The 57,671-nt window shown below is 42.9% G+C and carries 49 protein-coding genes (2 of these 49 running past the window's edge); 21 read left to right on the forward strand and 28 right to left on the reverse strand.

Annotated elements, in window-relative coordinates; genetic code table 11:
* The 13 genes from J6I44_RS07525 to J6I44_RS07585 all read right to left on the reverse strand — a co-directional run.
* A protein-coding gene (locus tag J6I44_RS07525) for an AI-2E family transporter (protein ID WP_265765432.1) crosses the window boundary here: on the reverse strand, positions 1 to 24 show its 5' end (the start). Its footprint begins 1,047 nt before the window's first position; the window shows 24 of its 1,071 coding nt (coding positions 1-24); the start codon lies at positions 22 to 24; its stop codon lies off the left edge, out of view.
* A 106-nt stretch (positions 25 to 130) separates the two neighbouring features.
* Positions 131 to 1,279, reverse strand: a complete 1,149-nt coding sequence (locus J6I44_RS07530) for an FAD-dependent oxidoreductase (protein ID WP_265765433.1) — start codon at positions 1,277 to 1,279, stop codon at positions 131 to 133.
* 37 nt (positions 1,280 to 1,316) lie between these two features.
* Complete coding sequence (locus J6I44_RS07535; RefSeq protein ID WP_265765434.1) at positions 1,317 to 2,264, reverse strand: threonine ammonia-lyase; 948 nt, start codon at positions 2,262 to 2,264, stop codon at positions 1,317 to 1,319.
* A 27-nt stretch (positions 2,265 to 2,291) separates the two neighbouring features.
* Positions 2,292 to 3,971 (reverse strand): hypothetical protein, encoded by a 1,680-nt coding sequence (locus J6I44_RS07540; protein WP_265765435.1) that lies wholly within the window; start codon positions 3,969 to 3,971, stop codon positions 2,292 to 2,294.
* Positions 3,972 to 4,092: 121 nt separating this feature from the next.
* Complete coding sequence (locus tag J6I44_RS07545) at positions 4,093 to 4,485, reverse strand: (2Fe-2S) ferredoxin domain-containing protein (RefSeq protein WP_265765436.1); 393 nt, start codon at positions 4,483 to 4,485, stop codon at positions 4,093 to 4,095.
* Between the two features lie 71 nt (positions 4,486 to 4,556).
* Positions 4,557 to 7,901 (reverse strand): VCBS repeat-containing protein, encoded by a 3,345-nt coding sequence (locus J6I44_RS07550; RefSeq protein WP_265765437.1) that lies wholly within the window; start codon positions 7,899 to 7,901, stop codon positions 4,557 to 4,559.
* Between the two features lie 192 nt (positions 7,902 to 8,093).
* A complete protein-coding gene (locus J6I44_RS07555) occupies positions 8,094 to 9,689 on the reverse strand; it encodes an amidohydrolase family protein (RefSeq protein ID WP_265765438.1) in 1,596 nt (531 codons plus the stop codon).
* 117 nt (positions 9,690 to 9,806) lie between these two features.
* Positions 9,807 to 10,268, reverse strand: a complete 462-nt coding sequence (locus J6I44_RS07560) for a methylated-DNA--[protein]-cysteine S-methyltransferase (protein ID WP_265765439.1) — start codon at positions 10,266 to 10,268, stop codon at positions 9,807 to 9,809.
* A gap of 177 nt (positions 10,269 to 10,445) precedes the next feature.
* Complete coding sequence (locus J6I44_RS07565) at positions 10,446 to 12,905, reverse strand: serine/threonine-protein kinase (protein WP_265765440.1); 2,460 nt, start codon at positions 12,903 to 12,905, stop codon at positions 10,446 to 10,448.
* A 93-nt stretch (positions 12,906 to 12,998) separates the two neighbouring features.
* Complete coding sequence (locus J6I44_RS07570; RefSeq protein ID WP_265765441.1) at positions 12,999 to 13,886, reverse strand: LEA/WHy family protein; 888 nt, start codon at positions 13,884 to 13,886, stop codon at positions 12,999 to 13,001.
* A gap of 730 nt (positions 13,887 to 14,616) precedes the next feature.
* Positions 14,617 to 16,839 (reverse strand): TonB-dependent receptor, encoded by a 2,223-nt coding sequence (locus J6I44_RS07575; RefSeq protein WP_434084228.1) that lies wholly within the window; start codon positions 16,837 to 16,839, stop codon positions 14,617 to 14,619.
* Between the two features lie 160 nt (positions 16,840 to 16,999).
* On the reverse strand, positions 17,000 to 17,539 hold the full coding sequence (locus J6I44_RS07580; RefSeq protein ID WP_265765443.1) for a hypothetical protein: 540 nt from the start codon (positions 17,537 to 17,539) through the stop codon (positions 17,000 to 17,002).
* Between the two features lie 87 nt (positions 17,540 to 17,626).
* Positions 17,627 to 17,947, reverse strand: coding sequence for a hypothetical protein (locus J6I44_RS07585; protein WP_265765444.1), 321 nt, complete (start codon positions 17,945 to 17,947; stop codon positions 17,627 to 17,629).
* 166 nt (positions 17,948 to 18,113) lie between these two features.
* Here J6I44_RS07585 and J6I44_RS07590 point away from each other — a divergent pair, with 166 nt between their 5' ends.
* Positions 18,114 to 18,473 carry a hypothetical protein gene (locus J6I44_RS07590; RefSeq protein ID WP_265765445.1) on the forward strand — a complete coding sequence of 120 codons (360 nt, stop codon included), beginning with the start codon at positions 18,114 to 18,116 and terminating at the stop codon, positions 18,471 to 18,473.
* Positions 18,460 to 19,941, forward strand: coding sequence for a dihydrolipoyl dehydrogenase family protein (locus tag J6I44_RS07595; protein ID WP_265765446.1), 1,482 nt, complete (start codon positions 18,460 to 18,462; stop codon positions 19,939 to 19,941). The genes J6I44_RS07590 and J6I44_RS07595 overlap by 14 nt, the downstream gene beginning before the upstream one ends.
* A 100-nt stretch (positions 19,942 to 20,041) precedes the next feature.
* Here the strand turns inward: J6I44_RS07595 and J6I44_RS07600 are convergent, their stop codons facing one another.
* The gene (locus J6I44_RS07600; protein WP_265765447.1) at positions 20,042 to 21,301 is read right to left on the reverse strand and encodes an MFS transporter; all 1,260 of its coding nucleotides are present in this window, start codon (positions 21,299 to 21,301) and stop codon (positions 20,042 to 20,044) included.
* A gap of 318 nt (positions 21,302 to 21,619) precedes the next feature.
* On the opposite strand from J6I44_RS07600, the gene J6I44_RS07605 reads away from it, so the two are divergent.
* The 3 genes from J6I44_RS07605 to J6I44_RS07615 all read left to right on the forward strand — a co-directional run bounded on the left by J6I44_RS07605 (position 21,620) and on the right by J6I44_RS07615 (position 23,748).
* A complete protein-coding gene (locus J6I44_RS07605; protein ID WP_265765448.1) occupies positions 21,620 to 23,140 on the forward strand; it encodes an N-acyl-D-amino-acid deacylase family protein in 1,521 nt (506 codons plus the stop codon).
* Between the two features lie 22 nt (positions 23,141 to 23,162).
* Positions 23,163 to 23,297, forward strand: a complete 135-nt coding sequence (locus J6I44_RS07610; protein ID WP_265765449.1) for a hypothetical protein — start codon at positions 23,163 to 23,165, stop codon at positions 23,295 to 23,297.
* A 196-nt stretch (positions 23,298 to 23,493) separates the two neighbouring features.
* Positions 23,494 to 23,748, forward strand: a complete 255-nt coding sequence (locus tag J6I44_RS07615; RefSeq protein ID WP_265765450.1) for a hypothetical protein — start codon at positions 23,494 to 23,496, stop codon at positions 23,746 to 23,748.
* Positions 23,749 to 23,871: 123 nt separating this feature from the next.
* Here J6I44_RS07615 and J6I44_RS07620 read toward each other — a convergent pair whose 3' ends face one another.
* The 7 genes from J6I44_RS07620 to J6I44_RS07650 form a co-directional block, all read right to left on the reverse strand.
* Positions 23,872 to 24,930, reverse strand: coding sequence for a phosphotriesterase family protein (locus J6I44_RS07620; protein ID WP_265765451.1), 1,059 nt, complete (start codon positions 24,928 to 24,930; stop codon positions 23,872 to 23,874).
* 207 nt (positions 24,931 to 25,137) lie between these two features.
* Positions 25,138 to 25,719, reverse strand: a complete 582-nt coding sequence (locus tag J6I44_RS07625) for an O-methyltransferase (RefSeq protein WP_265765452.1) — start codon at positions 25,717 to 25,719, stop codon at positions 25,138 to 25,140.
* A gap of 15 nt (positions 25,720 to 25,734) precedes the next feature.
* On the reverse strand, positions 25,735 to 26,112 hold the full coding sequence (locus tag J6I44_RS07630; RefSeq protein ID WP_265765454.1) for a hypothetical protein: 378 nt from the start codon (positions 26,110 to 26,112) through the stop codon (positions 25,735 to 25,737).
* A 721-nt stretch (positions 26,113 to 26,833) separates the two neighbouring features.
* Positions 26,834 to 27,709: a succinate--CoA ligase subunit alpha gene (gene sucD, locus J6I44_RS07635; RefSeq protein ID WP_265765456.1), complete on the reverse strand. Its 876-nt coding sequence runs from the start codon at positions 27,707 to 27,709 to the stop codon at positions 26,834 to 26,836.
* Between the two features lie 229 nt (positions 27,710 to 27,938).
* Entirely contained in the window at positions 27,939 to 30,272 is a 2,334-nt protein-coding gene (locus tag J6I44_RS07640) for a penicillin-binding protein 1A (protein WP_265765457.1), read from the reverse strand.
* Positions 30,265 to 31,059 (reverse strand): UDP-2,3-diacylglucosamine diphosphatase, encoded by a 795-nt coding sequence (locus tag J6I44_RS07645; RefSeq protein ID WP_265765458.1) that lies wholly within the window; start codon positions 31,057 to 31,059, stop codon positions 30,265 to 30,267. The genes J6I44_RS07640 and J6I44_RS07645 overlap by 8 nt, the downstream gene beginning before the upstream one ends.
* A gap of 15 nt (positions 31,060 to 31,074) precedes the next feature.
* On the reverse strand, positions 31,075 to 32,094 hold the full coding sequence (locus J6I44_RS07650; RefSeq protein ID WP_265765459.1) for a polyprenyl synthetase family protein: 1,020 nt from the start codon (positions 32,092 to 32,094) through the stop codon (positions 31,075 to 31,077).
* Between the two features lie 147 nt (positions 32,095 to 32,241).
* On the opposite strand from J6I44_RS07650, the gene J6I44_RS07655 reads away from it, so the two are divergent.
* The 12 genes from J6I44_RS07655 (at position 32,242) to J6I44_RS07710 (ending at position 42,545) form a co-directional block, all read left to right on the forward strand.
* Positions 32,242 to 33,528 (forward strand): glucose-6-phosphate isomerase, encoded by a 1,287-nt coding sequence (locus J6I44_RS07655; RefSeq protein ID WP_265765460.1) that lies wholly within the window; start codon positions 32,242 to 32,244, stop codon positions 33,526 to 33,528.
* Between the two features lie 4 nt (positions 33,529 to 33,532).
* Positions 33,533 to 34,201, forward strand: a complete 669-nt coding sequence (locus J6I44_RS07660; protein WP_265765461.1) for a deoxynucleoside kinase — start codon at positions 33,533 to 33,535, stop codon at positions 34,199 to 34,201.
* A 46-nt stretch (positions 34,202 to 34,247) separates the two neighbouring features.
* On the forward strand, positions 34,248 to 34,760 hold the full coding sequence (locus J6I44_RS07665) for a YceD family protein (protein WP_265765462.1): 513 nt from the start codon (positions 34,248 to 34,250) through the stop codon (positions 34,758 to 34,760).
* A 24-nt stretch (positions 34,761 to 34,784) separates the two neighbouring features.
* Positions 34,785 to 34,961: a 50S ribosomal protein L32 gene (rpmF, locus tag J6I44_RS07670; RefSeq protein ID WP_265765464.1), complete on the forward strand. Its 177-nt coding sequence runs from the start codon at positions 34,785 to 34,787 to the stop codon at positions 34,959 to 34,961.
* Between the two features lie 23 nt (positions 34,962 to 34,984).
* On the forward strand, positions 34,985 to 35,968 hold the full coding sequence (gene plsX, locus J6I44_RS07675) for a phosphate acyltransferase PlsX (protein WP_265765465.1): 984 nt from the start codon (positions 34,985 to 34,987) through the stop codon (positions 35,966 to 35,968).
* A 12-nt stretch (positions 35,969 to 35,980) separates the two neighbouring features.
* A complete protein-coding gene (locus J6I44_RS07680) occupies positions 35,981 to 36,976 on the forward strand; it encodes a beta-ketoacyl-ACP synthase III (RefSeq protein WP_265765466.1) in 996 nt (331 codons plus the stop codon).
* Positions 36,976 to 37,863, forward strand: coding sequence for an ACP S-malonyltransferase (gene fabD, locus J6I44_RS07685; RefSeq protein WP_265765467.1), 888 nt, complete (start codon positions 36,976 to 36,978; stop codon positions 37,861 to 37,863). Before J6I44_RS07680 ends, fabD begins: the two co-directional genes overlap by 1 nt.
* Positions 37,864 to 37,924: 61 nt before the next feature.
* A complete protein-coding gene (gene fabG / locus J6I44_RS07690; protein WP_265765468.1) occupies positions 37,925 to 38,674 on the forward strand; it encodes a 3-oxoacyl-[acyl-carrier-protein] reductase in 750 nt (249 codons plus the stop codon).
* Positions 38,675 to 38,808: 134 nt separating this feature from the next.
* Positions 38,809 to 39,045 carry an acyl carrier protein gene (locus J6I44_RS07695; protein WP_265765469.1) on the forward strand — a complete coding sequence of 79 codons (237 nt, stop codon included), beginning with the start codon at positions 38,809 to 38,811 and terminating at the stop codon, positions 39,043 to 39,045.
* A 41-nt stretch (positions 39,046 to 39,086) separates the two neighbouring features.
* On the forward strand, positions 39,087 to 40,331 hold the full coding sequence (gene fabF, locus J6I44_RS07700) for a beta-ketoacyl-ACP synthase II (protein ID WP_265765470.1): 1,245 nt from the start codon (positions 39,087 to 39,089) through the stop codon (positions 40,329 to 40,331).
* A gap of 2 nt (positions 40,332 to 40,333) precedes the next feature.
* A complete protein-coding gene (gene rnc, locus J6I44_RS07705) occupies positions 40,334 to 41,080 on the forward strand; it encodes a ribonuclease III (protein WP_265765471.1) in 747 nt (248 codons plus the stop codon).
* 469 nt (positions 41,081 to 41,549) lie between these two features.
* Entirely contained in the window at positions 41,550 to 42,545 is a 996-nt protein-coding gene (locus J6I44_RS07710; protein WP_265765472.1) for a sigma-54 interaction domain-containing protein, read from the forward strand.
* A gap of 181 nt (positions 42,546 to 42,726) precedes the next feature.
* Here J6I44_RS07710 and J6I44_RS07715 read toward each other — a convergent pair whose 3' ends face one another.
* The gene (locus tag J6I44_RS07715; protein WP_265765473.1) at positions 42,727 to 43,527 is read right to left on the reverse strand and encodes an AAA-type ATPase lid domain-containing protein; all 801 of its coding nucleotides are present in this window, start codon (positions 43,525 to 43,527) and stop codon (positions 42,727 to 42,729) included.
* A 708-nt stretch (positions 43,528 to 44,235) separates the two neighbouring features.
* Between J6I44_RS07715 and J6I44_RS07720 the strand changes: the two genes are divergently transcribed.
* The gene (locus tag J6I44_RS07720; protein WP_265765474.1) at positions 44,236 to 46,185 is read left to right on the forward strand and encodes an ATP-binding protein; all 1,950 of its coding nucleotides are present in this window, start codon (positions 44,236 to 44,238) and stop codon (positions 46,183 to 46,185) included.
* 393 nt (positions 46,186 to 46,578) lie between these two features.
* Complete coding sequence (locus J6I44_RS07725; RefSeq protein ID WP_491536872.1) at positions 46,579 to 47,625, forward strand: glycosyltransferase family 2 protein; 1,047 nt, start codon at positions 46,579 to 46,581, stop codon at positions 47,623 to 47,625.
* 40 nt (positions 47,626 to 47,665) lie between these two features.
* Here the strand turns inward: J6I44_RS07725 and dnaB are convergent, their stop codons facing one another.
* The 3 genes from dnaB to mtaB all read right to left on the reverse strand — a co-directional run bounded on the left by dnaB (position 47,666) and on the right by mtaB (position 51,511).
* Entirely contained in the window at positions 47,666 to 49,180 is a 1,515-nt protein-coding gene (gene dnaB, locus J6I44_RS07730) for a replicative DNA helicase (RefSeq protein ID WP_265765476.1), read from the reverse strand.
* A gap of 146 nt (positions 49,181 to 49,326) precedes the next feature.
* Positions 49,327 to 50,163 (reverse strand): uracil-DNA glycosylase, encoded by an 837-nt coding sequence (locus J6I44_RS07735; protein WP_265765477.1) that lies wholly within the window; start codon positions 50,161 to 50,163, stop codon positions 49,327 to 49,329.
* 13 nt (positions 50,164 to 50,176) lie between these two features.
* Positions 50,177 to 51,511 carry a tRNA (N(6)-L-threonylcarbamoyladenosine(37)-C(2))-methylthiotransferase MtaB gene (gene mtaB / locus J6I44_RS07740; protein WP_265765478.1) on the reverse strand — a complete coding sequence of 445 codons (1,335 nt, stop codon included), beginning with the start codon at positions 51,509 to 51,511 and terminating at the stop codon, positions 50,177 to 50,179.
* Between the two features lie 659 nt (positions 51,512 to 52,170).
* On the opposite strand from mtaB, the gene J6I44_RS07745 reads away from it, so the two are divergent.
* The gene (locus J6I44_RS07745) at positions 52,171 to 53,196 is read left to right on the forward strand and encodes an NAD-dependent epimerase/dehydratase family protein (protein WP_265765479.1); all 1,026 of its coding nucleotides are present in this window, start codon (positions 52,171 to 52,173) and stop codon (positions 53,194 to 53,196) included.
* A gap of 146 nt (positions 53,197 to 53,342) precedes the next feature.
* On the opposite strand, the gene J6I44_RS07750 is transcribed toward J6I44_RS07745, so the two are convergent.
* From J6I44_RS07750 to J6I44_RS07760, 3 genes are all read right to left on the reverse strand, one after another.
* Positions 53,343 to 54,428, reverse strand: coding sequence for a hypothetical protein (locus tag J6I44_RS07750; protein ID WP_265765480.1), 1,086 nt, complete (start codon positions 54,426 to 54,428; stop codon positions 53,343 to 53,345).
* A complete protein-coding gene (locus tag J6I44_RS07755; protein ID WP_265765482.1) occupies positions 54,425 to 54,979 on the reverse strand; it encodes a hypothetical protein in 555 nt (184 codons plus the stop codon). The genes J6I44_RS07750 and J6I44_RS07755 overlap by 4 nt, the downstream gene beginning before the upstream one ends.
* Before the next feature lie 234 nt (positions 54,980 to 55,213).
* On the reverse strand, positions 55,214 to 56,335 hold the full coding sequence (locus J6I44_RS07760) for a hypothetical protein (RefSeq protein WP_265765483.1): 1,122 nt from the start codon (positions 56,333 to 56,335) through the stop codon (positions 55,214 to 55,216).
* Positions 56,336 to 56,896: 561 nt separating this feature from the next.
* Here J6I44_RS07760 and J6I44_RS07765 point away from each other — a divergent pair.
* Positions 56,897 to 57,671 carry the 5' portion of a class I SAM-dependent methyltransferase gene (locus tag J6I44_RS07765; RefSeq protein WP_265765484.1) on the forward strand. The gene runs 509 nt beyond the window's last position, so 775 of the gene's 1,284 nt are visible here — the first part of the coding sequence; it begins with the start codon at positions 56,897 to 56,899; the stop codon falls past the right edge of the window.

Consider the following 57,671-nt stretch of genomic DNA (forward strand, 5'->3'; position numbering starts at 1 on the left):
TACTGCAAGAGGGTATTCTTCCATATTAAGCCTAAAGAATTATTTTGATTGCCTTAAATGAAGTTACTCGATTTTCAAGTTATCACTTTATCAATGGTTTTATAATTATAAGCAGGTGTGCTAAAATAGCTTACAACTCCTGTAGTAATGCTGACTTCAACTCGGGTATCTCTTGTCGCGCTATTTTTTGAGCTACTGCTAAGGCGCATCCCCAGGAAAGCGTAACACCAGCCCCGCCGTGACCATAATTATGGATAATCATTTTACCCTCCTTTTCTTCTTTCTCTAACCGTAGACCGTTATTTTTGTTTCGAATATACCGATATCCAATTTGGGCCGTCAGCTCATCGGGATTAGCAAGTTCCTTATTGTAGGTATGAGTTAGAATCTGGTGGTTGAGATCGATAATTTGTGCCGGCACCGAACAACCGTCTATCTGATAAGTTTCATCATCACCAAATGGAGGCCACCTTTGTTCATGAAGTCGACCAATTTGTCGACTTCCGCCCAGAACCCATCCATCTTTGCGGGGATAGCAGTAGACGTCACAGGGTTGGCCTTCAAGATCCGAGTACAGAGAAGCTTGGGGCGTATAATTATAGGAGACAACCTGGTCTTCTGAATTCTTGATTAGTGGCGTACCTGCTTTGTGGAGAATATGTCCGCGTGAAACTTTTGGCTCGTCGACAGGATCTTTAAATAAGGTGTCACTGCCGGTTCCACTGCAGTTAATGATAATGGGGGCTGGTAACTGGGAGATATCATCAGTGGATAGTTTTTGCTGCGTAATGGTACCACCATGCTGTGTATAGCGATTATTTAAAGCCGTAAAATAGTTCGGCCAGTCGGCGAATAAGCCATCAAATGACCAGCCATAGAGCTTTGGACTTTGGAGGCGTCTCGGGACACTATCTGGATCTAATTCATCCATGAATTGAACATTCAGCATCTGGTCAAGGTAGGAGGGAGGATCGACTTCATACTCAAAAACCTCATAATGCTCGTGAAAAGTTATTCCGGGAAAGGCCTGCTTGCGCAGGTTAAAGAACAGCGCCTGCGAACTGGAAAAGATAGCTTGAAGCTGATCGGTATGAGCGGAGTGAGGAATAATAGAAGCAGCCGGAAAGAGGCTGGCAAACTCTGGGAGAGAGCCGGCATCAGGAAGGTCATCATAGGTATGTTTAGCAATAATTTCCGTGTCATATCCCAGACATTGCAAAGTCAGGGCGGTGGTAACACCGCTCACGCCCGCACCGATGATGATAACATCTTTACTCATAGTAAATATTTAAAAATAATCATTCTTAATTCTAAACTTATGATTGCCACGGGAGGTGTTTTAAATCAATATTACCCCCGCTAATAATGATGCCTATCCGTTTATCGGTACAGTCAATATGATGTAAGGCCGCTGCTATAGGAACGGCAGAGGAAGGCTCAATAATAATTTTCATGCGCTCCCAGATAAATCGCATGGCATCGATAATCTGTTGCTCAGTAACGGTAACAATTTCATCTACATGCTTTTGGATACAGGCAAAGGTCAGCTCGCTGAGGGAGGTACGGAGTCCATCGGCAACGGTATCGGTACTCTGAACCGGATGCAAGGTCCCCGTCTGAAAAGATAAAAAAGCATCATTAGCGACTTCTGGTTCGGAACCAACTATTGCGATTTCGCGAGAGAGGCCGGATGTAGTAATAGCCGTGCCACTCATTAGTCCACCGCCGCCAATAGGGGCTAACACCATATCCAGATGAGGCTGCTGCTCAAGGAGTTCTAAGGCCGCCGTACCCTGACCTGTAATGATATGCGGATTATTATAGGGATGGATAAAGGAAGCACCGGTCTCATCCACCACGTCCCGGAGTGTAGATTCTCTTGCATCCTGAGTAGATTCACAAAACGTAATATTTGCTCCATAATCTTTAACAGCATTGACTTTAACCTGTGGAGCATTTTTCGGCATCACGATATAAGCGGGGATTCCTCTTTTTTTAGCTGCAAGGGCTACCGCCTGCGCATGGTTTCCAGAAGAATGTGTGGCTACCCCTTGCCGGGCCTCCTCATCCGAAAGTTGGCTAATGGCGTACGTAGCACCACGAATTTTAAAGGCACCTACCTTTTGGAAGTTTTCACACTTTAGATAAATATGCCCCCGGGTTCGTTCATCAAGCTGTTGGTTAGTCAACACAGGTGTTTGGTGAACCTCAGGTTGGATAATTTGATATGCTTCCTGAATATTAGAGAATGTGGGTATTTGCATAATAGGAGAAAGCTTGGGTCTTAAATTTTATTTCGTCATAGAGTCTTTAATGCCTGTAAGTAATGATTTCCACCAGTAGTTAAAGATAGACTTATGTTTAATCCGTTGAAATTTAATCTGCCCTGCCTGCATACCCGTTTCGGGGGTATTATTTTCACGGACGACCATATTATTGGCAAAAAATGTTTTAAGGTTTTCTATCAATCCTTTTTGTTCAACAGATTGTTTATCGAGTACGGATATTTTGGCATCTTCGTAATCCATGATCAACGAGCCGCTGGACTGGTCGTCATTGAGCCTCATCTCAAATTTAAGACTGTTGAGGTTGCCCCGGTCTATCCTTACAAAGGCCACATGCTCTGTTATGCGGTTAAAATCCGTAATATCCATGGGGGCTAAATTACCCCTGATCGTATGAAAGCCCATTTCTGTATCCATTGGAAATTCAAAATGGGTTTCAAGCAATCCGGCGCCCATTACTTTCGATTGTGTTTCCAGGGTGGTAGTAAGGCCTTGTTGGATATCTCCTTCAAAGTTACTGATGTTTCGGAAAGTAGCGTCGAGATCTTCGAACGTAACGGTACCAGCCCGGGGCGTGTTACCGACATATTCGGAGTAGGAGATGAAGCCACTCCGTATGTGTAGTGAGTCAATTTTAATTTTTTGTTTCAGATCGCGAAATGTGACAAAAGGGAGAGGTTTGGGTTGAGGTGGTCCGCCGGGTAGGCCCCGATTCAGATAATCTTCCAGCGAGAGATTATTAATGGTGGCACTTTGGGCATAAAAACGCCCTGTGCTGATGAACTGAGCATAATCAAAGGATTGAATTTCCAACTTAGGAACGCTCAGATCGATGCGGTCAATGCGACTACCATGCTGACGGGCAAATGCCAGCTTTGAATATTTGGGGATCAGTTTCAGGGAGTCCAGAATGATGTTCTGATCCACCGACGATAGTGTTAATTGATCAAAGGCAATGGTATTGAGACTATCCGATAGGTGATAGGTGAAGTTTTGAGCATTTATCGCGATATCATCCGTAACAAATATGCGACCCGACTGGGCAGAAGCAGAATCAACTCTGATATTTCGAAGAGACAAATTTAGTTTTCCCAATGAGGCAATCGTGTCAGCTTTATGCGTAAATAAACCATGGCCGTCATCGATAATAAATTCATCAAGTTCGAGAGCCGTATACTGATCAGAAATAACCGCGTAGATAGAAGAGTCAATTGATCCAAAGCTGCTTTTACTGCTGTCCGATGATAGTTGATAGGGATTTTTGAGGGCCGATATATCCGGATTTGAGAGCGTGATGTTGCCAATATGCAATTCATCACCCGTCAGTGTAGAAAAGAGACTAAAACCGCTGACCTCAACCTCTCCCACAGACCCTTGCAGTAGCATGCGGGACGGGGCAGAGGCAGAAGTGTCAGAAAAAAAGGTGGTATCCGCTTTAATTTGAAGGTTTTGAATGCTGGCAGAGCCTGTGAAAATATTAAGATCCAACTCCTCAAAATCTAATGTATAAGCAGATTCGGAAGATTGTTCGAAGCGTTCTTTTATCGTATTAGCAGCATAATCGTCCGCAAAAAGACTGATGATGATTTGGAAAATGAGCAGAAGCAGTAGCAGCCCCCCAAAGAAATAGGCAATGCCTCGGATAAGAGGATTTAAATTATTAAATCGTTCTCTGATTTTCGTCATTCGCCATGATAGATAAGTAATTGGATATCAGCGAATAAGCTACATAGAAATATGACGACTTAAAACAGGCTTTTTCTTATGTACCCAGGGAGTCAGATAATTGGTAAAATACTCAGCCTTGTCACTCTGACTCTAGTTTCTTGAGCTCGATCTCGCCTTCCAGCGGTTGATCGGCAAACATATATTTTTTGACGGGTTTTCCACCAATCAAATGTTCCTGGATAATACGCTCAAGGACGGCTGGCTTACACGAATGGTACCAGATTCCTTCGGGATAGACCACCGCGATGGGCCCTCGTTTACAGACTCTGAGGCAATTAGCTTTGGTACGAAAAACTCCACCTGCTCCATCAAGATTCAGTTCTCGTAATCTCATTTTGAGAAAAGCCCAGGCTTTGAGACCTATTTCTTTTTTACAGCATTTAGGCTTGGTTTGATCTGCACAAAGAAAGATGTGGCGTTGAATTTTATCAATATGCAGTTCTTCAGCTTTCTTTCGAACGCGCTTATTCATGTATTCGGTTTAAGTGCTCAATTAAAATTAGGGTATTCAAAATACCAGAATTATCTGCAAGTAGATACCCACTAGTGATCGCCGACCTTCTGATATGCTTTAAGAGGTTGACCATTTATGCCAAATAAAAGGGTATGGTCAAGCATGAGTATATTCCTTAAATCACCGACCAGGTTAAATCCGGATTGGTGTTGCGGTACATAGTTGAAATCGCCTTTTCCATCGCCTTTTAACAGTATACCGTAGTTGGCATCGTACTTTCCCAACCGTATGGGTGAATGATTCTGATTACCGCCCAGAAATAAATCCTTCTGTCCATCATTGTTGTAGTCTAAACTATGGCTGACAAAAATGGGAGAAAACTGTGCCTGAATCGGAAGTTCTTTTTTAACCCACTTTCCATCGTCATTACTGAGAAATAAGGAGGTAGGCAAGTGGGTGGTCTGTAACTTTTTGGCATCTTCAAGCTCACTTCCTGTAAAAACATCTTCGAGAGTTGCTCGCCCATATTCTTCATGGCTGGAGAAACGGGATTCCATCATGGGAAGTTGCTGCGTCAGTTCCGGAAGTGTTGGGAAGGGGTGGCTTGTTCCCTGGATATGGTAAAAAAGAATGGGATTGATGGAGCCATTTTCATCAAAATCGTGGTAGTACAGTTCGGCAGGTTCTTGCGTGTTTGCATTGAGCCGGGAGTTAGTTCCCAGGTTTCCAGCCAGCAGATCTGGCTTGCCATCATTATTGAAGTCTTCGATCAGGATGTTATTCCAGAGTCCACGGTAGAGGCGGTCAAAATAGGTGTCCGTAGCGTCGGCTAACTGCCCATCCACAATTTCAAAGATACGCAATGGCATCCAGTGACCGGCTACCACTAACTCTTTTGCCTCATCTCCGTTGAGGTCATGCCATAGGGCATCACGTACCATCCCGATGTTGCGCAGTAGTGGTGCTATTTGAGAAGTTTGATCCATAAACTGTCCATTACCATTGTTGATTAACATATAGCTTCGGGGTGATTCCGGATACTTGCCCGGGATTACATATCCGCCCACAAAAAGATCAAGAGCTCCGTCGTTATTGATATCGGTCGTTGTTACCGCAGAACTGCTGGTCGGCATATCGGGAAGGCCGTCGGAGGCATCCGCAAAATTTCCTTGCCCATCGTTGAGATAGAGTCGATCCTGCAGGGCCGGGTCAACAGGAGCATAGCTGCCATAACCTCCGCTGGCCACATATAGATCGGGATGCCCATCGTCATTGGCATCGAAGAAGAGTGCACGGGCATCGGTACTATTTTGGGCTGCCTGAAAAGCAGGCTGGGGCTTTTGGGTAAAGGACCCATCTGTTTGCTGTAGGTAAATTTTGGCTGGCTGACCATAGCCACCACCCACAAAAATGTCTTCAAATCCATCTGCATTGAGGTCGGCTTTGGCCATAGCAGGACCCACCGTGGATTGTGCATTCACCATCAGGGGCTGTCGTTTAAAATCATTGGTATTCTGTTCCTGTTGATGGCTATAAGAAATAGGTGAGGAAAATTCCTCAAATAGTGGAGGCGAGGCAGGATTGTTTTCTTGGGTCGGTGAAGCCTCTTGCTGGCGCAGGGTTATCTGTTGATCAGCGGAAATAGCAGTCAACGTCTGCTCCTGTCCATTGGGCCAGGTAATATGGAGAGAATCCACGGTACTATAACTCCCCAGGCCAAAGTGCAGGATTGGAGAGACGCTTGACAGATAGCCGCGCATGGGCATTTGCTCGAGATACTGTTTTTCATCTTTTGTATAGATCGTAACTTTGGACCCAATGCCGTATGTATTTTGCCCTTTCCCTTCTAATGCTACCTTCAGGTAATGGTGATTGGTCTGAGCGATGGTCTCGTTTTCAAAAACAAAGGCGGGATCGTTAATATTGCTGGTAACGAGATCCAGGTCACCATCGTTATCAAGATCGGCATAGGCAGCTCCCTGACTGTTAGAAGGAAGATCTATACCCCACTTGCTGGAGGTGTTCTTGAAAGTGAGATCACCATTATTTTGGAATATATAGTTCTTAAGCTTGGTGCCTGGCAGTTGTTGCAACAGGTGCGCCACATCAGAAGATTGGAGATTCGAGTTTTGCTGCTGAATATATTGCCGTTCATACTGAATGTAATCTCTGTTCGTGACGTCGCGTACATTGCCGTTGGTTACAAAGAGATCTTTATGGCCATCATTATCGTAGTCGGCAATTAAAGGAGCCCAACTCCAATCCGTTTTAGCGACCCCTGAAAGGTGACTGATTTCACTGAAGGTATTATTTCCGTTATTGAGCTGCAACACATTCCGGGTATACTGATGATGGAAGCCAACCTCTATATTTTTTTCGAATTCTCCCCAGTCGTTGGGACTGTTTAATATTTTTTGGCGCCTGTTATCGGCCGGCAGCATATCGAGTACATAAATATCCAGCAGGGCATCGTTGTTGATGTCCGCAATGTCGATACCCATGGAAGCAAAAGAAGTATGCTGTACATACTGGCCCAGTTTGTCGGTAAAGGTGCCATCCTGGTTATTGATATATAAGTAATCGGGCGGAGAGTAATCGTTGGCGATATAGATATCGGGCCATCCGTCTTTGTTGATATCTGCAATGCCGGTTCCCAATCCATACATGAGGAGTGAACTCTGAATGCCCGCCTTCTCTGTAACATCGGTAAACCGTCCCTCGTCATTCCGATATAGCCGAACGCCATTCACAGGATCCTGTTTTGCCAGCTGTCTTCGCGTATCTTCTTTGTCGAGAATGGGAAGCGGCTTAACGTTATGGTTGAGTAAAAACAGATCCAGATCATTATCCCGATCATAGTCAAAGAAGGAAGCCTTATTACTGGAATGGGGTTGGGCTAACCCATAGGCTTTGGCCTGCTCTTTAAAAACAGGGATACCGTTCTCGCTAACCCCCTGGTTGATGTAGAGCTCATCGATGCGGCGGTTCAGTGGAAGCTGACCGGTGTAACAGACATAAATATCAAGCAGGCCATCGCCATTTACATCTGCCATCGTGACTCCGCTTTTCCAGGTGTTTTTGCGTCCCCCAACAGCTGCAGCTCGGGTGATATCCTGAAATTTCATATCGCCTTTATTCAGGTAGAGCTTATTGTAGCTCATATTACCGGTAAAGTAGAGATCCTCAAGGCCATCATTATTCAGATCGCCCACTGCCACGCCGGCGCCGTTATAGAAATATTCATACATCAGAACGTTACGGTTAATGCCCGTGCCTTCAGGAAGGGTATTGTTGAAATGGATGTTGGTTTCTTCCGGTGAGAGTAAAGTAAATAACGGCTCTTCCTTTGGGATAACCTCAGACTGCTTTTCCTCGGAAGAACAGCTGATCCCTACCAGAAATATGGAGACAATAAGTGATATATAAACTTTCATAAAAATCGTGATCCCTGCTCCTAATTAGCTGAACAAATTATAGTATCCGGATTCGCCTGAAGAATAATTCAGTGACAATGGTAAATGGGTTAAAATATATGGATGTCCTTCGAATCCACACAAATTTACTAATAATATCGACAGTTGCCAGCGGAGAATCTGAAAGGTTTTTTGGAGTTTAGGAGGTGTTGATCAATAATCCAGGCCTGGCTGAGTTATTTCATAACTATTCTGTTCTTTGGATGCTTTGACCATCCCAGCCACATCCTGAAGCATCTTCTGGGCATCGTAAACGATACCATCTTTAATAGTATATTTGATGCCGCCAATGCGTTTAACTTCATTTTTTTCATCCACATGAACGGCCCCGGTACCATATAATACCTTCAAATTCTTTAACGGATTGGCATCAACCAGTACCATGTCAGCCAGCTTACCTACTTCAATGGTCCCAAGCTGATCATCTATATTAAGGACTTCTGCGGCTTTCAGGGATGCCGACTGGAAGATTTCGAGGGGATGGAAGCCCGCCTCGCGGAACAGCTCCATCTCCTGGATGTAACCGAACCCATAGAGTTTATAGATATACCCGGCATCGGACCCCAACGTTACCCGACCGCCCCGGTTTTTAAATTCATTGACAAATGTCATCCACAGTCGGTAATTTTCCTTCCAGGCTACTTCTTGCTCAGTACCCCAATTCAGCCAGTACGAGCCATGGGAAATACGACTGGGTTTGTAGAATTCCCAGAGGGAGGGAAGCGTATATTTTTGATGCCATTCGGCGCGTCGCTGAGCACTGAGATCCCGGCTGGCTTCATAGATCGTGAAGGTGGGATTCAGCGTGATATCCAGGTCAAGCATTTCATTCATCACGCTGTTCCATTTGTCGCTGTAAGGCTCAGCTGCCTGTTTCCAAAGCTTGCCGGCCTCTTCAAATCGATGCTGCTCGTTATTGTAGTTGTAGTCGAGCGGGTAATCCTGGATAATCTGATCGGTAAACAGCGCCTCGGGAATACCGTACCAGTGGGTGATGCTGGTGAGTCCCAGTCGAGCTGATTCCAGTGCATTATTATAGACAACCCGGGTTTGGGCATGGTGCGTCATTGTTCCGAGTCCAAGCTTGTTAGCTTTGTCGATGGCGGCCGCATAAACGGGCTTGGAAGCTCCAAAGAATTTGATGCCATCCGCACCCTGGTCGTTAATCATATGAATCCATTCGCGAGCCTCTTGCGGAGTAGTTATTTCGCCGTCATTCCCCATGCCAAATCCGATGTAGGAAAAAATGCGGGGAGCTACTATTTCATTGGTCTTGCTTCGTTCTTTCTGGCGTAACGTCCAGTCCATGCCGTTAAAAGAGCCGGGTTCACGGACTGTTGTGATGCCATGCGCCATCCAGAGTTTATAGACATATTCGGCTGGCGTGCCCTGGGCTTCTCCACCAGTATGGGCGTGCATATCGATGAAGCCGGGCAGCAGGTACATGCCACTGGCTTCAAGTACCTGCGTTTTATCATTTGTTTGTGGGCGCCGGTCTTCGTTGATGGGAACGCCGGGATAGCCTACGGATTGAATCTGTGTAATGCGATTTTCTTCCACAACAATGTCTACCGGTCCACGGGGAGGAGAGCCCGTGCCATCAACCAGCATTACACCACGGATGATCAGCCGGTCATACGGACCTTCGCCCATGGATCGTTCGGGCGCTTGCTGCACTTGGGCCGAAGCAAAATTATAAGTCAATAGCAATGTAACGATTAACGACAGGAGAGATCGAAGATTAAGCATAGATCATCAATTTAGCACAGATTATAAATGTTTGGATAAAATAAGCATTGATATAAAGCCTGAACGTAAAAATATTTTAAGTACATAGGCATAGTAGGAGATCGAATAGTATTCTTCTCAAAGAAGTAGCGCCCCTTCGTGTTTTAACAGGAACTGCTTGCGACTGATACCCCCGGCATATCCCACTAAATTATTATCTGATCCGATCACCCGGTGACAGGGTATAATAATAGGGATGGGGTTTTGGCCATTAGCGCGCCCCACAGCCCTTACTTTTTTTATATCGCCAAGTTTTTGAGCCAGCTGACCATAATTTATAGTTTGTCCGTAGGGAATATGGCACAATTCTTTCCAAACTGTTTGTTGAAAATCGGTGCCTTCAGGACCCAGCGGAATACTAAATGTCTTCCGCTCTCCGCTAAAATATTCAGATAATTCAGTTTCGGTCTGTTGGATAATAGTATTAGTCTCCTGCGGATAATAGTCTGGCTTTGTTTCCAGAAATTTGATCCCCTTAAGGACCTCATCTGAAGCGAGGAGAGCTAACCATCCCACTGGAGAGTGCCAAAAACTTTTCATAGAAGATATAAGAGGATCGTGTTAAATCTTAATCAAGTCTAAGCAAGGGGAATCTATTTTGCAAGACTGTGGTTGGGAAGTGCTTGCAGTTGTAAGCAAACATCTCATCACCGTTGTTTTGCACAGAGACTAACAGAGCTATGAGAAGAATTTTGGGAAATTATAGTGAAGTTATCCTTATTCCCAAAAATCCTCCAAAAATTTGTTCCAACGCTTGCTGTTGGTTTCAAAGACCCTTTCTAAATCAGACAAAATTTCCTGGAAATCTTCATTATCCTTAAGGGGTTGCCATACAGGGTTTTCCAAAACCCATGGATAATTTTCGTATCCCAAATAAATAGCTTTACGCAGCCAGTGCAATGCTTCCGAAATATTATCTTCCACAACAAAATAGGAGGCCAGCCTGAAAGCCATTTCACAGTCCGTTGAAGCAATAGAAAGTAATTCGTCGGTAATCAGTTCTGCGGCTTTCTCGGCTTCTCCATTCCTTACATAACACATGGCCAGCGTAGGGTGTGTTACCCGTCGCTTTGGGTCTTCTTTGATAACCGACTCCAAAATGGGGATAGCTTTTTCATATCCACCCTCTCTAAAATAAAGGTAGCCTTCGGTAGTCCGGAGCAGAGAATGTTCAGGCTCCAGCGTTAAGCCCTTATTGACTTCCAGCCAGGCAAGATCAAGCTGTCCCAGGTAATGATTGAGTCGTGCTCTTCGGTTATATATTTGAGTGGCTGCTGCCGGACTTTTTTGCAGAGCCCGCCCCAGCAGTCGCAGTGCCTCTCGGTGCAGACCATCCAACTGGATGATAATACCGGCTCCCAGCAAGACTTCCGGATTACGGTCGTTATGTTTAAGAAGATATTGAATGTCCCGTCGAGCCTGCTCCTTTTCCCCCCGCCATAAGTAAGTGTAGGCACGCTGTAGTTTGGCTTCGACATTCTCCGGATCAAGTTCCAGAGCCCGTTCTAAATGTCGCTGCGCTTTCATAAAGTGGGTGGGACCACCAAAGCCGTTGGTAACATAATTTAGGTGCGTACGGCCCAGCCCACCGTGTGCAGCTGCAAATTTGGGGGCTTTTTCAAGGACCTCCTCAAATTTAAGTCGTGCTTCTTTCAGGTCTTTGGGATTATTGGAGCCCCATAAAAATCGAGAAAGTATGGCCTGAGCCTCAAGATACTGCTCTGACAGATCGATAGGTAAGTTCTCAAAGGTGGCTTTTTCCTGTCGTGCCTCGAGTTTGCCAAGGTTAAATAGAGTATCAAAAATTTCGTCTGTAATCTCACTCTGAACCTTTACCAGATCAAAAGAAGGTACAGAAATGGTATTGCCGGCATAAATTGTTTTACTGGAAATTTCCAGTAGTTGCCAATTTAGGGTAAAGCCATCTTCTGAACTAAAAAAAGAACCGGTTAATACGTATTCGGTTTCCAGCTTGTGGCCGGCTTCAATTTCATCAACAGATTGGTCGGATAGCGACAGGAAGGTGCCCGGGGGACGTATAGTCACAGATGCGTTTTGAGCCAGGCGAGTAGCAATGGCATCGGCCATGGCCAGCCCAAAATAACGAGTGTGATGACCATTCTTATCTTCTACCTGCTTAAAGGGTAGAACGGCAATAGAATTCTCTGGCACATCATTTTTATCTTTTTGCAAGAAGAATTCCGTCAACATAGAAAAGACACCCGTTCGCTGCCCTTTATCACGCTCCTTGTCTTTTTTGTTTTGAGGAGAGGGGGAAGGCAGAAGTGCCGAACTTTCGCCTGGAATCATACCCTGCTCAAAATCCATCGTTTTCATCAGTGTCTTCAGGGCCTCATGCAGCTCATTGACGGACTTAAAGCGGTTGGTGGGCTGTTTTTCAAGAGCTTTTAAAATGAGGCTTTCAAGCGTATCGGGAATTTCGGGACGTAGTTTACTGGGCGGCGTGGGTTTCACCGCTCGAATTTTGCGGATAATCTGAGTCTGGTCGGAATTATGAAGCATCGAAAAAGGATGGGTCCCGGTAATAATTTCATACAGAATGACACCCAAAGAAAAAATATCGGACTGTTGGCTACTTCTCAGGGTCACAAATTGTTCAGGAGCCATGTAGGCTGTAGTGCCGAACCGAGAAGACTCTGGATTTACACTCTTTTCCATATTTTTCTGGGAAGTATCGGGAAGCTCGACCGACTCTTTGCGCTTAGCCAGGCCAAAGTCCAGAATTTTGACCAGACCACCATCCGTGACCATGATATTGGCGGGTTTTAGGTCTCGGTGCAGAATACCCAGCTTGTGGGCTTCTGCCAGACCATCCGCAATTTGAATGCTGATAGATAGCACAAACTGGAGGTTCAGTCCTCCAGTTTCAAGAAGTTCTTCCAGGGTTCTGCCCGGCACATATTGCATTACAATGTAGGGACGTTTCTCGTATTCGCCTACTTCGTAAATGGCACTCACATTGGGGTGCTGAATGGCGGAAGCAATGCGGGCTTCTTCCAGAATTTGTTCCCTTATTTGCTTTTCGGTAGAACGCTCGGGGTGAACAATTTTAATGACTACCGGTCGCATAAGCTTGGTATCGGTAGCATAATAAACGGTGCCGTATGACCCAGACCCCAGTTCGTGATGTATATCGTAATGGTGAATCTTATCCATTCTTATCTAACTTTGGTGCCTCTTGCTTAAGTTACAGACAAACAGGTTGAACTTCTAATAACTTGTTAAGTTCTGTAGAGAAAATGTATGGTATTATCGGTTGATGGGAACCTGTCCGGATCGATTGAAATCAAAATTGGTACTCCCCAGAAGCTCATGAAGAGGGTTGAAGTCAAAATCCCCTTTAAGCTGGTAATCAAGGGGTTCAGAACCCGAAAGAATACGGTAAGCCGAGGTCCCAATTTGAGCAATATTGAGAGAAACAGGAATGTTGAGTTCGGTAACACCATCCTCTTTGATGTTAACACCTTTCAACGCATTCCCTACGGCCCACTGATTTCCATTTACCACCAGGTCATAATTGAATTGGTTGATGTTAAGACCAAATCCATTGGGATTGTCGAACTGTAGTTTTAGATTTATATCGGCCCCGTTGAAACTCAGGTTCTCCAATTGAACATTTGACAGGTTCAGTTTGGGTAGTTTTAACAAAGGAATAGATCCTTGTTTTTTAACCGGAATTGCAGTCTCTCCCAAAACGGGCAGATCAAATCGAAGATGGCTGATGAAGTTGTAAGAAGTCTCCTTTTCGTTGGCAAGGCCCGAGATAGTACGGTACACATCCCTAAAATTTAGCGTCATCGGCATTTGGATAATACTTGCATCCGAAGCTTTGACAGTAACTTCTTTGGTCTGATTACCATCGAGAAATGAATTCCCGTTCAGATCCAGATCGTAGTCGTAACCAAGCATTTGGAGGGAAGCGGCGTTAGGGTTGTTAATTTTGATATCGTAAGTTAGCTGCATCTCTTGAAAATTAAATCCTGTAACCCTCACATCATCAACCGAAAGCGTAGGTTTTTGGATACTATCGGCTAAATCCTGAATAGTCTGGCATCCCCCGATAAGCAGTACAAGGGAAAATAAATAGATGAATCTTTTAACGGATAAAAGAGGGGTGCTGGTAGAATGTGTTATCATATAAAGATAAAATACTATTTAACGGTGTAACGTCTGTTTATAAGAAGAACAAAGTTACGCTAAATATGATCTATCAACAAATATACAGAGAGGCTAAATAATTACGCTAAGCATTATTCTTGACTCTAGTCTGTTAAAAAAGTAGGCGGCCTGCGGTAGGAAATTCTGAGCACACAAGAACCCCCATTTCGAGCAATAATAATTTAATAATTTCAACGATGATAAATTTTATGCCAGAAAAAATATTTCCAACATAATTTTTTTGGCATAAAATATTGTGTTTAAACAGTATGGGAGGCATTTTTGCCTAAGTAAGTAAAAGATTTGATTCACTTTAATAAATATTAAAAAAATCTAATATTTTTTGTAACAATCAGCTGGAATTTCACTCTTGTACATAGGAGACAGTTTTAATATTAGGTTACAATCCTGAATCTGTTCTCTAACTCTAACTTAACTGAGCCCTGAAGCAATAACAAAGACCCGGGACGGATACTCCCGGGTCTTTTTATTTAAAAAAGTTTTCCTTCCTAACGTTTGCTGTAACGGCTTATTATTTCTTCAGGATTGGCATAAAAGTATCAAGAAACGAAGCCTTATTTATTCTGCGAATCAAACTGTAAGATAACAGAGAAAGGAAGTTGAGAAAAGGTCAGATGCTTGTAGGCTAATCAGTAGTTTTAACCAAAGTTAATTTTTCTATGCTACTCTCGAGATCGTTGAGATTCTACTAAAAATATAGTTGATATAATAGCGAAATATTTCGTCCTGGTTCGGGCATCAGATTTTTGATACGGGATAGGTGGTCGCGATAGGTGGTATCAAAGATGTTTTCGGCGTTGATAGAAAAAGTGTGTAAGAGATTACCAGACTGAAAGCGATATTGGCCGAACAGATCGACGACCGTATAACCATCAGTTGAGGTTTCAAAGTCACCAGTTCTGGTTTGTTTGGCTGCTATACGTGCTTTGCCGCCAAACTGAAATCCATCGTCGGCATAAGTAAGCCCGACAGTCGACTTAAGTGGTGGAATCATTGGCAGGGGTTGAATGTCATTAGCTTCGGGATCGATCTCCTGTTCGTTTTGAGTCAGCTCGCGTTCGCCATGAGTATAGCTTAACATACCGTTGAGGGCGATGTTTGAAAAAAGCTGAATCTCCGTTGCCACCTCGACACCATAAATGCGAGCATTGGCTCCTTTAAACTGATAGTCGTTGAGGGAGGGAAAACGAGAATTTTGCCGACCCGTATTTCGGGGATAAATGTAGTTAGAGAAGCCGTTGTGGTAGCCAGTTACTTCGGCCGAAATATCATCTCCACGATAGCGTACAAAAAGTTCCTTGCCTAAGCCCCGCTCCGGGTCGAGGTCCGGATTGCCTATTTCATAGGAGTAGGAGGCCAAGTGAGGGCCTTCGGAGTAGAGCTCTTCTTGCGAAGGCGGACGGAACGAATGCATGAGTGTACTTCCCAGGTAGTATCCCTGGCCAAAGTTGTAAATTGCTGATACGGAACTGGCCAGGGCATGGAAAGTGCGGCTGCGGATATGTCCAATTTCAGAATCAGGATTTTCTTCGGCAGGCACGGCACGGGAGTAATCATACCGCAGCCCACCTTCAAGATGCAGGCTGCCCCAATCGGTCTCTTCAACAATAAAAGCAGAGAAGCTATGGGCATCAGAGTCGGGGGTGTTAGCCCCATTGACAGCATAATCTTTGGTTTCAGCCCAGAGTCCCATGGTTCCTTTAGAAAAGATACCGAGGTCGGAATGATGGGCTTTCACCGAGGCATTGGTCGTCAGTAATCCGAATTCAGTACCGATAATGCCACCCGATTCGATTTCTTTATGGAAGTAATGTTTGTAGGAGATGTCAGCCGTGATAGAACGAAAACTGCTCTTCGGCAGGTATACTTCGGTAGCTCCTTCCACTTGATATTTTTCCATCTCAATATCTACACCCTCCGCATGACCACCCTCCGGATCTGGTGGAATACCATAATTGTTGAGGTACAGACTGGAGGCTGCCCCGAGATATCCCCAGGGACGAATATAGCTAAGGCCAAGAGCATTGTTGGTTGATTGGAGATCCGAATTTTCGAGCGTGCCGGCGGGAGTATTGAGATCACTGGCCGTACGATAATTGAGATCGGCTTGTACTGCAAAACTACCGATGGGCATACCGGCCTCTACAGCAGCATTTCCCCCTGTATTGACGGTCTCGCCCTGTAGCGTTGCTGTGCCATGAATATGGTCGGGCATGCTGTTGGCAATTTGATTGCGAACCACATTCACTACGCCTCCAATGGCATTGGAACCATAAATAAGAGCCGCCGGACCTCGGGCAATTTCAATTTCTTCGGCCGCCATGGGATCAATGGTTACCGCATGATCAGCTGATTGTGAGGAAACGTCGCCCGTGCGTTCGCCATCTTGCAGAATGAGCACACGTTCTCCGCCTAACCCCCGGATGACGGGCCGTGCAGGGGCAGAGCCCATGGAGCGAGAGCTGAAGCCGGGTAGATCATCCATCGTTTCGGATAGCGTAGTGCCGAGGTTTTGGCGCAGATCGGTTCCTGAAATCGATTTGGAGGCATGTTCAAGATTGGCATTACCGCCATTATCTTGACTACCGACAACTTCTATTGCCCCTGAGCTGAATACCGTAGGTTGTAAGCTTATATCGACTACTGTGGTCTCATTTGCAGTAATTTCGATGGACTGGGAGACGGTTCGATATCCAATGCGTGTAACACGCAGGGTGTAGGTACCGGCCGGGATGTCACGAAATTCGTAAGTACCGTCGCTATGGGCGGTGATTGTTCGATTGGCTTCCTCCAGATACAAGTAGGCAAAACTAATGGGTTCGGATGTCTCACGATCTGTAATGGTACCGACTAACGTTCCGGCCTGGGTATCAGGGTCTGCTGCAGAAGTTTTCTTTATAGGCAAAAACATCACCAAAAAGAGTAGGAATAGGAGAAATGGTTTGGCTGAAAACATATTAGTAATGGAAAAGTTTGATGAAATGCAGGCGTTTTGCTATACAATTTTTTGACAGCAAAACAATATGATACGACCGGTCAATCCCGGCCGTATCACTTAGATTAGCTGGACATTAGTGCTCGTGCTCTCCATCACTATCGGCATCGATATGAAATTCGATGGCGTCATCCTGAGTTGTTGCAGGAGTTTCCAAGTGAGAGTGGGCATCTTCACCGCTGCCATGGTTAAGCAGAAATTGAATTTTAGACCCGCCTTCTGCCATTCCTTCGAGGTGGAATTCCCATTGGCCGTTGTCATCGTGCTGGTGGATGGCCAGTATATCCGTATTTTCAATTTCCCATCCAAGGGAGTAGCCTTCCCCCAAATCTTCGGCGTGGACGTGCTCTCCTTCTTCATTGAGGAAATGTACTTCAAACAGGTATTCTTCACCTACATGATAGTGCAGATGACTGTGTTCGGTTACTTCCCCAGTTATATCTGAATATTCATAAATAACTTCGCCGTCGTGAACGAGTTCTATTATCTCAGGATCGGTGTGTTCGTCGTCACTGCTGGCGGGATTGTCACTACAGGCGGTAACAAGAAGGGTGCTGAAAAGTGTTAATACTAAAAGAGTACGGGTATTGGTTGGTAAAGACTTAAAAATATTCATGATTTTAATATAGATTTATTTGGGTAGGGGTATATCGATATACTCATCGTATAGCCCTATAATAATGTGATAAGATGCGTCGGGAATCTATACCAAAACCGGAGGAGAGCGGCCAGGATTTGTAGTAGTGGTGTGGTCATATACCTGAATATTTTGTTCAATAATGATTGTCCTGGCATCAAACAAAATATCACCTGAGGGAGAACCACTAAGAACTTCTTTCTCGTATAAATGAGCTACGATTGGACAGAAAGTAGTATCAGCGGACAGACAATGACCCGTATCTGCGAAATCCGGCGGATGACTTAGCTCAAGGTGATGGTGCGAGTGAAGCGTAGTAATCGTGAGGCCGATGCCAGTAAGCATCAGCAAAAACAGACTGATTTTTAATCGGATACTACGTTTCATACGTCTCAATGATATTTTAACCAAAGACAAACCTAAAGTTAGACTTTTACTGTATTTGTAACAAATAAATCGTCGTAAAAATATTTAATTTTGTAAAGATTCATAAAAGAGGTAAGATTTTTGTGGATGTCAGAGTCTATGCAATTACAAACAAATAAATTTACATATGGCTGAAGTTATTGAATCGTTGAGAGTTTGGTTTTGGGGATTAGGGGAACAATATGGCGTTAATCCCATTATTTTTGGCAGTATCTATGTAGGGGCTATTCCTTTTTTTACGGCTTCTCTTGCATGGCTTTATCGGAATTATCGACTAAATAAATCCATTATACTGCCAGCCTTTAGTGCAATAGGATTTTTTATATCTGCCTATATCTATCTCCTTTTTGCAGGGGAAAATATTCCCTGGTGGGTCTATGGATTAGTCATTTTGATGGTGATATTAGGGGCTTATTCAACTTGTCAAAAGGTACGACGGAAGATTAAAAAAATAGACAAAAAGATTTCTACAGATGGCAAAATATGATTTTGATGCTATAGTTATCGGTGGCGGAGCTGCAGGTCTAACGGCCTCAGGCATTGCGGCCAATTTTGGTGCCAAGACGATGATGATCGAAAAAGACCGTCTCGGGGGTGACTGTACCTGGACCGGTTGCGTGCCGAGTAAGGTACTGCTTAAAGCAGGTAAAGTAGCTCATCAGATAAAGCATGCCAGCCAATTTGGACTGATTGATCAACAGCCGGAAATCAATTTTGAAAAGGTTATTGAGCATATCCACCAAACACGGCAGGATATCTACGAAGATGCTGATCGACCGGAAATTTTTGAAGACATGGGGATTGAAGTCGTTAAGGGAGTAGCCCATTTTTTGGATGATCATCAAGTAGCGATACAGCTTGAAGACGGTACCACACGCCGGGTAAGTGCCCGCTATTTCATTATCTGTGCCGGGGCCAGTGCTTTTACTCCACCAATTGAGGGACTTAATAATGTTAGCTACTTAACGAATGATTCACTTTTTGAAATTTCAGACTTGCCACAGGAGTTAACGGTTATAGGAGCAGGGCCTATCGGTACAGAGATGGCTCAGGCACTGGAACGATTGGGCTCAACTGTTACGGTAATTGACGTAGCTGATCGTATTATGACTAATGATGATCCTGAGCTTACCGGTAAGTTAAAAGAGTCACTTGAGAAAGAGGGCATCAAGTATGTGCTTGGGGCTGAGGTAAAAAGGGTGTCCCAGAGGGGGGATGCAATTATTACTGCGGTTGAGTGCCAAGGTGAGGAAAAGCAAATAACCGGGGATCAGCTTTTGATGGCAACCGGCAGGCGAGCTAATGTAGACGGTCTTGGGCTGGATGCTGCTGGTGTTGAATATACGGACCAAGGTATTGAGGTAAATGATCGGTGCCGGACGAACAAATCCCATATCTATGCCTGTGGTGATATCACCGGGCAATACCAGTTTACGCATATGTCGGAGCACATGGCTAAGGTGGCCACTACGCATGCTCTATTGAAATTCCCTATGAAAATAGATAGAAAAAATGTGCCGTGGGTGACCTTTACGGATCCGGAATTGGGACATGTGGGAGCAACTGAACAAGAACTTAAGTCCAATGGCAACAGTTATGAAACCTATCGATTCCCTTATTCTAAAATTGATCGTGCTTTGACAGAAGCGGAAGGGGAGGGGCTGATCAAAATTCACGCTAAAAAGTGGAACGGGAAAATATATGGAGCCAGCGTGTTGGGAGCGCATGCGGGAGAATTGATTTCTGAATATGCTGTAGCCATGAAAAATGGTGTTACGCTTCGGAACCTGGCCGATACTATTCATCCTTACCCTACCTACAGTCTTGGAGCACGCAGAGCTGCTGACCAATGGTACATTAAGAATCAGTCGGAGTGGCAAATAAAGTTCTTCCAAAAGATATTCGGTTTGCGTGGTGATATTCCCGATTTAAGCGATCCTGATAGAATTGTATAGTTTTGTCAGTACTTGGGGTTATACAATAAAAAAGCCCCGGTTTTTAAACCGGGGCAATTTATGAACCACCTACAATGCTGGGTATAACAAAAGCACTTATTTAGACATTGGGAGCAGTAGCTTCCGTTGCGTGTGCCATTTCATCGACCGTTTTCTTATCTGACTTTTTCTGCCAGATATAAAAGATAGTAAATAACACAATCAGGATGCATGGAAAGATCGCTACCTTGGCCAGCGTGGCCTGTCCAGCAGCTAGTTCAAGTTCAGATCCACTCAGTCCTGTTGCTGCATAAGTAGCGCGGGAAGAATCAATCCAGCTTCCGATAATGGGTTGGAAAATAGAAGTAGAAAACATACCGATTCCCCCTAAAAGTGAAAGTCCCAATGCACCGGTTTTTGGAGCCCGTTTTGCACCTGCACCGAGCATAACCGGCCAGAAGTAGCAAACACCCATAGCAAAAAAGACAGCTGCTACATAAGCCATTGCACCCGTAAAGATGCTAAACATATAGATGCCAATGGCGGTCAGTATAGCACCGGATAAAAGTACACCGGGTTGCCCTAAAGCTTTAACAACCGGTCCTGCAAAGAAGCGTCCTACGGCCATTAAACCCGTTACCAGAGCCAGTATTAACATCGGACTTGCTCCACTTTGTGCCATTACAATATTGACCCACTGCTGTGGTCCAAATTCTGATATAGCGGTTAAGGCAAAACATAAGAAAAGGAAGATGAAAACGGGACTTCCCAGAGCTTTGACATTTTCTTTGAGCGATTTCATTTCTTCCAGCTTGGGCTCGGGAAATTTTTGTCCAAAGAAGAGTATGGGGTAAATAATCGTTGGAATCATGATGATCCACATCTGGGCTTGCCATCCCATAGAAAAGTCGCCCATAAATTTTGAAATAAGGCTACCCAAAACAATACCCCCGGGAAACCACATATGGAAACGGTTCAGCATCTTGTCGACCATATTACCTTCATAAGCGTCGGCAATCATGGGGTTACAGGCTGCCTCTGTACAGCCGTTACCAAGGCCAATCAGCAGGGTGGATATTAACAGCAGGGTGTACCCGCCGGCATAAATCGTTAAGATGATACCCAGCGTGTGCATAACAAAGGCAAACTGCATAATTCTTTTGGGGCCAATAGAGTTATAGAAAATACCCCCGAGAACCATAGATATGGGAAAGCCAAGAAACCACATCGAGTTGATAAATCCGAGCTGTTCGTTAGTAAGTCCAAATTGCTCTCCCAGCTGCGGTAGAATTCCCGCACGGATAGCAAAGGTAAAAGCCGTGGTAATTAATGCAAAGCAACTTCCTAAAAAGAGGGTTCGCTTGTTAATTTGTTTACTCATTATGTTTTGATTTTGGTCGATAGTTAATGTAAAAATCGTTCATACTCATCCAAGCAGTAGGGGGGGATTGGTCGCCCAATCGTTAAATTCCTAAGCGTATACAATGCAGGAGCTTCTAATGCTGGATCAACAGGACAAAGTCAGTATGGAAAGACTAAAATAGAAAAGTCATAAAACAATTCAATAATTTTTAAAAAAAATTTAACCTCCTTGAGAATTTTTCGCCTCCAATATTATATCAGGGGCTTCATTTTACCATGATCAATTTTATTTTTATTCTCTTATCAAATAAAACCCATATTTAAATTGCATAGAGGCATGAGAAAAATTACCATTCCCCCCATTTTTATAGGTCTTTTCATATTTTTTGGGGTAGAATGTACAAGTGCCCAGTGGAGTTGGGACTGGCATATAGCGGGTGGTATGGTCATCGATGGAAGCGGGGAGGAGTCTTTTCGTGCAGATTTGTTGATTAGGGATGATTCTATAGCATATATTGGACAGGTAAATGCTGATACCATCGATGCCCGAGATTATGTCGATGCCTCAGGGAAGGTTATCTCACCTGGGTTTATTGACGTACATGCCCATGGAGATCCGCTGGAAGATCCACAGTTTCGGAATTTTTTGGGGATGGGAGTGACAACAATTGTGTTGGGCCAGGATGGCAGGTCTCCAAGTGTGGGATCGTTGGACAGCTGGTTCGCAAAAGTGGAGCAGCAGCAACTTGGTGTGAATATTGCTATGCTATCGGGGCATGGTAGTATACGAAGTCAGGTGGATGTAGGAAGACAAACCCCGACGGAAGGTGAACTTCGGAAAATGGAGCGATTGTTAGAATCGGACCTTAAAGAAGGGGCTTTGGGCATGAGCACGGGGCTCGAATATGTGCCGGGCATTTATTCTAAAAAGGAAGAACTGCTACGACTATCTGAAGTAGTAGGAAGGCATAACGGCTTGGTTATGAGCCACATGCGAAGCGAAGATAATGCCGATGTCGAGAATTCCCTCGAGGAGCTGGCGGAACAGGGCCGGGTCGCCAATGTGCATGCCTCGCATTTGAAAGTGGTATATGGCAAGGGAACTAAGAGGGCGGAAGAAATACTTGATTATTTAGAGCAGTTTCGGAATGAAGGAATAACAATTTCTGCCGACGTCTATCCTTATGCGGCCAGCTTTACCGGCATTGGCATTGTGTTTCCGGATTGGGCCAAAACGGAGACGGGGTGGCAAAATGCAATGCAAGAGCGCCCCAAGGTTCTTCGAGCTTATTTGAAGAAGAAGGTGAATCAACGGAATGGCCCGGGAGCAATCTTGTTTGGGTCAGGCCAATATGCCGGTCAAACCTTGAAAGAAGCAGCTACGGGAGAACAGAAAGATCCGGTGGATTTGTTGCTTGAAATGGGACCACAATCGGCATCGGCGGCTCATTTTGTGATGGATCAGGAGCTGCAGGATCGCATTGTGACCGGCCAAAAGGTTATGATCAGTTCCGATGGGAGCCCTACAATGCGCCATCCGCGGGGCTATGGGAGCTTTGCCAAGATTATCCGATACTATGTATTTGAAAAAGAATTGTTGAGCCTGGAAGAAGCTATTTACAAAATGAGTGGCCTGCCTGCTAAAACCATCGGGCTGAAGAAAAGAGGAATTCTTAAAGAAGGCAGCAAAGCCGATATGCTTATATTTGATCCGTCCAATATTCAGGATAGAGCTACATTCGAGCATCCCCATCGGCTGGCAAAAGGGTTTGATTGGATTATGATTAACGGAAAATTAACCAAGAAGGATGGCGAGTTTAATAGCAACCGCTTTGGGAAAGTATTGAAAAAAGAATAAGGATCGGTTACCGTCAACTAAAATGCATGAAAAGCCCTACGATAAGGCAAATAATCCCAGTGATCAGGCCTGCTTTGGTAGATATTACTCCCTGATGGCGGTCTTTCTTGTAATTATAGGCCGAAGATATGAGGGCACCGATGCCAATACCGATTAAAATGGCAGATATCATAATTTTAATACGAGGTTAACGTTTAAAGTAACAGCGGATAATTTTTATTTAGCTCAAAATATTATTACTTACTTATAAATGCTAATCCATCATAGCCACTATGTTCCGGTCAATTTTCTTCACTCTGCTCGTATCGTCAATACCTGTTTCACTTCTCTGGGCACAAGATAAGAAGCAAGATATGATAGCTCCCAAAATATCCAAACCGATTTCAGACTACGGATTGATTTATCAAGAGCCTGTACAGAAAGCCTCCCCAGATTCGATGCCGATTCTGAATCCCCAAAAATACGATGCTAAAATTCGGTTATGGTCGCCTCCCTTTGAGTGGTTTAACAGTATGCCGGTGATTGGAGGCCCCGAGGAGAAGGAAGACTCACTGAATTACTGGTGGATTCCAGATTCAACCCAGAAAAAGAGAGATCAACACAAATAGTCCGCTTAAAGTAAATAGGAAGGATGGGGGAATCCAGCTGGATTCTTTGCCATAAAATTTGGCAATGAGTCCGGATACAAAGGTTCCGAGGGCAAGTCCGAGTAAAAAAAACATCATAGTTAATTAGAAAGTACGTTTTTTGATGGTAAATGCCTTAGCAGGATTTTCAATGAGCACCTGATTAATTTCATCTGGGCTAAAGCCTCCTGTTTTTAGCATGGGAACAAAGGCATTGAACAGGGGATCAAGCGGTCGTTTAGCCGTTCCTTCCGGAGGATAAGTACTGCCATCATGAGAGAGTAATATATGATCCAAGAGCTTTTCTTCCTTGAAAGTTTTTACCATTTCAAAATGATGGAGCAGGCTGCTTTCTGATTCTCGTTTCCCGTTTAGGAAGTTAGGCGAGCGTAGTCCATCGAGAGAAATCCAGGCGCCACGTTTGGCAGCTTCAACAAGATCCTGAACCTGCTCAGTATTTTGCGCATGAACCCAAACCCAGGCCTCAGGACGGACGCCTTCTTCTTCTAAAATAGCAAGCTGTTCATTGGCAGCGGTGGTGTTTCCCGAGGTATGGATCTGCAGCAATAAACCGGTCTCGAGATGGGTATAAGCGGCCGCGCGAATCAGCTTGGCATCAATTTCGGAAAGAGATCCACCGTCAACGCCACTTTTCAAGAATCCCGGCCGAATATCGGTCCCCTGAATACCATCTTCAAACTCTGATATCCATCGTCGGGCAAGCTGTTCGGCTGATTCTCGGTACGCATAATCAGGCACATAGTCGTCATTGGCTGCTCCATAAATGCCAGTATTCGTCAGGATCTGGATATCTGATTGCTCTGCAATTTGATTGAGCAAGCGGACATTCCGTCCCAGGTAAGCAGCGCTGCAGTCTACAATGGTATCACAATCCAGCGATTTGATATATTTTAGATAAGGAACAACTTCATTGAGGGCATGTGAATCGTCATATTCGGCCGGTTCCTGCGCAGTGGTACCAAATATGGAAAGGATATGTTCATGCACCAGCGTCGATCCCATTGCAGAGGGCGAAATTGTTCCTCCTGTGGTAATAATCATCCCTTGATCCTGTTCAATGGCCCGGCCCATGCTGGAATAAAAGCCAGTTGCCATGAGAAAGGTAGAGGCCGAAACTTTTTGAATGAACTCCTTCCTTTGCATAACTGTAGCATTAGGTTGATTTGTGCTAAATTAACCTATAATAAAAATAGTAAAGGAGGAAATGAATTAAACTTCCAATTTATTCATCTGGCCGTAAAGCAAGGGGGATCTTTTTGAGCTGTCAAAGGGCTTAGTTCCCAGATGGAAGGGCAGCACTATTTGGGAGTATAAATCCCCCAAAACCCTATTAGGGAAGGTGGATTTTTATTAATTGTTTTTAACAGCAATTAAAATCCCGGTTGAACAGTCCAGTTTTGAGATGGTCAGATTATTTTGTTTTTCTAAGTAGGTGATCAAGTTAGCGACATTTTTGGAGTGTCCATCCGGCCAGTTAGGTTGAGGTAACATATCATCAATAATATAGAACCCACCTGTATGTAATAAACCCAAGGTGATATCGATCTGGCTGTATTTACCTGGCCACGCATCTGCAAAAATGATATCAAAAGACTCACCAGTATAATTTTCCAGCCACATGGCGGCATCCTCACATAAGATGGATATTCTTTCATCGTCTCCAAGGTGCTTTTGAGCAATTTTAACAAGCTCAGGATTTTTGTCGATGGAAGTTAATTGAGAATCATCATCCATACCGTTAAGAATCCAGGAGGCAGATAACCCTGTACCGGTACCAAGTTCTAAGATATTGGAAGCGGGTTTGGATGCGGTAAGTGTTTGCAGCAAACTCCCGATAAATAGATCAGATGGCATGGAGAATCCGACTTCTTCGGATTCCGCTTTTATTGCAGAATATGTGTCGGGTACGGTTGGGGAAGATGCACTTTTCATATTTAAATAGCTATATCAATCCTCAACATTTTGCTTGTCTTCTAACACAAGAGTGGGTTCCACCGATCTCAACTTCGTAGATGAAAAGGAGTCAATTATATTCGCCTCAGAATAAACTGTATCAACAACTGTAAGCGCTAAGCCAAAGATATGTGGATTGATGGTTTCAGCAGAATCACGCAAGAAATCCTCGATTTTTTGATATTCTGCATCAAATAATTCGTCATTTTCCAGAACTTTGGATAAGGAGGGGGAGTCAGTAATTTGAACTACAGCGCAATCAAAACTATCAGGCCAAGCTTCATTCGTTGTCTGATTTTTTCTTCTTTCAAAGGTTACGCTCACATGCTCGGTATCATAAAGCTCCGAAAAATGGTTTTCAAAATCATTCATCTTCACTTGTTCTACTTTTGCATCAGAGCAACCAAAAATGATTAGACAGAAAGGTATTATGATCAAAATATTTAGCGTTGTCCCTTGGAACCCCAACATAAGAATTATTTCTTTTTGAAAGTTATTATTTGAACTCCCTTACGAATAGATAAAGCTTATGTTTCGTAATTAACGGAATTTGATGAGTAAAGCAATATTTAGGTTTGCCCATATTATTCAAAGGAAAAGTTCATACTAAGAGTGTGAAAGACCCAAGTTTGGTTTTATCATGAGTGGGAATACACCTGAGTCGAGTGGTAAATATCACTTGGAGATGGCAGGTGCTATAAAGTCTGCATTTAATCAGTATAATAACTGAGTTTTTTGAGGCTGAAACAGCAGTTCAATCTCCCTTAATCCCTCTTCTCCAAAGCCTGTCCCGATAACTTTCGGAGAGGGACTTTAAGTCTATTGCTTGGATAGTAATTTTGGTATGATTCTGAATCAAAGTGTTCCTCCTTGGCGAAGGAGGACAGGAGGATTGGCAGGTATCATTTTTTAACTACTACCCAGCCGGTCGGAGCAGTACCGATTGAATTCGTGGGTCAGGCTCCCGCTTAGATGGTGTTGAAGCTTCGGGAGTAGAATTCCTCACAGCCTTAAAAGATTCTTAAATATAAAAAGGGTGATATCTCTGAAGATATCACCCATGAAAATCAAGAATAAGAATATAGCTCAGAAGTTAAGCCGTTTCTAACAGCTCTTTAAGCGTAATGCCAATTTCAGCAGGACTGTCAACAACAGCTACACCGGCATCGCGCAGTGCTTGTTTCTTGGCGTCAGCACCGCCTTCACCGCCCGAGATAATCGCTCCGGCATGGCCCATCCGTCGTCCGGGAGGGGCTGTGCTACCGGCAATAAAGGCGACAACGGGCTTATCAATATTTTCTTCGATATAAGCGGCAGCTTCTTCTTCGGCTGTCCCGCCAATTTCACCGATCAGGACAATAGCTTCAGTATCGTCATCCTGTTCAAAAAGCTTAACTGCATCAGTGTGCGTCGTTCCAATGACCGGATCGCCGCCAATACCAATGGCCGTACTTTGGCCAAGGCCTGCTTTCGTCAGTTGGTCTACTGCTTCATAGGTAAGCGTACCAGAACGGGAAATAAGTCCGACATTGCCGGGTGTAAAAATACTACCGGGCATAATACCAATTTTAGCCTCGCCAGGGGTAATCACGCCGGGACAGTTAGGTCCGATGAGCGTAGCGCCGTGACTTTCTACAATTTCTTTGGCGGGAATCATATCCTTAACCGGAATGCCTTCGGTAATACAAATGATGACTTCAATACCTGCAAAGGCAGCTTCCGAGATTGCATCTCCTGCAAAAGCCGGAGGTACAAAAATGACGGATGTGTTTGCATCTTCTTTTTCGACGGCATCTGCTACAGTATTGTAAACCGGAAGATCTAAGTGGGTTTGTCCACCTTTTCCAGGGGTAACACCGGCTACTACATTAGTGCCATATTCAATCATCTGTTTCGCATGGAAACTTCCTTCGCTTCCCGTTATTCCTTGTACTACTAATCGAGTGTCGTTACCAACAAGTACGCTCATGAACTTTGTCTATTAAATTAAACGGTTTCGTTGAGTCGGACGGAATATACCCACAACATCATGAATTGGCAAAGGGCGATCACAGATTAAACTGATTTATTTAGTTAAGCAGAATTTCTGCTTAAGAAAAGGGCAATAAAAATGGTATCTGAAGCCACATAATCTAATCAACCGCTCTAAAGCCGACTGCTTGAAAGCAGTTATGCTAATTTATACAAAGCGGTCCAAGTTACCAGTCAATGCGCCCCGTACCGGTGTTATTGCCATTATTTTGCTCAGTTCTCTCACGGGGCATAACAAATCCGGGTGGGGGATCAAAAGGATCGTATGCCCAGGGCGCTTCCGGATCGGCACTGGCTAAGTTCATGAAGCGACCAACCATTGGCAGAGCGGTACGAGCTCCCTGACCAGTGCTACTCGTAACAGGGAAGCGAACCCTTCGGTCGGCCCCACCAACCCAGGCTCCCATGACAATGTGGGGCGTCATGCCCATAAACCAGGTATCGGCTGCATTTTGTGTAGTGCCCGTTTTTCCGGCCATATCTTGTTTAATGTTGTACCGGCTTTGCAGACGCACACCTGTTCCATAGTAGCCTTCCCCACCCCGGATGATGCCTCGTAACATGTCTATCATAATGTAGGCGGTCTCCGGACTAATAACCTCTTGTCGGTGCTCCGAATTATATTCCTTGATTACGTTGCCGGCCTTATCTTCAATTCGGGTAATAGCCAGCGGTTCTATATGAACGCCCTGGTTGGCAAAAGTGGTGTAAGCACTGGTAAGCTCGAGAAGAGAAACATCAGCGGTACCCAAGGCAAGGGAGGGATAGGGCTCTACGCCATCCAAGTTGATACCCATATTTTCGGCCATTTGTTTAATTTTTCGGCCGGCCGGCATCAAATCTTCAACACTTTTAGTATTGGGAGCTCCTGCAATTTCGGGGAGCAGGCCAACCGTCACATTATTTAAACTGCGGGCAAGGCCTTCTCGGAGAGTTACCATATTGCCACTGGATGCTCCATAGTTGCTTACGTTCCAAGTATTTCCATTTTTTTGGCGGAAGGTTTGGGGCGTATCGGACAGCTTATAATAAGGCTTATAGCCGTTATCAATAGCTACTGTATAGGCAAAAGGCTTAAAGGTAGAGCCGGCCTGTCGCTTCGCCTGGTAGACATGATCAAACTGTACATTTCCGTAGTTTGATCCACCGATCCAGCATAGTATATGTCCATTAGTAGGATCGATGCCTACAAATCCTGCTTCCAGTCTGGTGCGAGCTCGTTTCACGGAATCTACAAAGGCCTCGTCTTGCATCAGTTTTTCCATTACGACCGATCGTTGGTCGGTATCATATTTGGAAAATCCATTCTTATACCGATCGGTTTCTTCAATGAAACTTGGTAAAAATTGTGGATAACGATTCCAAAGCCGATCCATATAATCACCGCTCGAAGAAGTCCATTCATCCACAAATACCTTTTGGAGCGAATCGAGCTTTGTTTCAACCGCCTGTTGGGCATATTTCTGCAAACGCGAGTCGATGGTCGTATAAATGGTGAGTCCATCGGTGTTTAAGTTATAGTTATTTTCTTCGGCCCAGCCTTCTATCTGCTGGCGTACATACTGACCGAAGTATTTGCTTTCGCGCCTGGTTTTTGATGGTGGATGATAATTCAGTGCTAATGAGTCTTGCTGCAGTTTAGTATAGGCCTTATCGCCAATGAACCCTCGCTTGTTAAGCTGCATCAGGATGGTATTACGTCGTCCCATTGCCAGCTCAGGGTTGAGGCGAGGATTATATCGGTAAACAGCCTGTAAAGAGCCAATAAGGGTGGCCGCTTCTTGCACGGTTAGTTCGCGGGCCTCTTTGCCATAATGGGTGCGGGCCGCAGACTGAATGCCAAAAGCACTGTTGGGAAATTCTACCGTATTGAGATACATCTCAATAATCTCGCGCTTGGTGTAGTTATTTTCAATTTCTACGGCCGTAATTATTTCACGAAATTTACGGATGAGCGAGAAATCCCTGCCTATTCTTTTATATAGATTTCGAGCCAACTGTTGAGAAATAGTAGAAGCTCCACGAACATCGCCGGTGGTGACCATCTGGAAGACTGCTGCGAAAATACCCTGAATATCAACACCCCAGTGGTTATAGAAGCGGTGGTCTTCGGTAGCAATTAACGCGTTTATAACGTGGGGAGAAATCTCTTCGTAAGAAACATAGGTCCTGTTTTCGGTGTAGAATCGATCAAGCACTACACCGTCGCGGCTTTTAACCTGCGAGGCAATCGCTGTTTTTGGATTTTCGAGATCTTCGATGGAGGGTAGCCCTGATAACAGATAAATCAAGAATCCAGTACAGGCAATAATGAATACTCCACCTATAATGCCTGCCCATTTAAAAGGGGATTGATTCTTCATATTCCAGCCGGAGAAGAACCCCCCGCCCGAAATATGTTCCTTATTATCATCATCGCTTTCATTTTGGGCTTTCTTACGGCGATATTCCGGATCGTTAAAGTATCGATCCATTTCATTATCAAAATCTGAGTTACTCATCTATTGTTTTTGCTGAGTCAATTGGTTGTAGAGACTGTGTTTCCGGCTCCCAGAAAACGAGCGAAACAGACGCATTATTGTAAAATGCCATGGTACGATGCTCGTAGAAGGTACCTAAATTTATATAGCTTCCGAAGGAAAAATGTTCCTGCCGGGGAATGTGATCATGCCCGAAAATGATGTAATCACATTTAGATTCTCGTAATTGTTGTTCAGCCCATTCATTAAGTAGGGCTGGATCTTCTTGCTGATCATCAAGCCAACGGTTGAAGCGTGAAAAGTATTTCATGATTGAAAGGCCGGTAGCAGGCGAGAATAACGATTGATAGCCGTTGACAAAAGATGGATGGCGGATGATACGGTGCAAAAGAGGCCGCGATAACTTCAAGTCTGGATCGCTGAGCCCATCCCCATGTAAAAGAAATGCTTTTTTATCACCAAGGCTAGCCGTTTTAAATTCCGGTTCTACTATAAAACCCCGGTCAGCGAGGTGGCCACGCGTCCAGTTATCATGGTTGCCGGTAATATAAAGGGTAGGTCCCAGATGTTGATTGTATTCTTCAAAGCGGTCTAACAATTTTTTGCCGAGTTGAGGCACCTGCTCTGGAAACTCCATCCAGTAATCGAAAAGGTCGCCTAACACAGCCAGCTGAATTTTTTCCCGCTGACAAAAACTGATGAGTTGAACCAGCTCTGATTCAATTCGTGTATTTTCATCTTTAGAGAATCCTCCCAAATGGGCATCGGAAACAAACAGCAGGGGGGGAGATAGGTTTAGCTGATCCATCCTTAAAGGAGAAGACTACTTTTTACGTCGTATAATAAACTCGATAAGATCTTCAAACGATTGCCGGGCCTTAGACTCGGGCAACGTAGAAAGCTTCGAAAGCGCCTTGGAAGCATAATCGTCCATAATCTCGCGAGCGTAATCCATGCCTCCTTTTTCATGCACAAAGGAGACAATTTTATCAACATCAGCCTGTTTCTTTTTGCGTTTTCGCATCAAATGACGAATCCGGATTTTCTCCATCATGGAGGCATTTTCCAGCGCTTTAATGAAAGGAAGGGTCACCTTACGTTCTCTAATGTCGTTCCGCTTGGGCTTGCCAATGTCTCCTTTGCCATAGTCAAAAAGGTCATCCCGAATCTGGAAAGCAATACCGGTCCACATGCCGATATCGTGCATCTTTTGATGCTGTGCGGGATCATCCGTCGTTGAAATGGCACCACATTCGCAACAGGCCGCAATGAGGCTGGCAGTCTTCTCTGAAATGACTTTGAAATAATAGTCTTCATCCATATTAAAGAGGCGGGCTGCCTTAAACTGACGGAGCTCGCCTTCACTCATGCTTTTGACCGCCCGGGAGAGCACTTTTAATAGCTTAAATTCATCATAATCCAATGCAATAAGCAAGCCTTTGGAGAGCAAAAAGTCACCCAAAAGTACGCTGGCTTTGTTCTTCCAAACTTTGTTGATACTCAAGAAGCCTCGTCGAATTTCGGCATCATCCACCACATCATCATGGATAAGAGTGGCAGTATGCAGTAATTCAATCATGGTGGCCGCTACATAGCTGCGCTGGCTGACGTCTCCAAACAGCCGGGCCGACATAAATACAAGAGTGGGGCGGATTTCTTTACCCTTTTGGCGCAACAGATATCGCACAATTTGATCCAGTACAAATACATCGGTACGCAGTGCTTCTTTAAAAAAAACACGAAATTCACTCAGATCATCAATTACCGGACGAGTAATCTGACTAAGCGATTTTTTCTCCTTTCGCTTAAAGGAGGTAACTTTTTGTAGCTGAGTATCAATCATGAACCGATATTCTATAGCTTAATGTTGGGGCTATAAATAAAAGTTGAAATTTAATAATTATTCAGGTTTTAAACTTCCGTCATTTCCAATACATTTTGGCTACCAAATATAGAATATCAATAGGCCATTACTAAATTTTTAATTTTTATGATAGAAATTGATATAAGCAGAGCTCGGTCTTTTGTTAAAGAACGTGCGTACAATGATAGTTATGAGAAAGCGAAGCAGGCTTTTGAGCAGGTAAAACAGCGAAATGGAGCTGGTTCAGAATGGCTTGGCTGGCGCACACTGCTGTCAGATCCCAATGATGCTATTTTAGAGCAGTTAGATAGTTTAGCCACGGCCATTCGCGAGGATGCCGATGTCTTTATTGTGTGCGGTATTGGGGGGTCTTACCTGGGTGCGCGAGCCGTTATTGATGCATTGTCACCGTTTTTTGGTACTGATGGACCAGAAATACTGTATGCCGGCAACCAGATGAGTGGCCAATATTTGGATGAGCTGATTGGCTATTTGGAGGAACCCAATGCAGAGGGAGAGTCCAAAAGCGTATATTTAAATGTAATCTCAAAGTCGGGTACTACCTTAGAAACAGCACTTTCGTTCCGTATTTTACGGAATTGGATGGAAGACCGCTTCGACGATATCAGTGAGCGGATTGTCTGTACGACCAGTGAAGAGGGAGGAGCACTAAATGAGCTGATTAAAAAACACGGCTTCCCAAAATTTATTATTCCTGATGATGTGGGCGGGCGATTTTCGGTATTGACGCCGGTAGGTTTGCTTCCGATTGCCGTCGCCGGTATCGACATCCGCAGTCTGTTTTATGAAGCCGTTTCAAAATTTGAAGCACTGGAAGAAGATCCAGAGCCGGTACTCGAATATGCGGCTGTAAAGCATGCACTCTACGAACAGGGCAAAGCCATTGATTTGTTTACTACCTTTGAGCCGCAGCTTAATGCTCTAAGCGGCTGGTTACAGCAGTTACTGGGAGAAAGTGAAGGTAAAGAAAACCAGGGCATGTTTCCTGCAAAAGCTACTTATTCCACAGACCTGCACAGCCTCGGACAGTTTGTGCAAGAAGGTCCGCGTAATATGATGGAAACCTTTATCCAGGTTGACTCAATGAATGAACAGGTAGAAGTACAAGCGGAAGATGAAGATCATGATGGTTTGAACTATCTTGAGGGCCGTTCCTTTCACGATATTAACAGCCGGGCACTGGAGGGAACCCTACAGGCCCATCACGAAGGGGGCGTTCCTTGTGTAGTCCTTACCCTGGATAAACTCAATGCACAACATATCGGGGAGTTTATCTATTTATATGAATTGCTAACAGCCGTGTATTGCTATTGCCTGGACGTCAATCCTTTTAATCAACCGGGCGTCGAATTTTATAAAAAAGAAATGTATCAACTGCTTGGTAAGCAATAATACTATGGCCCAAGAAGACAACTTGCCCATCTCGCAAGAGGTAGAACCGGATGAGCTTAAATTTATATCGGTAGCTGGAAATATCGGAGCCGGGAAATCATCGTTGACGGGACTGCTGGCAAAACATTTTGGATGGGAACCCTTTTATGAATCGGTGGATGATAATCCCTACCTGTCGGATTTTTATGATGACATGCGGCGGTGGAGCTTTAACCTTCAGATCTTTTTTCTTTCCAGCCGCTTTCGGCACCAGAAAGAGATGCTGGACCGCAAAGGACGGTTTGTACAAGATCGTACGATTTATGAGGATGTGGAGATCTTTGCCAAGAACTTGCACGAAATGGGATTAATGAGCGATCGTGATTACGAGAACTATAAAGCACTCTTTACGGAGATGACGAATTATTTGAAATCACCGAGCTTGTTGATTTATATTCGCGCGCAAGTACCAACGCTGGTCGAACAAATTCAGCAGCGGGGAAGAGATTACGAAAATACCATTCGTATAGAATACCTTGAACGACTGAACCGATTGTATGAGGACTGGATTGACCGCTATCCGCACGAGAAGCTGATTATTGATACCGATGACCTTGATTTTGTTAATAATGATGAAGACTTAGGACGCATAATAGAACTGGTAGAACAACGTTTATTTGGGTTGTTTAATTGATTGCGGATAAACCCAATTATTCATAACTTTGCAAGCTATTACTGTTATGTCAAAACTTGAATTTAACATAGTTGAGATACCCGAAGAGGAGAGCCAGCGAAGCGTTGGCTTGGAAGAAGAGGATCTTGATCTGTCTCCTTATGAATTTAAAGGAGGAGGTATAGATCTTCAGTTTTACCGTACTCTTCATTTTATTCGGGTAAACTTTCATGTGGATGCAGATGTAGAACTCGTTTGTGACCGCTCACTTGAAAGCTATATCCAGCCGATAGTATCGGATTATGAAGTTCTTTTTAAAGTTGATGTACAGGAAGAAACAGAGAATGAAGATGGGGCCGTGCGACGGTTTAACTTCTCCTCGAATACTCTCAGTATCGAAGAAGAGGTTCGAGACACCATCATGTTAAATGTTCCGATTAAGAAGCTGCATCCTAAATTTCTCGATGAGGATGGAAGTCCGAAAGAATTTGAAACGAAGAAATATGGCGATGTAGCTGAAGAAGATGAAGCCGAGGGCATTGATCCCCGGTGGGAAAAATTGAAGAAACTTAAGAACTAACAGAAACACTATTACAATTAAATAATGGCACATCCTAAGCGTAGACATTCCTCTTCACGAAGAAACAAACGCCGTTCGCACCATAAGGTGGCCGAGCCTACCCTTGCTGAATGCCAAAACTGCGGTGCATACCATAAATATCATCATGTATGTACTGAGTGTGGCTACTATCGCGGCCGACAAGTATTGGACGTCAACTAAAATTTTATCCTAATTAATTATTCATGGTTATTGCTGTAGATGCCGCGGGAGGGGATCATTATCCCAGGAGTCCGGTACAAGGTGCAATTGAAGCCGTTAACGAACTTCCAGACCTTAAAATCATATTGGTTGGTCCGGAAGATGTTGTTAATGATGAGCTTTCTAACCATGAATACGACTCTAAACGGATTTTGGTCCAGCATGCTCCCCAGGTTATTGGGATGGATGAATCTCCGGCACAGGCCGTAAAGACAAAGCAGAAATCATCAATCGTTACCGGCATTGGTATGCATAAGGCCGGTAAATGCGATGCATTTGTAAGTGCGGGCAATACAGGGGCCTTATTGGCGGCCTCCACTTTTTTATTGGGAAAGCTTGAAGGTGTCTCGCGACCCGTTATTGCGGCAATATATCCCACTATTAAAGGGGTGCGCCTGGTAATGGATGTCGGAGCAAATTTAGAAGTACGCCCCGAAATGTTTACCCAGTTTGCTCAGATGGGAACCATCTATGCACGCGAAATTATGGGGGTTGAGGATCCTAAAGTCGGACTTTTGAATGTCGGTGAAGAAGAAGAAAAAGGAACCGATAACTTAAAAGCTGCTTTCAAGGAACTCAGCAAGCTTTCAAATTTCGCAGGTAATATTGAGGGCCGGGATATTTTTGACGCCAAAGCTGATGTCTTTCTCTGTGATGGTTTGGTAGGAAATATCCTTCTTAAATTTGGGGAATCTATTCCTGTAGCACTCGAAAAGTTTGTGAAAAGAGGTATCCAGCAATTAGAGTTAGGGCCAGAGGAAGCAAAGTTAATCGGGAAAGTGCTAAAAGTATCTCTTGAAGAGTTTAATCCTGACCGTGTAGGCGGTGTTCCCTTTCTTGGAGTCGATGGAGTTAGTATGGTAGGGCATGGGAGCAGCACTCCCAAAGCTGTAAAGAATATGATTTTAAATACAGCTAAATGCCTCAAACATAATATCAATGACAAAATTGTAGCATCTCTTAATTAAAGAACCCCATACATGGCGGAAAAAAGACGAGCAGGAATAACAGCAGTAGGCCACTATCTGCCTGAGCACAGACTGACCAATAGTGATCTGGAAGAGATGGTGGAAACCAACGATGAATGGATACGTACACGGACGGGAATTCGTGAGCGACGTATCCTTAAAGACGAAGATAAGGCAACAGCCTATATGGGCGCCGAAGCTGCTAAAGAAGCGTTGGAAGAGCGTGGTATTGGCGCTGAAGAGATTGATATTATCATTCTTGCTACCGTTACGCCTGATTATCTCTTCCCGGCTACTGCTTGTCTGGTACAAGACTATATCGGCGCGGACAATGCATACGGATTTGATTTATCGGCGGCTTGCTCTGGGTTTTTGTACGCTCTCTCTAATGGTGCTAATTATATTGAGTCCGGTCGGGCCGAGAAAGTACTGGTTATCGGTTCTGACAAAATGAGTTCTATTGTTGACTATTCCGATCGCTCTACCTGTATTTTGTTCGGAGATGGAGCAGGAGCTGTATTATTGGAAGCATCTGATGATGAAACGGGTGTCATTGACTACATCCACCATACCGAAGGGGATACCAACGGAGCGCTTTGTCAGCCAGCAGGGGGCAGCAGAAAACCCGCATCCGAACATACGGTTGCTGATCGGTTACATTACATTAAGCAGGATGGCCGGGCAGTCTTTAAAAAAGCCACCGTGGGCATGTCTGATGTTGTTACTGAAATTATGGAAGCCAACAGTCTAACGGCCGACGATGTAGCCTGGTTGGTTCCTCATCAGGCGAACTTGCGCATTATCGATGCTACAGCGAACCGCATGGGGCTGGATAGTGACAAGGTGATGGTTAATATTGATCGGTATGGAAATACAACTGCTGCAACAATTCCACTTTGTTTATACGACTGGAAGGATAAATTGAACCATGGTGATAATTTGATTTTGGCCGCTTTTGGCGGTGGTTATACCTGGGGTTCTATCTACTTAAAATGGGGTATTCAATAATGGCTAAAGCATATTTATTTCCGGGTCAGGGTTCACAATCGGTTGGAATGGGTCAAAACCATTATCAGCAAAATGAGGTGTTTGCCCAGTATGTAGATCGTGCCAATGAGGTGCTCGGCTTCAACCTAAAAGAAATTATGTTTGAAGGCCCGGCAGAGAAGTTGAAACAAACGGAATATACACAGCCGGCAATTTTTCTGCATTCCATAGCTTTATACCAAACACTGGATGCCAATCCCGATATGGTTGCCGGGCATAGTCTGGGTGAGTTTTCGGCTTTGGTGGCCTGTGGAGCAGTAGCCTTCGAAGATGCCCTGAAGATTGTACGCCGGCGTGGAGAACTGATGCAGCAGGCTGGAGAAACAAATCCCGGGACCATGGCCGCTGTCATTGGAATGGAAGATGAAGTTGTTGAAAGGATATGTAGCCAAGCCACAGAAGAGGTTGGCCAAGAAGTTATTGCAGCTAACTACAATTGTCCGGGGCAGGTCGTTATTTCTGGCGCTGTGGAAGCGGTCGAAAAAGCAGTTGAATTGTTAAAAGAGGAAGGGTGCCGTTTGGCTAAAATATTACCCGTCAGTGGGGCCTTTCATTCTTCGCTTATGCAACCTGCATACGATGGTTTAAAAGATAGCCTTGAAGAGCTTGATGTTTCCACTCCACACTGTCCGATTTATAGTAATTATACCGCAGCTCCTACCTCCGATCCAGAACAAATTCGTTCGAATGTACTAAGTCAGTTATTAAATCCGGTGCTGTGGACTCAGACACTACAGAATATGGAAGAGAATAGCGCTGACTCTTTTGTTGAAGTGGGGCCTGGAAAAGTATTGCAGGGTTTAGTGAAGCGTACACTCAAGGACGTTGAAATAGACGGCTTCGAATAATCTGTCAAATTGATGCATTGCGGCTTTGGCATGCATTCCTAACTAAATATTACAAGAAATTATGGATATATCACTTGATGGGAAAACAGCACTTGTAACCGGAGGAAGCCGGGGGATAGGCCGTGCTATAGCTTTGACCTTGGCGGAACTGGGTGCTGATGTTGCTATTACGTTTGCGAGCTCAGAAGAGGCCGCTAATGAGGTCAAAAATGAAATGACATCCAAAGGGGTGCGCGCTAAAGCCCTGCAAGCAGATGCCGTAGATCTTGAAAAAGCCGAAGAGGTTATTGCTGAGCTTACCGAAGACTGGGAGAAAATTGATATCTTGGTTAATAATGCTGGTATTACACGCGATAATCTGATTCTTCGCATGAAAGAAGAACAGTGGGATCAAGTGATAAACACCAATTTAAAGAGCATATTTAACTACAGTAAGGCCGTAGCGAAACCCATGATGCGCAATCGTGGGGGTTCTATTATTAATATTAGCTCAGTGGTAGGGCTAAGCGGGAATGCAGGACAAAGTAATTATGCTGCTTCCAAAGCTGGGATTATTGGATTTACAAAATCATATGCCAAAGAGTTAGCCTCTCGGGGTATTCGTGCCAATGTGATTGCTCCTGGCTATATAACTACAGAAATGACCGATGAACTGGATGAGAAAGTACTAGCATCAATTAAGGAAGAAACACCTCTGGGACGGCCAGGTGACGCAGAAGAAGTAGCTCATGCAGTAGCATTTTTGGCTTCAGATCTTAGTTCTTACATTACTGGCGAAACAATACGTGTAGATGGTGGAATGGCAATGTAGATTTTGACTTTTTTGGAGAGCTATTCGCTTAAAGTGTATTTTTAATAATTTTAATTGTATTTTCTGCCCATACTTAACGGAAGTAGGCAGATTCGATCTTTCATTAACTTAAAACCTAAGCTAAAATAAATATTATGTCACAAGACGTTGAATCAAAAGTAAAAAGCATCATTGTTGATAAATTAGGTGTCGATGAGGAGGAAGTAACTCACGATGCAAACTTCACTAACGATCTTGGTGCAGATTCTCTTGACACAGTAGAACTTATTATGGAGTTCGAAAAAGAATTCGACATCAGCATTCCTGATGAAGATGCCGAAAATATTGCTACTGTTGGCAATGCTGTTGAGTATCTCCAGGATAAAGTATAAGGTCTTTTTATACTTCTTAATTTTTACGCTAATATATTAGCATGTCTGACCGTAGAGTAGTCATTACCGGAATCGGTGCCCTTACCCCTGTTGGTAAGACGGCACCAGATTTCTGGAATGGATTAATATCAGGAAAAAGTGGTGCTCAGCCTATTGAGCATTTCGATACTGAAGATTTTCCTACCAAATTCGCCGCGCAAATAGAAGATTACGACGAACTCGATTATTTCGATCGTAAAGAAGCGCGTCGGTTGGATAAAGTATGCCAGTACGCACTTATCGCAGCCGAAGAGGCTATGCAGGATACCGGACTTGACCTTGAAGAAATCGACAAGGATAGAGTGTCTGTTATTGTGGGTACGGGTATCGGTGGAATGATTACCTTCTACGAGCAGTCTATCTCTTTTCACGAGCACGGTCCCCGGGGAGTATCGCCATTCTTCATTCCCATGCTGATTCCAGACATGGTTGCGGGCCAGATATCCATAAAATATGGCTTTAAAGGACCCAACTTTTGTGCGGTTTCAGCTTGTGCTACGGGTTCTCATAATATCGGATTAGCGTACGACTCCATTAAAAGCGGACAATGTGATATGGCCGTTTCCGGTGGTTCGGAAGCGCCTGTTTCACGCATAGGGGTCGCGGGCTTTACCTCCATGCGGGCAATGTCCAATCGTAATGATGATCCCCAAACAGCTTCTCGTCCTTTTGATAAAAACCGAGATGGTTTTGTACTGGGAGAAGGCTCAGCCATCCTGTTCTTAGAAGAATATGAGCATGCTAAAGCCCGGGATGCCCGCATTTATGGCGAAATTGTAGGATATGGATTCTCGGCAGATGCTCACCATATTACGGCCCCTGATCCGGAAGGAGAGGGCGTTATACTGGCCATAAATCGTGCGCTTGAGGCTGCTGACATTGAGCCTACAGATGTTGATCATATTAACATGCATGGTACTTCAACACCGCTCGGCGATATCGCTGAGACAAACTCAATTAAGAAGGTGTTTGGAGATCACGCCTATCAGATCAATCATAACTCTACCAAGTCCATGACCGGACACGCCCTTGGTGCTGCAGGTGCAATGGAGTCTTTAGCAACGGTGTTGTCTACCTATCATGATATGATCCCACCTACCATCAATTATGATACCCCAGATCCGGAATGCGACTTAAATTATACAACGAACGAAGCTGTAAGTCGTAACGTAACATACGCCTTAAACAATGCCTTTGGATTTGGCGGGCATAACACTACGATTGTATTTAAAAAGTTTGAAGAGTAAGGATGCTAGAGAAGCTTAGGTCACTTTTTAAATCTAAGGGAACACTACCGCCTAAGCACCATAAACGTATTGAAAAACTTGAAGAGATTATCGAAACCTCAATCGATAATCCCTTTATCTATATACGGGCATTAAGGCACCGATCTACCTTATCCGATGAAAACTTCAGCTCAACAGATTCTTACGAGCGGCTGGAATTTTTGGGAGATGCCGTTCTGGATCTGATTATTACAGAAATTATTTTTGATCTTTTTCCTGAAAAAAACGAAGGATTCCTGACTAAACTACGGGCAAAACTGGTGAAAGGAGATACGTTAGCGGTATTTGCACGTAAGTTGGAACTTAATGAACTGTTATTGTTGGCTGAGGAAGTACGGGGACAGGGAATTGAGAACTCAAAAAGTGTACTATCCGATGTTTTTGAGGCCTTAGTCGGGGCGCTTTATCTTGATGCAGGATATAAAGAAACTTCCTATTTTGTCCGCAAGGTAATAGACCGTTATGTAGATTTGAATAAGGTTATTACAACACTGGATAACTACAAAAGTTTATTATTAGAGTTTGCTCAGGCCAAACAGATGAAAATTCCTACCTACCGTGTTATTTCAGAAACCGGTCCCGGACATGATAAGACTTTTGAAATTGAGGTGCTAGTTGACCAAAAGCCGATGGCCAGTGGAGTCGGAAAAAGTAAGAAAGAGGCAGAACAGAAGGCAGCCCAAAAAGCGCTGGCAGATCTTAAAAGCTAAGGGAAAAGCTGTGCATAATGCCGAAGGTTTTGTCTTTTAGAATTAAAAGTTCATAACATTCTGTGTGATCTTTCAACCGTTCATAATTAGTATTATGTATAGGGAAGATAGATTAAGATGGCTTTAAGTACCACTCACCTTATTTTTACTGTTTTACATAGCCATTAGGCCGCTATTTATTTGGGAGAATAGATGAGCTAAATCCATTCGAAACAGATTCTTAGAGAAAATTAATTTTAACAGAAGTACTGGGAGCCTTATAATATAAAACCGTTAGGTTGAAAAGCTTAATAAATGGACTGTTAAACCTTTAACACTTGACGGTAATTCTCATAGATATTAGAAAGGTATAATATTGTTTTTAAAAGAAATTATGGAATATTGAGATAGGTCGAAGTCCAAAGAGAGTGTGTCTAACTATTTTATAAAAAAATAAGTGCGGAGGGGTAAAGTAATGCTGAAGGAGAATGTGAATAGTGATACAAAGCAGAGAGAAGAAGGTAAAAAACCGGTTTTTATTACTCAGAACCAGGTGATGAAGGATTTATTGGCGAAGGTTAAATTAGTAGCCAATACAAAAGCTACTCTGCTTCTTACAGGTGAGAATGGAACTGGAAAAGAAGTACTGGCGCGCCTAGTGCACTATTATAGTTCACGAAGCAACAAAGACATGATTGCAATAAATTGTGGGGCCATTCCCTCAGAACTTGTTGAAAGTGAGTTGTTTGGTCATGAAAAAGGAGCTTTTACTGGAGCCAGTGAAAAAAAGGAAGGTTGTTTTGAGCTGGCTGACAAAAGTACCCTCTTTCTGGATGAGATCGGAGAAATGCCCAGTGATATTCAGGTTAAGCTATTGCGCGCAGTAGAATTGAGGGCATTTAGAAGAGTGGGTGGAAAAAAGGAAATTGACGTAGATACCCGTATCATCTCAGCAACAAACAAAGAGTTAGTTGATCAAATAAAGTCGGGTAATTTTCGAGAAGACCTCTTTTATCGGCTGAATGTTATAGAATTGAATATCCCTCCATTACGCAAGCGACGGGGCGATATTCCATTATTAATTGACTATTATCAGAACGATGTTTCAGAGTCCTATCAAATGGATCCTATTGAGTTTTCTGATGAATGTTTGGGGATTCTCAAATCGTATGACTGGCCCGGAAATGTGCGGGAACTGAAGAATATTGTTGAACGATTTGTGGTCTTGTATTCGGGTAAAGAGGTGGGGCCCGATGCCATCCCTTCACACATTAAAGGGGGAGATAATATATATCCGGTTAATTTCGAGAGCGAGTTTGATAAATATATCCAAATTCCTATTGGAATAAGTTTGGCAGAAGTAGAACGAAAGGTTATTAACCATACACTTAGTTCAGTGGATAATAATAAAACAGAAGCTTCAAAAATATTAGGCTTTAGTAGAAAAACGCTACATAACAAATTAGAACGCTACGCCAAAGGATAACTTCTTACCTGTTGTACCTTGGTATTTAGTCAAATAATAAAAACTATTTTACCTCTCCTATAGCTCACAAATGCGCTAATATGTCATTTGAACCAAGACATCGTTTCAAAGAGAGCAATAAGAATACACCCTATCCAAGGCCAAAGGGGGGAGCTCAAAAATATTACTGAGAATTACAACACTACTCTGTATTCATCGAAATGGGCAGGTGACTCAATTCAATAGTTTCTCCCCGCGAAAGAACCGCACCTTGTAAAATCGCATTTTTTAGTTGCAAAAGATTTCCCGGCCAATCGTAGTTATAACATGCTAATAGCGCATTCCCAGATATTCTCAGGTTTTTATACTCTATATATCTGTCCCTAATTTCATTTAAAAAGTGGTCTATTATCAACGGAATATCCTCCTTGTGATCCCGTAGTGGAGGCAGCATGATTACTACGGGATTTAGTTCATTCAAAAGTTCTTGCCAGATAGGTTTCCCTATAAAGTTTTGATAATATTCTTGGTTGAAAGATAGGATAATACGTGGTTTCCCATTATGGCTCGGACGTAGTCGAAATATTTGATCACATCCCTTTTTATATGAAATAAGAATATCATGCATTAGCTTGGGAGTGAGTTCCGAAAACTGATCCAGGTAAAGGGTGCCATTTATTGTTTTTTCTAGAAGGTCGTATTTAATGGATAGGTGATTCTCATCAAACTTAAGATGTCCCCAAAAAGCCTTTTTATATTCATCTTCATTAATATTTAAACAGTAAAAAGTCTGAAAAGAACCCTGTGCCCGATTGCTACTCTCATGGATTACTTTAGCAAGCCTTTTTTTTCCAGAACCTATTTCACCGACTAATATAACATTGGAGTCTAACTTGGCCAGATGCAGAATTTTGTAGAAAATATCCTGCATAAGAATGCTCTTGGAATAATGTTCTATATCATGTAGCAAAAACTTTTTGAGGAGAGGTTTAGTTGTGGTCATTGTACAAAAGTGGTTTTAAAAATCTCTCTAGCTTTGGATAAAGTATTTTTTCACGCTGTTACATGTGCATCAAGTTAAGCTGCAAATTGTGATAAAAAAATGTCCAATGAGAGCAAAGCTGATTGTTTTTCCAAGTGATATGTGCTCAATAATTCAATTGTGTAATTAAATTGATACAATTAATGTGCCAACCTTAGCTGCCTGCTATAAGGAAGTACAAATATTCCTTCTGTATTGTTAGTTATAACCGGTATTTACAGGGGTAATAGCAAAGGCGACTATCGATGGTGAACCTTAAAACCGAGGGGCTCTTTGTGAATAAATTTCACAAAATCAGGAGGTGTATGTGTAAATATGGATAGCCGTTTTAGGGTGAATTATTCTCATAATAAGTTGCTTTCACTTTTCTGATAAATTATTGTGGTGGTTAAGGATTACTAAAGTACAGGATCCATAATCTCATTATAAATATGGCTTCTATAGACGGTTCGCTTTTCTCTTAAATTGGAGGACATTATTAGCAGGCTACAACAAGTTATCAGCAAGCTTATCATATGGGGTAAGAGAAGATAAAGCCGACCAGTTGGTGCCCAGATAAGCCTTGGCACGGAAGTTGTTCTAAATATATTGGTAAAAGTATAAGCTTAATAGGGTCCAGTTATTGTAAAGGGAAGGAAGGCTGAACTTTAAAATGAGAGGGGAAAATTGATGAAACCCAAAAATGGACAAGAAGGTATCTTAATTATAGGAAGAGGCGATCCTCCTGTCACTAGTAGCTATATCTCAAATATTGATGAAATTCAGTGCTGTAAAGCCGTTCTGGAGGAGGACAGGGATGTTGTACTTATGACAACCCTTGATACCCAAAAGGGTATGAATAGTATCCTGAATATCTCAAGTTATACTGTATCGTTTTCGTCCGAGTCAATTGATACTATCTTAGAAAAAGAGAAGATTGATTTTGTTTTTGCTCCCTTCATTGATTCAGAGGGCTGGAAGATGGTTCGGGAATTGGATAAAAAGGGATATTGGGCAGAACATAATATTAGTGTTATAAACGCTAACTTGCCTGAAGGGTATGAGAACAACCGATTTCTAAAACTGAGAACTGCTATATCCGAGACAAGCTCAATACAATCACGGTATGCTGAGATCTCGTCGGTACATGATGCAGAGAAAGTGTTGAATACTATTGGAGGGTTACCGGTCATATTACATTCCGAGAAATTTGGAAGAACCAGGATAATGCAACTCGAGAATTATAAGCAAGAGGTAAAAAAGCATTTTAAAAGCAGTAGCTGGGAAAAACTATTTGTAGAAACCTCTCCCATGGGCGACAAGGAAGTAGCTATTGGAATATTAAAAGATCAGGAGGGAGATACAGCCATAGTATTTACTTCTGAAAATGTACTGCCACTGTACAATTCCTCAGATGAGCTGGTTACCATTAGTCCCATACAAACATTAAGTAGGGATGACCGCCAGGCTTTATTTCATGCAGCCTTGAATATAGTACAGAAATTTGAGCAGTTTGCTGGATTTTGTTTCATAAAGTTTATTCTAAACTCTCGAGAGCATACCATGCAAGTCTCCAGTATATCCTTCCATGCGAGACAATCTGCTATGGTTTCTCTCAGTTTGGGGGCGTCACTCTACAGTATAATTACCAAGTTGGCAATGGGGCGCAGAATTATAGATTTAGGAGTTGGCAAAGAATTTGAACCTGGTTGCAACGATCATATTCTTCTATCCATTCCATATCCCAAAAGGGGGAGATATACTTCGAAGGACTTAGCCCCAAAGAGGGGACTAGTCGAAGAAAGAATGTATTCGGGCCAAAATTTTTGTGAAATTTTACAGAAAGTCTGGCAAACAGGAATCAGCAACTGCGAACACAGAAATATGTTAAAAGCAGATCGGTTAGCAATAAGTAGTTTTTATCAGAATTTCTATTGGGATCAGCTTCACCACCTATATCAAGCTTTTAAAACTGGCGTGACAGTCGAGGAACTTACAAAAGCGACAAGCATCGGGTCGTGGTTTCTAAATTATATTAAAATAATTGTTGATCTCGAATGGCTGTTACAGCAAGAATCTCTCTCCACTATTACTAAACGCGAATGGAAGAATTTAAAAATTTGCGGATTTTCGGATAGAAAAATTGCAGGTATTCTTTCTCTAAAAAATTCCAGACTTCGAGAGAAAGACGTGCTAAAAGAACGGAATAAATATCAAGTAGAAGAGCCCCTTACTTTCGTTGACTTTAGACCCTCGGGGCAGATATCTGAGCATAAAAAAACGATTATGATACTAACATCCGGATACCGGGAGTCGAGAAAATCTGCCTCCCAAATGTCAACGCTTCTGTTAGCTAATGAAGCCCGACGTATGGGGTATAACATCATATTGGTAACGGCTGATACGCAAGCCTGCTTACTTTGGGTATCGTTTGCTGATTGCATCTATATGGAACCACTGAAATGGGATAAGATTCATGCAATTTATCATCGCGAGGAACCGTCGGGCATTTTTATCGACCTTGAAGATACAGACCAAAAAGTATTACGCAATCAGCTTAAAGAAATTAAAGCTCCGGTTGTAAAGATCCCTGGATTATTTTTTCCAGACAACAGAAAACATAACAGGAGTAATAAGTAATTCGTCGAATGATTGGATGGGATAACAACAGGCCAGAATATTGTGTAGTGCCAGGGAGGTGCCAATCCGCTTACTCATAATACAGGTTAAAATATTGATCAGGAATATATTGTTATGGTACAGTATTTGGTTTAGTAAGGGTCAGGTAATTTGAATTAAAAGAGGGGTTACAAGCCAGCAGCACGATAGGTTAATGATCCAAGTCAAAAAGAGGCAGGAAGGTTTTAGACCACTACAAAATGGCTGGCAACTATTTTTAGAGGCCATAGCTGCGTGTATGTTGGATAAAATTAAGTGGATCGCTGCAAACGTAAACCCATTAAATAGTAATAGTATTCATAGGTATTTTGGATGGTTATTATTAAAGTAATACAATATGGATTAGCATTTTTGATGATAGTACTACTTGGCTATCAATTGGTGCGCAGTCTATGGACGTTAATTGGATTGAGAAATATTTTTTCACAACCTAACCAGGCCCGACAGTTTGCTATTGTGCTTTTGGCCAATAAGGGGCAACAGATGATATCGAAATCGTTATACAGTATATTTGGCTTGGTGTATCCCAAGAACCTGTATGACGTTATTGTACTTGGCAACTGCCTTTCGGAGGAGGCTGCTAACACGGCCCGTGAGATGGGGGCAACAATTTTTGATGCAAATGATTGGCTTGGAAAAGAAGAGTGTAAATTGCATTGGGTTTTTAAGCAAATACTTTCAGGAGATAAATCTTATGATGCGGTATTAGTAATACAATCAGAAAGTTTACTGTCAGGTAATTATTTAGACGTCCTTAACCACTATTTTGATCAGGGAAGCAGTGTAATTCAGAGCAGTAGCTTGGTGTTACCAGAATCAGGATCTGTTTGGGACAAGAAGAATCGATTTAACTTTTTGCGAAATAATTTGCTTAAACCTGTAGGAGATGAACTACTTGGTTTTAGCAAAAGTTTCAGAGGGAATAACTTTGGGTTTACAACAGAAACGCTAAAAGAAAATCTGGCTATACTTCCCACTTTCAATCAAGACAAAGAATATGGGCTCATGTTAGAGCTTAAGGGAATAGATGTGGATTTTGCTCCAGAAGCCGTAGTTTGGAAACAGATGCCAATAAGAGCTGATATTGTGGGAAATCACAGCAATAAAGAACGGTTTTCCTTCCTAAAGCATTATATACCCAAGCTGTTTAAGGCAGCATTTCGGTATAAATCATTATCATATATTAACAAAATTCTTGATTTAATAACCCCTTCCGTTTTAAAAGTGTTGGTTATTACCCTGTTGATGATTGCTATTAATATATTAGCATGGGCGCTGGCCGATACCCCTTTTATATTTGTATGGATCTGGTTGTGTATAAGTATCCTAGACCTGTTAATTATTGTGGTAGGGGGATATGCCATTAACACTTACTTTCAGGCCTACAAATCAATTATTTGAAGGGCTCTACGCCTAATTAATTAACTAATAGCATCATCCATTAAAATGGAGCTTCGTTGTCTCCCGGACCGGGGCTATGGCCCATAGGGGGAGAACCATCACTATCTTCAAGGTTGTTGCCATTATCAGCGGGCTCTTCACCAAAAGGAGTAGAATCAGCTGTTGTTAAATTCTCAAATCGGGCATAATCTTTAACAAAATACAGGGGAACTGAGCCAACTGGACCGTTACGTTGTTTGCCAATAATTACTTCAGCCAATCCTGTTGTAGATTGCCCTTCGGGAGTCGTTTTGATACCGTAATATTCGGGCCGATAAAGGAAACAGACAACATCGGCATCCTGCTCAATAGAGCCTGATTCCCGCAAGTCGCTAAGCTGAGGCCTTTTATCACCACCCCGTTGTTCTACAGCACGGCTCAGCTGCGAAAGGGCAACGACCGGAACGCTCAGTTCTTTAGCCAAGGCTTTAAGTCCACGTGAGATAGAGGCAATTTCTTGTTCGCGAGTGCCAAAATCCTTCCCTGAGGCTGTCATCAGTTGTAGATAGTCAACCACAATGAGACCAATATCATGCTCACTCTTAAGGCGACGGGATTTAGTACGCAGTTCCATGATACTAAGGCCAGGGGTGTCATCCACAAAAATGTTGGCAGTAAATAAACGACCTGCAGCATCGATTAATCGTTTAAATTCATCATCATCAAGTTGACCTGAACGTGCAGACTGGGCATTAATACGGCCTTCCATTGTCAAAAGGCGTTGAACCAGCGACTGGTTAGACATCTCAAGGCTGAAAATAGCAACCTTGGTTTGTAGTTTGGGATCTTGGTGCAACGCTGCATTTCGAGCGGTTGTCAGAACATAAGCTGTTTTCCCCATCGAAGGACGAGCAGCAATAATAACAAGGTCTCCATCTTGCCAGCCGGCCGTTTTTTTATCAACATCAGTTCCGGTAGGTACTCCGGTAATTCCGGCTGATTTGCCCCGGATATCCTCCAAATGAGAAAGGGTGTCTTTAAGCACGTCACCAATAGGCTGAGCCTGGGCTCGCTGCTTGGAGTTTGCCAAGTCAAAAATACGTTGCTCAGCTTTATCTAAAACATCATAAGGGTCAGAAGAACTGTCGTAGGCGTCCTTAATAATGTCGGTACATCCAAGAATAAGGTTTCGCTTGGTTGCCTTCTCTGCAATAATTTGAGCATGATAATCTACATTCGCAGCAGAGCTTACCGACCGGGTTAGCTCCGATAAATAGCCTGCCCCACCACAGGTGTCGAGTAATCCCTTATCGCGCAGTTCATTTTCTACCGTTAGCAGGTCGAGCGGATTATCTCGCTCATAAAGGTCATGTAAGACTTCAAAAATATGCTGATGGGCCGGCTTATAAAAATCATTGGCTGAAAGCATCTGCAGAGCAACCGTCGCGGCCTCATGTTCAATGAGCATTGATCCCAGTACGGCTTCCTCTACTTCAACAGCTTGGGGGGGCACACGGCCTTCCTGGTCAAGAGTTGAAGCGTTATTGCTTTTATAATTGGACCCTTGTGATACCATCCGGAAGAAAAATTCTAATATTAAAACTGTTACTATTGAAGATGGGCAGTGCTTGCCAGAAAAAAATATCCGCTGAAACACGGATCATAAAGTATAACAAATAGCCGACTTTAAATGAAGCTTAAAATCTTAATTGATTGAAGAATTTAGGGTCGTCCTTTGACTTCATCATAACGCTTGCGAAGCAACTGTACATCTTCCCAGGTCGGACGTTTCCATTTAGCATGACGCAGCAGGGCAGCTGGGTGATAGGTGGCAAGCAGTTCATAGTTGTTGCGGAAGCTGTGAAATTGTCCGCGCATGCTTGAAAGCGAGGAGTCTTTATCCAACAGCGTTTGTGCAGACACCTTACCGAGCGAAAGTATTAGCTTGGGGTTAATTAAATCAATTTGTCGAAGTAAAAAGGGGAGGCTTCGTTTGCGTTCCTCGGGTTTCGGATTTCTATTATTGGGTGGGCGATGTTTAAGGATATTAGCGATATATACATCTTCCCGATCAAAGTTGATGGCAGCCAAAATATCATTCAGCAGCTGACCGGCTTTCCCAACAAAAGGCTCGCCCTGACGATCTTCTTCTGCACCGGGAGCTTTCCCAATAAGCATGAGGTCGGCCTCAGGATTGCCAACACCAAACACTAACTGGGTGCCTTCTAAATCCGTTCGAAGAACATCGGCTTCTTTACAAAGTTGCTCTAAAGCTTCAAGAGTATCGCATTCGTCAATGCGGTCATAGATTGATGAGGGACTATGCTCTTTTATCGAACCTTTGGCTTCATCCTCATTATAAGAGGTGTCTTGGGGCTCTGTCACTGTCTGGCTGGAATTATTGGAGGAGGGGGGATCCAAATCATGCACTTGCTGGGCTTTGCCAGTTTCATCAGTTTGACCCTGTAGGCTTTGGTCGATTAAAAAATCACCATAGAGTTCTCTTTCATTTTGGATGAAGGTGAGAACATGGTCTATGAGGTTATCGGGTTTTCCCATAAGTAATTTGGTTTTATCCTACGAGCTCAGCAATGGTTTTCTGTTCTTCCTTGGCTTCTGCCGTTAATTCTCCAATAAGGTATCCTTCTTTGGATCGTGCGCCCATATGGACGGGTAAAATTCGGTTTTCGTACCGGGGATTATAAGGAATGCCTACCCGCACATAATTGTCTGTCCAGCCCAGCATTGCCCCATTTTTATTGGCACCTTCGAAAAGCACGGGTCGAATGCTCTCGGAGAAGGAAGTATCAAAAGCATAGCGCTTTTTTTGGGATAAGCGACGAAGCTTATGGGTACGTTCTTTACGGACGCTATTTTGTACGTTGGGTTCAATATTCAAAGCATGGGTCTTGGGGCGTTCGGAGTAGGTAAACACATGCAGGTAGGAGACAGGCAGGGAATCGATAAAATCAAAAGACTCCTGGAAAAATTCATCAGTCTCGCCCGGATGTCCCGTAATTACATCTACACCAATTGCTGCATCGGGCATAAGGTCTTTAATGAGTTCTACTCGCTGTCGATACAGATCCGATTGGTAGCGCCGCCGCATAAGCCCCAGCATTTTGTCGCTCCCGCTTTGCAAAGGCATGTGGAAGTGAGGCTGAATTTTATCAGATTCAGCCGTAAAATGGATCAGCTCTTCGTGCATCAGGTTAGGCTCAACGGATGAAAATCGAATTCGCTCCAGTCCATCTACCTGATCAAGAGCCTGCAGAAGCATAAAGAAGTTTTCGTCGGTCCCTCGTCCGAAATCACCCGCATTAACGCCGGTAATAACAATCTCCTTAAAGCCGTCTTCGACTAAAAGCTGAGCATTTTGCTCTACAGAAGCAATTTCCGGGCTGCGGCTTTTGCCACGGGCAAGGGGAATCGTACAAAAAGAACAGTTATAGCTGCACCCATCCTGAACTTTCAGGAAGGCCCGGGTGCGATCATCTGCAGAAAAGGAGTTGTGGAAATCGACGGCTTCATTGACATCAGAATTATAGACGACGGGCTCTGTTCGCTTGCTAAAATCATCGAAGAGCTCAAGAAGTTTGAACTTGTTTTTAGCCCCTAACACCGTATCAACACCGTCGATATTAGCAATTTCGTCCGGTTCTAACTGGGCATAGCAGCCAATAACAGCAACAAACGCTTCCGGATTTCTGCGCAGCGCACGGCGCACCGTACTTCGGCAGGTACTGTTGGCATTTTGGGTCACTGAACACGTATTGATAACATAAATATCAGCTGGTTCCTCAAAATTGCTGATGTTATATCCCTCTTCCTCAAAATCCTGTTGAATGCTCATGGTTTCGGAATAGTTGAGTTTGCACCCAAGCGTTTTGAAAGCAACAGTTTTCATCAATCAGCTGACCAGTTCGAATTTACTTTGTATTTGTTTATAGGTAATCGGACGTAAGCATAGAAAATACAAAACAGTTGCAAAAATATCGATGTTTATCATTGAGGATGATGGATATGGAAAACTTCAGTTTTTTGTCTTCAAGAATGTTCTATTACCAGTATGTCGGATTGATACGATTAACAAAAGGAGTAACTTTTTTGCCCATCAATGATGAGGGTATATAATAATTACTCTATCTCTGCTTAGAAAAGCCGCCGTAAAGCCAGAGATCAATGCGCTATTTACAGGATGGGGTTTCTGGATAATTGGCATAGTTGTTGTGATTATTGAAATAGATGATACTCCAATATAATTCTGGATTACACACTGATGAAAAAGACTAAAATATATAACTGACCAAAGGGGATCGGTCGGTTTTATGATATTTGATGCTTTCACAAATAAGGGCTTCAAACATTGGAACCAGATCAAGCAGTGAGCCGGGTCATCATAATCAAGAAGAGGCAAAGACATGGAAAGGTATTTACCCAAAGCCTCAAGAGACATTTAGCAAAACAGAATAGTGTGTTAAGCAATCACATGTTGAGTGCATCAAAGATCCAAGAAATATTAAACGGTAGTAAAACTTAATTTAAGCGAAAGAGGAGAAAACAAATATGAAGGTACTAATTACAGGTACAGACGGGTATATAGGATCGGTACTGGGGCCTTATTTAGTTAATAAAGGATATGAAGTAACGGGCTTGGATACTGGGTTCTACCGGTCGGGCTGGCTTTATAATAATGGAGAAATCGTTTATCCCTCTTACATTCATAAGGACTTACGGAATATTACTGAAAATGACCTGGAGGGGTTCGATGCCGTTGTTCATCTGGCAGAGTTATCTAACGATCCGCTTGGAAAACTAAATCCGGAAATTACGTTCAAAATAAACCATCAGGGCAGTGTTAGTTTGGCTAAGCTTTGCAAAAAGGTGGGAATCGATAGATTCGTTTATGCCTCTTCATGCAGTGTGTATGGAGAAGGCAATGATAACTATAAGACGGAAGCGTCGGAAGTTAACCCTCAAACAGCCTATGCTGAGTGTAAAACCCGGGTTGAGAGTGATGTATCCCAACTAGCTGATGAAAATTTTTCGCCAACCTTTATGCGAAATGCTACAGCCTATGGTCCTTCGCCACGCATGCGTTTTGATATCGTACTGAACAACTTATCTGGGTTGGCATGGACCACCGGCATTATTGAGATGATCAGTGACGGCATGCCCTGGAGGCCACTGGTTCATATAAAAGATATCAGCAAGGCCTTCGGATGTGTACTGGAGGCCCCGAGAGAAGTGGTGCATAACCAAAAGTTTAATGTAGGAGACACAGAAGAAAATTTCAGGGTCAGAGAGATAGCTGAAATAGTAGGTGAAGCCTTTCCGGGTTGTAAAACTACTTTTGGCTCGAGCGGGGGCGATAACCGGAGCTATCGAGTCTCCTTTGATAAAATAAATAGTGAGCTACCTGGTTTTGCTTGCGAATATACGGCAGAGGATGGAGCAAGAGAATTATATGAAATCTTCAAAAAGATTGATATGAATGAAGAGGTATTCAACGCGAATGCTTACACCCGGCTCAAGCAGTTAAAATATCTGTTGGAAACTAACCAGGTAACGGATGAACTGTATTGGGTTTAGGAGAACAGCTTTCGGATAATCAAGATATTAATACACTATTCTCTTTTCTGAAAATTAGTGTATGTTTTTTAAGAAGGTATGCTGAATAAATTTCAGCATACCTTTTTTTGTTTTGGTAAGTGGCTAAAAGTAACAGAATATTTGCTCTAAATTTTATATTGCAAGACCGTTACTTTCTTTTGGTGATACCATGGCAATAGCTTCCAGATGTATGCTAAAGAAATACATACTGCTATAACTATGATAATTGTTTGGGCTAAATTTCCACCAAATATTTTTATAAAGCCCGACCCTAAGTTTATAAGGAACGGATTCCCAAATAGAATATAAATAGCACAGAGAGGCAGAGCTATTAGGCATAGTCCTCCCAATCCTATTCTATAGGAAGATATTTTTTGCAGACTATTTTTCAGTGCTTCTACATTGTATAGAGAACTCCAATCAACAAAAAATGCATACGCAATAATATTTGGAGTAAATGAAATCCCCATCGTTAGCTGTATTCCAAAGTGAAAGAAACAGGCCATTGCGCAGACCAGTCGAAAATACTTTAAGGAGAATATACTGAGTATAAATGCAGACTCTAATATGATGGTGCTATAATCTAAAAATTTGAACAGATGAAAACTGTTTATAGAAAGTAACATGGAACCCCAAAGAGTTTCACGTCCAGTAGTATAGTAGTTTTGGAGTAAATGCCCTGTTATGGCAGATACGTTGGGATCCAACCAGCCGGTTGTAATTTTAGCAAAGGCGGCCGTAAACATAGCTAACCCTATTAATAGCGCAAATATGGGAGTTATCCATTGGTAGGTCTCATACGACTTTCCCTTCCAAAATATGACCGCGAAGATTAAGGGGATGATGACTATAAATATATCGTGATTGATTTTGCCAAAGGAATAAGACCAGGAATTCCCAATAAAGAGCAATAGCCCAACAGCAATGGAGGCGTAGAATTTTTTATAGCCGAAAAGTAGCGCCAGCAAAGCTACCGTCAGTAAAAAGTTCAGTACATAGAAGAAGGTGATACTGGGAAAGCCTGTAAAGAAAAGAGTTATGCCAATTCGTGGAAAGAAAAAGGTATCAGGATAATCTTGAATCCATAACTGGTGCGGCATCATGATGATGAAAATATAAAGAACATAAATGACCCGATAGACCTGCAGATTCTTAATGGTGCCATCAGGTCCAGAAAATAACCAGTTAGAAAGTACGTTTTTGTTGTTCATAGCTGAATGGTGGTTGTACCCGTCAATGTTCGTTTACTTTGTGATAGATCTTCAGGATCATACTGATTTTTATACCATAGGAAGAAAACTTTTTCAGGTTTTTTACCAGGTATAAGGTCAGTTATTTGTTTTCTTAGCCATTGCACTGTTTCCGGATTATTCTGTATGTCATAACGACTTCGATATCGACTGGCAAAGAAGCCTGGTATAATTGGTTTTAGAAATTTGAACTGTTCATGGGAGCGAGAATCTGTAGTCGTATCATGAGGTAGAAAGCTTTTAAGGAGATAGCCATGATGCGTTATAGGGGTATTCGAGAAAAAGGTTTGTGGTGAATATAGGGTGGTATCCTGATTGTTAAATAAGACCTTTATTTCAACATTTGTTATTTCATAAAACCCTGCGTCATTCATCCTATTTCCAGAAAACGAAGGCATTTTTAGCGCGGGATAGGGTTCTGATATATACCGGTAAGTAATTACCTCCTGAAGAACAAACAGAAGGACAATAGATGAAATGAGTAATATTAGTTTGGATTGGGATAGTTGCATCGCATTTTTATTTAAGCCCAATTATTTTTAAGTGTCACGCCTGTACTGTAGATCGATTTTTGATGTTCTTACTCTTTGCTTGGTCGAAGTACTATTTTAAGCTTTAAACTATTAATACCTTATCCAATAAGTCTCAAAACACGAGAATAAAAAGTCAATAAGGGATCCAGAAGAATTTGAACCCCTTATTGAACGTAAATACAATTAGTTAGCAACCAGCTTAACTCTTATACTTTATTCCTCAGGGTTAAATCCACTGACAACCGCATGCGCAATAAAATAGATATCGCCGGATAGTCCATCTATTTCATAGGTGTACTCCGTAATATTATCATGCGTCTCTTGGTTACCATACTGGCCCGGAGCAACAGTGTATTTTCCACCCGGATTTTTGGGATAAGGATCATTTCCTGCATACACATGTGTTTCCTCCAGTGTATATAATGAGCCGGTATAACCCGAGGTTTCTGTCATTGTATAGGTAACTGTAAGAGTACCGTTAGAGTATTCGGCGGCAAGTTCACCAACTTTAGTTCCTTTGTTTAGGTCACATTGGCCGGCACCAGCATAGATGGCATACGTCATGGGACCACTTGGATCAGAAAGAGGGCCGTTTGTCCATCCCCAGTTATTAAAAGAGACGCCGGGCATAATTTCTTCGTCAAAACATGTGGAATAATCATCATCGACGATCGTATCGCCATTTATACCTTTTGTTTTGACGGCATAGGCCGTTTCATTTCCGACCATGATCGTTTGCCCATCGTTTTCAATCAAAGTTACTCCCGGGATTTTATCTATAACTTTGTCCTCAAGGTGGCTTTTTACTTTAGACAGGATACTTTTGACCTTCTCTATATCAAAAAGGAGTTGACCATCGGCATATATTCTGGAACTGATGTTGTCATATTCAGATATTTTACTCACATCAAACGATGGGTTTTCAATAAGTGACCAAATGATAACCTGAATTTCCCGGAAGGTTAATTCGGGGTCTTCGGCTCTCAAGTCGTCTTTTATGCTCATGAAATAGTTTAAGGCATTCCACTCTTCATGTCCCTTTGTTGAGAATAGTTTTACGCCATTTTGTATTCCAAAATTAGCATCTTCATTCCATTCAATACACCATCCATCTCTGTTTAAACCATCAGCAAGTTGAACGGAAAAAAAACTGTCTTGACTGTCTCCATGCTTAAGCTGCATTGCCTCATCCTGGGCGCCCTCAATAGGCGTTACATCATAGACGGATGCTAAACTTTCCTCCAGCCCTACATTAGTATTTGTATCACAGGCCGAAAAGCTAATGAAGATGCCCGTTATAATAGTTACGAATATTAATAGACTATATTTATTCATAGTATAGACCCCTTCAGTTAATATGTCTTTGTTATTTGTACCCCTCTCTTGCTTATTTATTTTAGAAGCAAAGAGTTAGTTACATATGATTAAGGCAAAATTCATACCGCTCCCTTCTTTTTTTGAAAAAATTAACTCAGTGGGCTGCATCAGCCTATAATAAGGCCAGGTATTCCGGTTATTTAGCAGTTAACTGGAAGCCGCATTCATACAGTCTGAGTAGTAATAGGTTGTGCTGGCCATTTCCAAATAAGGTTTGCTCTTTAGCGAAGTCCTGCTTAATGCTAAGCATTAACATGCTACCAAAGAGATTGGGTAATTTTTTCATAGGATGTAGAGAAAAGTTACTCGCTACCTCTGTTAAATCTATTCCAATGGCCACTTCTTCTCTTTCTGTTGGCTATTCGATCGTTAAAGTGGTAATAGCATTATATATAACCTCATCCTCTTAAATGGCATAATTATTGTACCTTATATTACATACATCCGTCGGGTATTGACCACTAAAATAGGTTGACATCTGTTATAGCAGGTTCAACTGCAAATATAATCTGTCGGAAAATGAGAGAGAACAATACTTTACAGGATATAGAATGTCGAAATTGTGGAAAAGAGCTCATACACAGCTTTGCTGATCTGGGGGCTACACCACTTTGTAATGAGATAATTAACCCCGAAGAACTAAATCGAGGACAGAAAGAATACCCATTACATGTTTATGTATGTGAAGAGTGCTTCCTTGTGCAGGTTGGGGCGTGTGTTTCTCCGGAAGTGATTTATTCAGACTATAGCTACTTTTCATCTTATTCTGACTCCTGGCTTGATCATGCCAGACGATATGTTGATACGATGATCGGCCTTTATAACATCAACCCAAACAGTTTTGTGGTTGAAATTGCGAGTAATGATGGCTATTTGCTTCAATATTTTAAGGAAAAAAATATCCCCCACTTCGGAGTTGAACCTTCGAATACGGTAGCCCAGGCTGCACTCAACAAAGGAATACCAACAGAGGAAGTCTTTTTCGGGAAGCAGACTGCTGACAGTCTTAGAGAGAAATACCAGGAAGCCGATTTAATATTAGGGAACAACGTTCTGGCTCATGTACCCAATATCCATGACTTTGTAGGTGGGCTTGAGATATTGCTGGGAGATAAAGGAATCATGACCTTTGAATTTCCACATTTAATGCAACTGGTAGAAAATATTCAATTCGATACCATCTATCACGAACATTTCTTTTACTACTCGCTCCATGCGGTTCAGTCAATATTTAAAAGCCACGGATTCAAAATTTTTGATGTTCAAGAATTAAATACACACGGGGGATCCATCA

This window comes from Fodinibius salsisoli (assembly GCF_026229185.1).
In the GTDB taxonomy this organism is placed as follows: Bacteria; Bacteroidota; Rhodothermia; order Balneolales; family Balneolaceae; genus Fodinibius; species Fodinibius salsisoli.

Excerpts from the sequence above, each read along its gene's own strand:
- J6I44_RS07530 (WP_265765433.1), bottom strand. The coding sequence starts at position 1,279 with ATGAGTAAAGATGTTATCATCATCGGTGCGGGCGTGAGCGGTGTTACC.
- J6I44_RS07535 (WP_265765434.1), bottom strand. The coding sequence starts at position 2,264 with ATGCAAATACCCACATTCTCTAATATTCAGGAAGCATATCAAATTATC.
- J6I44_RS07540 (WP_265765435.1), bottom strand. The coding sequence starts at position 3,971 with ATGACGAAAATCAGAGAACGATTTAATAATTTAAATCCTCTTATCCGA.
- J6I44_RS07545 (WP_265765436.1), bottom strand. The coding sequence starts at position 4,485 with ATGAATAAGCGCGTTCGAAAGAAAGCTGAAGAACTGCATATTGATAAA.
- J6I44_RS07550 (WP_265765437.1), bottom strand. The coding sequence starts at position 7,901 with ATGAAAGTTTATATATCACTTATTGTCTCCATATTTCTGGTAGGGATC.
- J6I44_RS07555 (WP_265765438.1), bottom strand. The coding sequence starts at position 9,689 with ATGCTTAATCTTCGATCTCTCCTGTCGTTAATCGTTACATTGCTATTG.
- J6I44_RS07560 (WP_265765439.1), bottom strand. The coding sequence starts at position 10,268 with ATGAAAAGTTTTTGGCACTCTCCAGTGGGATGGTTAGCTCTCCTCGCT.
- J6I44_RS07565 (WP_265765440.1), bottom strand. The coding sequence starts at position 12,905 with ATGGATAAGATTCACCATTACGATATACATCACGAACTGGGGTCTGGG.
- J6I44_RS07570 (WP_265765441.1), bottom strand. The coding sequence starts at position 13,886 with ATGATAACACATTCTACCAGCACCCCTCTTTTATCCGTTAAAAGATTC.
- J6I44_RS07575 (WP_434084228.1), bottom strand. The coding sequence starts at position 16,839 with ATGTTTTTGCCTATAAAGAAAACTTCTGCAGCAGACCCTGATACCCAG.
- J6I44_RS07580 (WP_265765443.1), bottom strand. The coding sequence starts at position 17,539 with ATGAATATTTTTAAGTCTTTACCAACCAATACCCGTACTCTTTTAGTA.
- J6I44_RS07585 (WP_265765444.1), bottom strand. The coding sequence starts at position 17,947 with ATGAAACGTAGTATCCGATTAAAAATCAGTCTGTTTTTGCTGATGCTT.
- J6I44_RS07590 (WP_265765445.1), top strand. The coding sequence starts at position 18,114 with ATGGCTGAAGTTATTGAATCGTTGAGAGTTTGGTTTTGGGGATTAGGG.
- J6I44_RS07595 (WP_265765446.1), top strand. The coding sequence starts at position 18,460 with ATGGCAAAATATGATTTTGATGCTATAGTTATCGGTGGCGGAGCTGCA.
- J6I44_RS07600 (WP_265765447.1), bottom strand. The coding sequence starts at position 21,301 with ATGAGTAAACAAATTAACAAGCGAACCCTCTTTTTAGGAAGTTGCTTT.
- J6I44_RS07605 (WP_265765448.1), top strand. The coding sequence starts at position 21,620 with ATGAGAAAAATTACCATTCCCCCCATTTTTATAGGTCTTTTCATATTT.
- J6I44_RS07610 (WP_265765449.1), top strand. The coding sequence starts at position 23,163 with ATGCATGAAAAGCCCTACGATAAGGCAAATAATCCCAGTGATCAGGCC.
- J6I44_RS07615 (WP_265765450.1), top strand. The coding sequence starts at position 23,494 with ATGATAGCTCCCAAAATATCCAAACCGATTTCAGACTACGGATTGATT.
- J6I44_RS07620 (WP_265765451.1), bottom strand. The coding sequence starts at position 24,930 with ATGCAAAGGAAGGAGTTCATTCAAAAAGTTTCGGCCTCTACCTTTCTC.
- J6I44_RS07625 (WP_265765452.1), bottom strand. The coding sequence starts at position 25,719 with ATGAAAAGTGCATCTTCCCCAACCGTACCCGACACATATTCTGCAATA.
- J6I44_RS07630 (WP_265765454.1), bottom strand. The coding sequence starts at position 26,112 with ATGAATGATTTTGAAAACCATTTTTCGGAGCTTTATGATACCGAGCAT.
- sucD (WP_265765456.1), bottom strand. The coding sequence starts at position 27,709 with ATGAGCGTACTTGTTGGTAACGACACTCGATTAGTAGTACAAGGAATA.
- J6I44_RS07640 (WP_265765457.1), bottom strand. The coding sequence starts at position 30,272 with ATGAGTAACTCAGATTTTGATAATGAAATGGATCGATACTTTAACGAT.
- J6I44_RS07645 (WP_265765458.1), bottom strand. The coding sequence starts at position 31,059 with ATGGATCAGCTAAACCTATCTCCCCCCCTGCTGTTTGTTTCCGATGCC.
- J6I44_RS07650 (WP_265765459.1), bottom strand. The coding sequence starts at position 32,094 with ATGATTGATACTCAGCTACAAAAAGTTACCTCCTTTAAGCGAAAGGAG.
- J6I44_RS07655 (WP_265765460.1), top strand. The coding sequence starts at position 32,242 with ATGATAGAAATTGATATAAGCAGAGCTCGGTCTTTTGTTAAAGAACGT.
- J6I44_RS07660 (WP_265765461.1), top strand. The coding sequence starts at position 33,533 with ATGGCCCAAGAAGACAACTTGCCCATCTCGCAAGAGGTAGAACCGGAT.
- J6I44_RS07665 (WP_265765462.1), top strand. The coding sequence starts at position 34,248 with ATGTCAAAACTTGAATTTAACATAGTTGAGATACCCGAAGAGGAGAGC.
- rpmF (WP_265765464.1), top strand. The coding sequence starts at position 34,785 with ATGGCACATCCTAAGCGTAGACATTCCTCTTCACGAAGAAACAAACGC.
- plsX (WP_265765465.1), top strand. The coding sequence starts at position 34,985 with ATGGTTATTGCTGTAGATGCCGCGGGAGGGGATCATTATCCCAGGAGT.
- J6I44_RS07680 (WP_265765466.1), top strand. The coding sequence starts at position 35,981 with ATGGCGGAAAAAAGACGAGCAGGAATAACAGCAGTAGGCCACTATCTG.
- fabD (WP_265765467.1), top strand. The coding sequence starts at position 36,976 with ATGGCTAAAGCATATTTATTTCCGGGTCAGGGTTCACAATCGGTTGGA.
- fabG (WP_265765468.1), top strand. The coding sequence starts at position 37,925 with ATGGATATATCACTTGATGGGAAAACAGCACTTGTAACCGGAGGAAGC.
- J6I44_RS07695 (WP_265765469.1), top strand. The coding sequence starts at position 38,809 with ATGTCACAAGACGTTGAATCAAAAGTAAAAAGCATCATTGTTGATAAA.
- fabF (WP_265765470.1), top strand. The coding sequence starts at position 39,087 with ATGTCTGACCGTAGAGTAGTCATTACCGGAATCGGTGCCCTTACCCCT.
- rnc (WP_265765471.1), top strand. The coding sequence starts at position 40,334 with ATGCTAGAGAAGCTTAGGTCACTTTTTAAATCTAAGGGAACACTACCG.
- J6I44_RS07715 (WP_265765473.1), bottom strand. The coding sequence starts at position 43,527 with ATGACCACAACTAAACCTCTCCTCAAAAAGTTTTTGCTACATGATATA.
- J6I44_RS07720 (WP_265765474.1), top strand. The coding sequence starts at position 44,236 with ATGAAACCCAAAAATGGACAAGAAGGTATCTTAATTATAGGAAGAGGC.
- J6I44_RS07725 (WP_491536872.1), top strand. The coding sequence starts at position 46,579 with ATGATAGTACTACTTGGCTATCAATTGGTGCGCAGTCTATGGACGTTA.
- dnaB (WP_265765476.1), bottom strand. The coding sequence starts at position 49,180 with ATGGTATCACAAGGGTCCAATTATAAAAGCAATAACGCTTCAACTCTT.
- J6I44_RS07735 (WP_265765477.1), bottom strand. The coding sequence starts at position 50,163 with ATGGGAAAACCCGATAACCTCATAGACCATGTTCTCACCTTCATCCAA.
- mtaB (WP_265765478.1), bottom strand. The coding sequence starts at position 51,511 with ATGAAAACTGTTGCTTTCAAAACGCTTGGGTGCAAACTCAACTATTCC.
- J6I44_RS07745 (WP_265765479.1), top strand. The coding sequence starts at position 52,171 with ATGAAGGTACTAATTACAGGTACAGACGGGTATATAGGATCGGTACTG.
- J6I44_RS07750 (WP_265765480.1), bottom strand. The coding sequence starts at position 54,428 with ATGAACAACAAAAACGTACTTTCTAACTGGTTATTTTCTGGACCTGAT.
- J6I44_RS07755 (WP_265765482.1), bottom strand. The coding sequence starts at position 54,979 with ATGCAACTATCCCAATCCAAACTAATATTACTCATTTCATCTATTGTC.
- J6I44_RS07760 (WP_265765483.1), bottom strand. The coding sequence starts at position 56,335 with ATGAATAAATATAGTCTATTAATATTCGTAACTATTATAACGGGCATC.